38 protein-coding genes (1 of these 38 running past the window's edge) are annotated in these 57,671 nt (G+C 41.0%); 18 read left to right on the top strand and 20 right to left on the bottom strand.

Annotated elements, in window-relative coordinates; genetic code table 11:
• A protein-coding gene (locus HMPREF0659_RS00190; RefSeq protein WP_013264457.1) for a polyprenyl synthetase family protein crosses the window boundary here: on the bottom strand, window positions 1-547 show its 5' portion. The gene continues 434 nt to the left of window position 1, outside the view; the window shows 547 of its 981 coding nt (coding positions 1-547); it begins with the start codon at window positions 545-547; the stop codon falls past the left edge of the window.
• A gap of 93 nt (window positions 548-640) precedes the next feature.
• On the opposite strand from HMPREF0659_RS00190, the gene polA reads away from it, so the two are divergent.
• The 3 genes from polA to HMPREF0659_RS00175 all read left to right on the top strand — a co-directional run bounded on the left by polA (window position 641) and on the right by HMPREF0659_RS00175 (window position 7,595).
• Window positions 641-3,403, top strand: coding sequence for a DNA polymerase I (gene polA / locus HMPREF0659_RS00185; RefSeq protein WP_013264946.1), 2,763 nt, complete (start codon window positions 641-643; stop codon window positions 3,401-3,403).
• Window positions 3,404-3,962: 559 nt separating this feature from the next.
• A complete protein-coding gene (locus tag HMPREF0659_RS00180; protein WP_044045780.1) occupies window positions 3,963-5,474 on the top strand; it encodes a GH3 auxin-responsive promoter family protein in 1,512 nt (503 codons plus the stop codon).
• 75 nt (window positions 5,475-5,549) lie between these two features.
• Complete coding sequence (locus HMPREF0659_RS00175; protein WP_013264257.1) at window positions 5,550-7,595, top strand: Ig-like domain-containing protein; 2,046 nt, start codon at window positions 5,550-5,552, stop codon at window positions 7,593-7,595.
• Between the two features lie 282 nt (window positions 7,596-7,877).
• Here HMPREF0659_RS00175 and HMPREF0659_RS00170 read toward each other — a convergent pair whose 3' ends face one another.
• The 6 genes from HMPREF0659_RS00170 to HMPREF0659_RS00145 all read right to left on the bottom strand — a co-directional run bounded on the left by HMPREF0659_RS00170 (window position 7,878) and on the right by HMPREF0659_RS00145 (window position 16,392).
• Window positions 7,878-8,174: a hypothetical protein gene (locus HMPREF0659_RS00170; RefSeq protein WP_044045779.1), complete on the bottom strand. Its 297-nt coding sequence runs from the start codon at window positions 8,172-8,174 to the stop codon at window positions 7,878-7,880.
• Between the two features lie 86 nt (window positions 8,175-8,260).
• On the bottom strand, window positions 8,261-10,285 hold the full coding sequence (porZ, locus tag HMPREF0659_RS00165) for a type IX secretion system anionic LPS delivery protein PorZ (RefSeq protein WP_013264768.1): 2,025 nt from the start codon (window positions 10,283-10,285) through the stop codon (window positions 8,261-8,263).
• Window positions 10,282-11,256 (bottom strand): glycosyltransferase family 2 protein, encoded by a 975-nt coding sequence (locus HMPREF0659_RS00160; protein WP_013263991.1) that lies wholly within the window; start codon window positions 11,254-11,256, stop codon window positions 10,282-10,284. Before HMPREF0659_RS00160 ends, porZ begins: the two co-directional genes overlap by 4 nt.
• A gap of 334 nt (window positions 11,257-11,590) precedes the next feature.
• Window positions 11,591-12,175, bottom strand: a complete 585-nt coding sequence (locus tag HMPREF0659_RS00155) for a non-canonical purine NTP diphosphatase (RefSeq protein WP_013264990.1) — start codon at window positions 12,173-12,175, stop codon at window positions 11,591-11,593.
• Between the two features lie 167 nt (window positions 12,176-12,342).
• The gene (locus tag HMPREF0659_RS00150) at window positions 12,343-13,329 is read right to left on the bottom strand and encodes a YitT family protein (protein WP_013264043.1); all 987 of its coding nucleotides are present in this window, start codon (window positions 13,327-13,329) and stop codon (window positions 12,343-12,345) included.
• A 156-nt stretch (window positions 13,330-13,485) separates the two neighbouring features.
• Window positions 13,486-16,392, bottom strand: a complete 2,907-nt coding sequence (locus HMPREF0659_RS00145; protein ID WP_013264213.1) for a leucine--tRNA ligase — start codon at window positions 16,390-16,392, stop codon at window positions 13,486-13,488.
• A gap of 592 nt (window positions 16,393-16,984) precedes the next feature.
• On the opposite strand from HMPREF0659_RS00145, the gene HMPREF0659_RS00140 reads away from it, so the two are divergent.
• From HMPREF0659_RS00140 to HMPREF0659_RS00095, 10 genes are all read left to right on the top strand, one after another.
• Window positions 16,985-19,162: an outer membrane beta-barrel family protein gene (locus HMPREF0659_RS00140; RefSeq protein ID WP_226893179.1), complete on the top strand. Its 2,178-nt coding sequence runs from the start codon at window positions 16,985-16,987 to the stop codon at window positions 19,160-19,162.
• A 725-nt stretch (window positions 19,163-19,887) separates the two neighbouring features.
• Complete coding sequence (locus tag HMPREF0659_RS00135; protein WP_013264010.1) at window positions 19,888-20,538, top strand: hypothetical protein; 651 nt, start codon at window positions 19,888-19,890, stop codon at window positions 20,536-20,538.
• Window positions 20,539-20,584: 46 nt separating this feature from the next.
• Window positions 20,585-22,099, top strand: coding sequence for an RNA polymerase factor sigma-54 (gene rpoN / locus HMPREF0659_RS00130; protein WP_013264971.1), 1,515 nt, complete (start codon window positions 20,585-20,587; stop codon window positions 22,097-22,099).
• A 40-nt stretch (window positions 22,100-22,139) separates the two neighbouring features.
• Window positions 22,140-22,757 (top strand): hypothetical protein, encoded by a 618-nt coding sequence (locus tag HMPREF0659_RS00125; protein WP_004358931.1) that lies wholly within the window; start codon window positions 22,140-22,142, stop codon window positions 22,755-22,757.
• Between the two features lie 128 nt (window positions 22,758-22,885).
• Entirely contained in the window at window positions 22,886-23,392 is a 507-nt protein-coding gene (purE, locus tag HMPREF0659_RS00120; RefSeq protein WP_013264725.1) for a 5-(carboxyamino)imidazole ribonucleotide mutase, read from the top strand.
• A 167-nt stretch (window positions 23,393-23,559) separates the two neighbouring features.
• On the top strand, window positions 23,560-25,488 hold the full coding sequence (locus tag HMPREF0659_RS00115; protein ID WP_013264915.1) for a 4-hydroxy-3-methylbut-2-en-1-yl diphosphate synthase: 1,929 nt from the start codon (window positions 23,560-23,562) through the stop codon (window positions 25,486-25,488).
• Window positions 25,489-25,949: 461 nt separating this feature from the next.
• Window positions 25,950-27,008: a sensor histidine kinase gene (locus HMPREF0659_RS00110; RefSeq protein ID WP_013264633.1), complete on the top strand. Its 1,059-nt coding sequence runs from the start codon at window positions 25,950-25,952 to the stop codon at window positions 27,006-27,008.
• Between the two features lie 240 nt (window positions 27,009-27,248).
• On the top strand, window positions 27,249-27,890 hold the full coding sequence (locus HMPREF0659_RS00105; RefSeq protein WP_013265023.1) for an NAD(P)H-binding protein: 642 nt from the start codon (window positions 27,249-27,251) through the stop codon (window positions 27,888-27,890).
• 41 nt (window positions 27,891-27,931) lie between these two features.
• The gene (locus HMPREF0659_RS00100) at window positions 27,932-28,921 is read left to right on the top strand and encodes an aminodeoxychorismate synthase component I (RefSeq protein ID WP_013264553.1); all 990 of its coding nucleotides are present in this window, start codon (window positions 27,932-27,934) and stop codon (window positions 28,919-28,921) included.
• Window positions 28,905-29,498: an aminotransferase class IV gene (locus tag HMPREF0659_RS00095; protein ID WP_013263801.1), complete on the top strand. Its 594-nt coding sequence runs from the start codon at window positions 28,905-28,907 to the stop codon at window positions 29,496-29,498. Before HMPREF0659_RS00100 ends, HMPREF0659_RS00095 begins: the two co-directional genes overlap by 17 nt.
• A 162-nt stretch (window positions 29,499-29,660) precedes the next feature.
• Here the strand turns inward: HMPREF0659_RS00095 and HMPREF0659_RS00090 are convergent, their stop codons facing one another.
• On the bottom strand, window positions 29,661-30,986 hold the full coding sequence (locus tag HMPREF0659_RS00090; protein ID WP_013264242.1) for a reverse transcriptase family protein: 1,326 nt from the start codon (window positions 30,984-30,986) through the stop codon (window positions 29,661-29,663).
• 1,035 nt (window positions 30,987-32,021) lie between these two features.
• Between HMPREF0659_RS00090 and HMPREF0659_RS00085 the strand changes: the two genes are divergently transcribed.
• Both HMPREF0659_RS00085 and HMPREF0659_RS00080 read left to right on the top strand, forming a co-directional pair.
• Window positions 32,022-32,516 (top strand): RNA polymerase sigma factor, encoded by a 495-nt coding sequence (locus HMPREF0659_RS00085; RefSeq protein ID WP_013264070.1) that lies wholly within the window; start codon window positions 32,022-32,024, stop codon window positions 32,514-32,516.
• Window positions 32,517-32,636: 120 nt separating this feature from the next.
• Entirely contained in the window at window positions 32,637-33,260 is a 624-nt protein-coding gene (locus HMPREF0659_RS00080) for a hypothetical protein (RefSeq protein ID WP_013264680.1), read from the top strand.
• Between the two features lie 461 nt (window positions 33,261-33,721).
• Here the strand turns inward: HMPREF0659_RS00080 and mutS are convergent, their stop codons facing one another.
• The 10 genes from mutS to HMPREF0659_RS00030 form a co-directional block, all read right to left on the bottom strand.
• Complete coding sequence (mutS, locus tag HMPREF0659_RS00075) at window positions 33,722-36,382, bottom strand: DNA mismatch repair protein MutS (RefSeq protein ID WP_013264085.1); 2,661 nt, start codon at window positions 36,380-36,382, stop codon at window positions 33,722-33,724.
• A gap of 193 nt (window positions 36,383-36,575) precedes the next feature.
• Window positions 36,576-36,962, bottom strand: coding sequence for a lipoprotein (locus HMPREF0659_RS00070; RefSeq protein WP_013264853.1), 387 nt, complete (start codon window positions 36,960-36,962; stop codon window positions 36,576-36,578).
• Window positions 36,963-37,568: 606 nt separating this feature from the next.
• A complete protein-coding gene (lgt, locus tag HMPREF0659_RS00065; RefSeq protein WP_013264684.1) occupies window positions 37,569-38,411 on the bottom strand; it encodes a prolipoprotein diacylglyceryl transferase in 843 nt (280 codons plus the stop codon).
• 72 nt (window positions 38,412-38,483) lie between these two features.
• The gene (gene ychF, locus HMPREF0659_RS00060) at window positions 38,484-39,587 is read right to left on the bottom strand and encodes a redox-regulated ATPase YchF (protein ID WP_004358965.1); all 1,104 of its coding nucleotides are present in this window, start codon (window positions 39,585-39,587) and stop codon (window positions 38,484-38,486) included.
• A gap of 303 nt (window positions 39,588-39,890) precedes the next feature.
• Window positions 39,891-40,700, bottom strand: coding sequence for a DUF3108 domain-containing protein (locus tag HMPREF0659_RS00055; RefSeq protein WP_013264559.1), 810 nt, complete (start codon window positions 40,698-40,700; stop codon window positions 39,891-39,893).
• A 901-nt stretch (window positions 40,701-41,601) separates the two neighbouring features.
• Window positions 41,602-42,648: a ribonucleotide-diphosphate reductase subunit beta gene (locus HMPREF0659_RS00050; protein ID WP_004358967.1), complete on the bottom strand. Its 1,047-nt coding sequence runs from the start codon at window positions 42,646-42,648 to the stop codon at window positions 41,602-41,604.
• 221 nt (window positions 42,649-42,869) lie between these two features.
• Entirely contained in the window at window positions 42,870-45,389 is a 2,520-nt protein-coding gene (locus HMPREF0659_RS00045) for a ribonucleoside-diphosphate reductase subunit alpha (protein WP_013263896.1), read from the bottom strand.
• A 361-nt stretch (window positions 45,390-45,750) separates the two neighbouring features.
• Window positions 45,751-46,371 carry a hypothetical protein gene (locus HMPREF0659_RS00040; protein ID WP_013264581.1) on the bottom strand — a complete coding sequence of 207 codons (621 nt, stop codon included), beginning with the start codon at window positions 46,369-46,371 and terminating at the stop codon, window positions 45,751-45,753.
• Between the two features lie 59 nt (window positions 46,372-46,430).
• On the bottom strand, window positions 46,431-47,480 hold the full coding sequence (locus HMPREF0659_RS00035) for a glycosyltransferase family 9 protein (protein WP_013264824.1): 1,050 nt from the start codon (window positions 47,478-47,480) through the stop codon (window positions 46,431-46,433).
• 165 nt (window positions 47,481-47,645) lie between these two features.
• Entirely contained in the window at window positions 47,646-48,251 is a 606-nt protein-coding gene (locus HMPREF0659_RS00030) for a DUF4254 domain-containing protein (RefSeq protein ID WP_013264395.1), read from the bottom strand.
• 995 nt (window positions 48,252-49,246) lie between these two features.
• On the opposite strand from HMPREF0659_RS00030, the gene HMPREF0659_RS00025 reads away from it, so the two are divergent.
• The 3 genes from HMPREF0659_RS00025 (at window position 49,247) to rnc (ending at window position 51,888) form a co-directional block, all read left to right on the top strand.
• The gene (locus HMPREF0659_RS00025; RefSeq protein WP_004358972.1) at window positions 49,247-49,483 is read left to right on the top strand and encodes an acyl carrier protein; all 237 of its coding nucleotides are present in this window, start codon (window positions 49,247-49,249) and stop codon (window positions 49,481-49,483) included.
• 88 nt (window positions 49,484-49,571) lie between these two features.
• Entirely contained in the window at window positions 49,572-50,834 is a 1,263-nt protein-coding gene (gene fabF, locus HMPREF0659_RS00020; protein ID WP_004358973.1) for a beta-ketoacyl-ACP synthase II, read from the top strand.
• Window positions 50,824-51,888 (top strand): ribonuclease III, encoded by a 1,065-nt coding sequence (gene rnc / locus HMPREF0659_RS00015; protein WP_044045778.1) that lies wholly within the window; start codon window positions 50,824-50,826, stop codon window positions 51,886-51,888. The genes fabF and rnc overlap by 11 nt, the downstream gene beginning before the upstream one ends.
• Window positions 51,889-52,495: 607 nt before the next feature.
• Here the strand turns inward: rnc and HMPREF0659_RS00010 are convergent.
• Together HMPREF0659_RS00010 and HMPREF0659_RS00005 are read right to left on the bottom strand one after the other, a co-directional pair.
• Window positions 52,496-54,091 (bottom strand): DUF6377 domain-containing protein, encoded by a 1,596-nt coding sequence (locus HMPREF0659_RS00010; RefSeq protein WP_013264761.1) that lies wholly within the window; start codon window positions 54,089-54,091, stop codon window positions 52,496-52,498.
• 173 nt (window positions 54,092-54,264) lie between these two features.
• Window positions 54,265-57,168: a right-handed parallel beta-helix repeat-containing protein gene (locus HMPREF0659_RS00005; protein ID WP_013264413.1), complete on the bottom strand. Its 2,904-nt coding sequence runs from the start codon at window positions 57,166-57,168 to the stop codon at window positions 54,265-54,267.
• Window positions 57,169-57,671: the final 503 nt, after the last annotated feature.

The following is a 57,671-nucleotide window of genomic DNA, read 5'->3' as shown; positions in this document are numbered from 1 at the left end:
CAATAGCAGCACATGACTCAAAGAGCGCAGCTGTCTTACGTTCAATGATTTTATAGTAAACCTCTTCGGTGATTTCCTTATTCTGAATATTCCACAACTGAAGGATTTCCCCATCACTCAACGTACGACCTAACTCTGCAAGGTAACGCACAATAATCTCTGAGTGTGTGTAACTAACATGAAGTAAGGCAGTTGAAAGCACGTAATCACCCACTAACACAGCCACCTTATTATCATAATCAGCATTCACACTCGCCTGTCCTCTGCGAGCAGCCGCCTCATCAACGACATCGTCATGAACAAGTGAAGCCGTATGTAAAAGCTCCAATCCCACAGCCGCATGCTGTGTTGCTTCAGAAACCTTACCAAAGTTCTTAGCCATCAGAAGGATGAGAATAGGACGCATACGCTTCCCTGCTCGTTGCTTAATATGGTTCAAAACCGTACGCAACAAGCCATCTTCGTGGTCGAGAGCATGATTAAAAAGGTCGATGAAATCGCCTAATTCTGTCTCAATCGGCTGTTTTATGAGTGAAAGAGTATCCATTTTTGACTTTAAATTTGATACAAATTTACTCATTTTATCGGAGATTATGGAAGAAAATTAGTAATTTTACAGCTAAAAATAGAATAATTAGTTATGGTAAAACTCTTCCTTATTGACGCTTATGCGCTCATCTATCGTTCATACTACGCATTTATCAAAAGTCCACGTATCAACTCTAAGGGCTTGAATACATCTGCTGTTATGGGCTTTTGCAACACCCTGAACGAGGTTCTTACAAAGGAAAAGCCAACGCATATTGGTGTAGCATTCGATCATGGAAAGACTTTTCGCCATGACGCATTTCCTGAATACAAGGCGCAACGTGAGGAAACACCCGAAGATATCAAGCTTTCTGTTCCACTTATCAAGCAAGTGCTTGAGGCAATGCATATTCCTATTCTACAGGTAGATGGCTTCGAAGCAGATGATATTATCGGTACTATAGCAACTCGCTTTGGAGCCGATGGAATCGATACTTTTATGCTTACACCCGATAAAGACTATGGTCAACTCATTGGTCCTAACGTCTTTATGTATCGTCCTCGCCATGGTGGCGGTTACGAGATATTGGGAGAAAAGGAGGTAGGAGAAAAATATGGCATCCCTACCCCAGCCCAAGTCATCGACCTATTGGCATTGATGGGCGACTCAGCAGATAACTTTCCTGGTTGTCCCGGTGTTGGAGAGAAAACCGCAGCCAAGTTAATCAATCAGTTTGGAAGCATTGACAATATGCTTCAACATACTGACGAGATTAAGGGTAAACTACGTGAGAAAGTTGAGAATGCCGTAGAGGATATTAAAATGTCAAAGTTCCTCGCAACGATCCGAACAGACGTTCCAATGCAACTTGACTTGGATGAACTCAAGGTTGAACAGCCTGACGAGACCAAATTGCGTGCGATATTTGAGGAATTGGAGTTTAAGACACTTATTAACAAGTTTCTTAACAAAGCTGAATCAAAGCCAAAAACTGACAATAATCAGCTTGATTTATTTGCAGAAAACACGACCAACGAGTCAGATGAGCCGAAAAATGCGAAATTTGAGAGCATAAAAACGACCCAACATGAATACAAACTCGTTGAAAATGAGGAAGAATTACGACAGCTTTGTGACTTTTTTATTACAAAAGAGTCTGTTAGTATAGACACAGAAACCACATCTACGGATGCAATTAGTGCTGAATTGGTTGGTTTGAGCTTCTCGGTTGAAGAAAAGAAGGCTTTTTATGTTGCCGTACCAGCCAACTATGAAGAAGCGTTAAAAATCGTTCAGATATTCAAACCGCTGTATGAAAGCGACAAAATAATGAAAATCGGACAGAACATTAAGTATGACTATGAAGTGTTAACCAGATATGGAGTGACACTACAGGGTAAGATGTTCGACACGATGATAGCCCACTACCTCATCCAACCAGAACTACATCATAATATGGACTACATGGCTGAAACCTTACTCGGCTATCAAACCATTCACATTGAAGAACTACTCGGTCCGAAAGGAAAGAAGCAGAAGAATATGCGCGACCTCTCCCCTACTGACATCTATGAGTATGCTGCAGAGGATGCCGACATTACCTTGCGTCTGAAAAACGTACTTGAACCACGTTTAAAGGAGCTTGGAGTGGAAGAACTCTTCTGGAATATAGAGATGCCTTTGGTACGTGTATTAGCTGATATGGAGCTAAATGGCGTATGCTTAGACACTGAAGCACTGCAAGATACGTCAAAGATATTCACTGAACGTATGAAACAATACGAGCAGGAAATATATAAGGAGGCTGGAGAAGAATTCAATATCTCAAGCCCAAAACAAGTCGGTGACATCCTCTTTGGCAAGTTGCAAATTATGGATAAGCCTAAGAAGACAAAGACAGGACAGTATGTTACAAGTGAAGAGGTGCTGCAGAGCCTTGAAAGCAAGAGTCCTATCGTACGTAACATCCTCAATTACAGAGGTATGAAGAAGCTTCTTAGCACTTATATAGATGCCCTTCCAAAGCTGATTAATCCACGTACTGGACATATTCACACATCGTTTAATCAGGCACTTACAGCCACTGGACGACTCTCTTCGAGTGATCCAAACTTACAGAATATTCCTGTGCGTACGGATGATGGTAAGGAGATACGTAAGTGTTTCATTCCAGAAGATGGCTGTCTGTTCTTTTCTGCAGATTATAGTCAGATAGAGTTGCGTATTATGGCACATCTTTCTGAAGACGAGAATATGATGGAGGCTTTCCGTGAGGGTCATGATATCCACCGTGCAACAGCTGCAAAGATATGGCATGTAGATATAGATAAGGTGACTGATGCACAGCGAAAGAAGGCTAAACAAGCTAACTTCGGTATTATATATGGTATTACGACCTATGGACTTGCCCAGCGTATGGACATTCCAAATGGTGAAGCTAAAGAACTGATAGAGGGCTATTTCCGCACATTCCCAAAGGTACAAGTATATATGGAACATGCAAAAGAAGTGGCAAGAGCCAAGGGTTATGCTGAAACACTGTTCCATCGTCGCCGCTATCTTGCTGATATCAACAGCCGTAACGCCACTGTACGCGGTTTTGCTGAGCGTAATGCCATCAATGCTCCAATACAAGGAACAGAGGCAGATATCATCAAGGTGGCAATGGTTCGTATCTGGGAACGCTTTAAGAAAGAAGGTATTCGTTCAAAGATGATTCTCCAAGTGCATGATGAACTTAACTTCTCCGTCTTCCCTGAAGAGCGTGAACAGGTGGAACGCATTGTTATCGAGGAGATGCAGAACGCTTATCCACTGAATGTCCCATTGATAGCTGATGCCGGATGGGGCAAGAACTGGTTGGAAGCACATTAAATATATAAAACAAAAAAGCTTCCTCCCAAAAGCCTCCCCCAACCCCTCCGAAGGGAGGGGAGTGCAGATAAAAAGAGGGATGAGGATAGATAGAGAATCTATTGATGATTATTTTATAAACTATAATTCAATGGTAAATAGTCTATAATTAAACAACAAGTGCGAAAACAAGGGTAGATTCCGACTTTATAAAGCATAAATAAAGAGGCTAATAACGGCAAATAGAAATCGAAGAGATGAACTGCAAAGTTAGTAAAAAGTATGAGTAAACAGCTACCCTACCCGACTAAGCTAATTATTTACATGAAGAAAAAGAATTATTTTCATGAAAAGAAATATTTATTTTCACGACAAGAAATATTTATTTTCATGAAAATAATTTAGAAAGAGGGCTAAAAGTAGAAGTCAAAAAAGGGTGAAAGAATCCATCATCTATCATGCAGAGAATACTGAAAAAGAGCCTTTCAAGGGCTTAGAAGCAGTGTTAAAATATAGAAAAAGGCTATCCATTTAGCTTTTTTGGCGTAATTTTGCAATTTAATCAACCAGAGAAATTTGAATGAGTCTTACTAAGATAGTAAACAAATTGTACTTCCAGCCGCGTCGCAGGGAGCTTGAACGCTACGTCACGGATGGAGAGGCTATCCAGCGGGAAGTCATGCAATACCTCGTTGAGCGGGCGAAAGACACCGAATACGGTCGTAAACACCTGTTCTCAACGATTAAGTCATACGAGGACTTTGTACAGAATATTCCTGTCAACACATACGAAGAACTGAAGAGTGACATCGACCGTATGCGCCACGGAGAACGTAATATTCTATGGCCAGGACAGGTTAGATGGTATGCCAAGTCATCAGGTACAACCAACGATAAGAGTAAGTTTATTCCTGTTTCTCACGAGGGATTACAGACAATTCATTATCAAGGTGGTAAGGACGTTATCGCTTACTATCTTAGCAATCATCCAGAAAGTAGACTCTTCAGCGGTAAGGGTCTCATCTTAGGTGGCAGTCATTCTCCAAATTATAATCTGTATAATTCGCTTGTTGGTGACCTAAGTGCCATCCTCATAGAGAATATTAATCCACTCGTAAATCTATGTCGCGTACCTAAGAAAAGTACTGCCCTACTGAGTGACTTTGAGGTAAAACGCGACCGAATTGCACACGAAACACTGAACCAAAATATCACTAATATATCAGGCGTTCCATCGTGGATGCTATCTGTATTGGTACGTGTGATGGAGCTGAGTGGTAAGAAACATATAGAGGAGGTATGGCCTAATTTAGAGGTATTCTTCCATGGTGGTATTGCTTTCACGCCTTATCGTGAACAATATGAACAGCTCATTACCAAGCAGGACATGAACTATATGGAGACTTACAACGCTTCTGAGGGCTTCTTCGGTATACAAGACGACCCAACAGACAGTAGTATGTCGCTTATGCTCGACTATGGAGTGTTCTACGAGTTCTTACCTATGGACGAGTTTGAGAGCGAACATCCAAATATCGTTCCATTGTCAGGTGTGGAGATAGGACGCAACTATGCAATGCTTATCAGTACTGCCTGCGGCCTTTGGAGATATGAGATCGGAGACACAGTGCAGTTCACTTCGACCAATCCTTATAAGTTTGTTATCACTGGTAGAACCAAGTATTTCATCAATGCCTTTGGTGAAGAACTTATCATGGACAATGCTGAGAAGGGACTTGAAGCAGCCTGCAAGGCTACTGGAGCGCAGATATCAGATTATACCGCAGCCCCAATGTATATGGATGCAAAGGCTAAATGCCGTCATCAGTGGCTCATCGAGTTTGCAAAGGACCCATCTTCACTTGAGGAGTTTGCTAAGGTTCTTGATGATAAACTACAGGAAGTTAACTCTGACTATGAGGCAAAACGCTTCCATAACATTACCCTTCAGCCACTTGAAATCATTGTTGCACGCAAAGACCTCTTCAATGACTGGCTCAAGATAAAGGGTAAACTCGGTGGTCAACACAAGATTCCACGACTTTCAAACAGCCGTAACAACTTAGAAGAATTGCTGAGTATGAACCAGTAAGGACGGAAGACGGTAAAAGAATAAACCACCTTTAAAGGATAAAAAAGTAAAAGGGTAAAAAAGTAAAACAGCGATATGAAGAAGATAAGACAAAGATATTGCCAAGGAGTAATGGGTGGAAAGGATGGCTTTTCAGCTAAGGTCAGCCATTGCCTTTCGGTGTTTTACCAACAACGTGCTTTACCATTCTACCTTTTTACCCTCTTAGTTGTTGTGCTTTCTTCTTGTGCCAAGATGGGACAACCTGACGGTGGATGGTACGATGAGACGCCACCAAGAGTGTTAGGTGCCTCCCCTACTGAACGAGCAACCGACGTAAATAGTAAGAAGGTGAATATCTATTTCAACGAGTTCATCAAGTTGGAGAACGCATCAGAGAAGGTTGTTGTCTCTCCCCCACAGATTGAAGCTCCTGAAATTAAGGCTACTGGTAAACGAATTACAGTAAGTTTACAAGACAAGTTACAGCCTAACACCACCTATACCATCGACTTCTCTGACGCTATCACAGATAACAACGAGGGTAACCCATTAGGAAACTACACCTATAGTTTCTCTACTGGCGACCATATCGATACACTCGAAGTAGCTGGTTATGTGTTAGAAGCTGAGAATTTAGAGCCTGTAAAGGGTATTCTCGTGGGCCTTTACAGCAATCAGAACGATACAGCTTTCCAGAAACAACCAATGCTTCGCGTCTCACGTACCGACAGTCGTGGTCATTTCAGCATACGAGGTGTTGCCAAGGGTGACTATCGTATCTATGCACTACAGGACATGGACGGCAACTATATGTACAATCAGAAGAGCGAGAAGTTGGCTTTCACGCCCGAAGTCATCATGCCATCATGGAAGCCAGATATACGACAAGACACGCTATGGATTGATTCCTTGCACATCAAGGATATCAAACAGGTGCCTTACACTCACTTCCTTCCAGACGATGTGGTGCTGAATTCCTTTACACCCACACAAACAGACCGCTACTTCCTCAAGTCTGAACGCAAGGAACCAAACCACTTTACGCTCTTTTTCAGTTATGGTGACGCCGACCTTCCACAGATAAAAGGACTCAATTTTAACGATAAAGATGCGTTTATAACAGAGCCAAGTCTGAACCAAGATACGATTATCTACTGGCTGCGTGACACTGTCCTCGTCAACCAAGACACACTGCGAATGCAGATGCTTTATAACATGACGGACAGTGCAGGTAAGCTTGTCCCTAAGACAGATACGTTAGAGATACTCTCAAAGGTGCCTTACGCGAAGCGTTTAAAGCGCCAGCAGGAGGAATACGACAAATGGGTTAAGAAACAAGAGAAGGCAAAAGAACGTGGAAAAGCGTTTGAAACGACAATGCCTGTCACACCTTTGGAGGTCAGATATAATGTTCCTTCGCAAATGGATCCTGACCAAAACCCAACATTCGAACTCCCCACCCCAATTGCAAAGACGGATACGTCCAAGATACATCTTTACGAAAAGATAGACTCCTTATGGTATCGAGCGAAGTATAATTTCGGTGCTGAACCTGGAAAACCGCGCTCTTTGAAGTTAGTAAGTGCATGGGACCCAGGACATGAATACAGTGTTGAGGTTGATTCTGCAGCCTTTACAGACATCTATGGTAAGGTTTCTGCAAAGTATAAGCAGGGCGTTCGTATCCCATCAATTGACGAGTATGGTACGCTAATAATGACCTTACAGAACATGGAAGGTAAGAACTGCTTGTTGCAGTTGCTCAACGAAAGCGACAAACCAGTGAAAGAGGCGTACGCAAAGAACAACCAGGCAACCTTCCATTACATCAAGCCAGGCAACTACTATCTACGCCTTATCGTCGATGATAACGACAACGGAAAATGGGATACGGGTGATTATGCAACCCAACGACAGCCCGAAGCCGTTTATTATTACCCGAAGGCTATCGAGTGTAAGGCTAAGCGTGATGTACAGGGAACGTGGAATCCACGTCTACTCCCACTCTACAAGCAGAAGCCTGCAGCTATAACAAAGCAGAAGGCTGATGCGCAACGCAAGATAAAGAGACGCAATGCCGAACGTGCTCGCAGTCTTGATATCTCACTACCTGACGAACTTCTCAACTCGGGCCAGTAGAAACAAAGGAAACGAAAGAACAGGTTTAGTAAAACCTATCCATACGACAAGCACCCTCATCTATCCCCTATCATCTTAAAGATAGGATTGACGAGGGTGTTTTTATTATATCAATTCCGTAATAGATAACGCTCCGCACCATTGGTGCGAACCATCAGCACCATTGGTGCGGACCGTCAACACGACATGTGCTGAGCATCAAAACATCGGTTGAAAATGGGAAGAAAGAATCTTCTAAAGGCTTATTAAGACTACTTTTTAACCAATACAGCTTACTATCTATTAAGATACTGAAATACCAGAAATCAATGCTAAGATACGTCCCAAACGGCTGTTACAATAACCATAAAGCAGCTTATAGACCAAGAAAGAGCCATAAACGCCTATCAGAAAAGCAAGGATAATATAAACGACATTATCAAAATGAGTAAAGCGCATAAGTATTTGTAAACTCAATGCTTGAAAGATTCCATGATAAAGATAGATAGTATAAGAAGCAGGAGAGAGGTGATTGAAGAAATGAAGCTCATATTTTGCGTATAAGCGTGCCAAAGCAACAGACATAAGAATACTATCCATAACAAGAAATAAACCCGCTATAGAGAATGAATTTGCCTTATATCAAAAGATTGGATTACGTCCTACCTCTGCCTTCATAACCTCTATTAATTAACCACTGCAACCTTACAAACAGTGCCATTATCACCGTTTTCGTCAGCTGTTTGCACCATATAAACACCCGATGCAACACGTTTTCCATTCTTATCCTTGCCATCCCAGACGAAAGAACCACCATTACTGGTACCTTCTGCGACAAGAACTCCATTCGTGGTTACAATCTTTACATCTACATTCTGCGACAAACCAACAATCGTGATTGGACCTGTATAACCTGGTTTTACTGGGTTAGGATAGGCGTATGTGGTCTCATCATTAGGTGAATCTACAGCCTTTGTAGCATCACTCATATAGGAACAGAGACCATTATCAGTAGCAAAGAACACCTCTCCAGTGGCATCATTGATTGAAATAGACTGAATATTATTAGACAGCAGATGACTATTTGTAGTCGTAAAATGCTGCAACTGTGTCATATTATCTGCACTAATGAGGTAGACACCAGTACCTTTCGTACCAAACCACTTACGTCCTCCGCCATCAACCGATATTGCAGTAATATCAAGACCAGCGAGAAGATAGTCTGCAAGATTGGTTCCATCGTTACGCGGAACCTTAACTTGTACAAAGCGATAGTTATCCTGTTCGTTCATTTGAGATCGCTGAAGAAGCATCGGACCAGCCGTTGTTCCCACCCAAATATTATGGTCTAAGTCTTCTGCCCAGCAGTGAACAGCTGTAATATCTACGTTAGAACCATCCTCATTCACAAAGCGAGTATAGGCTTTGAGCTTATCATTCTTAGGGTCATAAGAGAAGAGTCCTGGCTGTATCCAGTAATCATTGCAAAACCAAAGGAGGTTACGACTGTCCAAACGCATCTGTGATAAGCCTGAGAGTCCTACACCATCTTTCATCAGTTCAGGCTTACTGAAGGATGTCATCTGCCCATCCTTCGACAAACGAATTAGGTTTTCTTTCTTCGTTTGGTTATTGAGTACCCATAGATTACCCTCTCTATCGTAAGCCAATCCGTAGACAAGTACATAATCATTACCCAGTTCTCTACCTCTGTCTATGGCTCCTTGAAGGATGCTATTATCCTTGTTATAGAAAGCTACCATCTTACCAGACATAAACTCATAGAGGCCTGTTCGTGCTCCTACATACACATGATTGCTATTGCGAGGGTCTATTGCTACCGCCTTTGTTCCTATATAAGGATAACCTGTACGAGTAGAAAGATTGTCCTCAAAGAAGTCCCAATCATCACCCTGTAACACCTGTACAATACCCGGATTCTCCCAGTTATTAACGGTCGGATTGTAGATACCTCCAGTACCATAAAGACGGTTATTAAGGAAGGTAGTCCATACAAAGGTGTTGCGTTTTGGACCGCCAGGATTAAGTACTTTTGCCTGTGCCAATAGTGCTGCATCAGCTGTTCTTGGACGCTCTACATAAGTTCCTACGTTCGTCCAGTTATTTCTATCGAGGAGATTAGCAGACAAGGCAGCACGATATAGTCCGTTACTTTGGCTGGCAGCATAGATATAACCGCCCTCAATATAGCTGTAATTGACAGGGAAGGAGAGGTTATAACTGTCGCTTATTTCTGCTTTAGCAACATTGAGTTTGACAAGTCCAAAACCTGTAGAGAGATAACAATAGACGCCAGACATATCAATACCATTGACGGTTTTGTCTGCCATTGTTGTCTTTAGATAGTAATCCGGCACATTTGTTACATTACCTCTATCGTCTAATAGGTCGATATTATTATTCGAATAGATAATAACCAACCGACGAGCTGTCTTATTCCATGCGATGAAACGGATATCCGTATCGCTCAAACCATTGACTTTATCGTAGGTCTTTATACTCTGATCGTTCTTGTTATAAGTATAAAGGCTATTGGAAGCAAGCACATACAACTTGTTACTTCCTTCTTCAACCCACTGTACATCACTGTAAGCAAGATAATTCTTCCATGTTCCTACACCACCAGCAAGGGCAGTTACAACAAGAGAAAAGAATAGAAAAAGCGATAGGAAATATCTTTTTATTGTCATATAGCGTTCTTTGTGTAATGTAAATAATACAACAGTTTATAGATATTAAACCAAAAAACGTTCGGTTTATTGCCTAAGAGGCAATTCTTTATAGGCTCATTAAATAGCTTATAAGCTGTTACAAAAAGTGGAGAGAGGTGTAAACGCTCAATCTGTTCGGCTTTATCAAGCAAACGAGAGTAGCCTTTCAGCTCCTTTCTGAAGGCAAATAGCGTGCGCAAAGCTTCTTCTGTCTTAGCAAGATAGCTTGCGTTATCCTCAAAATCACAGAAGAGTACGGGGTTTTCTATATGCTTTATTGCCACTTGTTGCTGCTGGAACCGTTTGCCTAAGAGTACATCTTCATAGCCATAATGGCTGATGTTCTCATCATAAGGCTTCTCACCTAAGACCGAACGGCGTACAAGTAGATTTGTTGCTAAATGCTGATAAGGCTGACTTTGACGGCTCTCAACGGTATTAATTGCTTCACATTGTCGCTCATAATGGTATCTAAGGTTGCCTTTCCATTGGTCAGGATTACCCCCTATGGCTATTCCTCCAACTACAACATCTCCCTCTGTCTGCAGATAGTTGCGAATGAAGGAAGGGTTATTCAACGACAAATCGCCATCAATAAAGAGCAGCCTATCACCCTTAGCCTGCGACACAAGGAAGTTGCGAATAGCCGAACGCCCCACGTTCTTCTCCCTGATAATATAGCGAACATGGGGTAGGTTCTCTATCGTTCGGTTCTCTTCTACGAGGCAGTGCCTCGTAGCACGGGACCTAACAGCAGCAGAAGAGCAGGGTAGGAGAGGGCTGGCATCTATGCTATCAGGGGGTGATAACACGCTATCGGAGCTTGACAAAGAGCCATCATCAGCCACAATGATTTCAAAGTCTGCCTTACATTCCACGCACTGCCGCTGTAACTCTGTCACCAAAGCTACACAATTACAGTTATAAACAGGGAGAAGAATAGACAACATAGCAGATATTAAATAGTTATATTCCTAATGTCAAACAAATAACACATAGGCTACTTAGCTTCGAATCAGGGCTTGTCAAGCTAACAAAAGCAGCCCTTTTCAGCCGTTATATCAGCCTATAAGCAGAATAAAGAAACTGCCTTCCTCAAATTATTTTCATGAAAATAAATTCTTTTTTACGTGAAAAGAAATATTTTTTTACGTGAGAAGAAATATTTATTTTCATGAAAATAATTCGGAAAAGGGTATTTATCGAAGTCTAAAAGGGGGCTTTTATGGTTTTACGTTGTTAGCTCTTTCCTTCTTAAAAAGCCTCTTTAGCCTTTTTATTCTTTTACCCTTTCAGCCTTCCTAAGTATTCCGCCAACTTCTTTACAGCCCTTGCACGATGAGAAATCTGGTTCTTTATCTCCTCACCCAACTCTGCAAAGCTCTTGTCATAACCCTCTGGAATGAAGATAGGGTCGTACCCGAAGCCCTCCTTACCATGCTTCTCAGTAGCGATTCTACCCTTTACCTTACCCTCAAACTGGTGTTCTACACCATCAATGATAAGCGAGATAATAGTGCGAAAACAGGCTTTACGATTGTCCTTCCCTTCTAAGTTTGCCAACAGCTTACGCATATTTGCCTCGCTATCGTGGTCGGTTCCCTCTGCATAACGAGCTGAATGTACACCGGGTTCACCACCGAGCGCCTCCACTTCAAGTCCTGTGTCGTCAGCAAAACAGTTCTGACCATAGTGTTCAACGACGTAAGAAGACTTCTGACGTGCATTCTCCTCCAGTGTAGCTCCAGTCTCAGGGATATCCTCATGACAGCCTATTTCAGCCAAGGAGACGATTTCAAAGTCCTTTCCAAGGATGTCCTTAATCTCCTCGAGCTTGTGTTTATTATTCGTTGCAAATACTATTTTCATCTTCGTAAATCCTTTCCTTACTATGAAAAAACTATGTTATCACATCAAGCCCCTTGTCAACACAACAGGGACCCACCACTCATGTGCTCGCAAAAGATTACAACCATTGGACACACGAGTCATGTGTCCCTGTGGTATAGTATGTGGAACACAGCCCTTCTGCTTATTTATTTCTTTTCATTCGCAGGCTTTTTCATGGCTTCAGCCAACTTCTTTTCCTGCTTTTTCATTTCCTTTTTAGCCTTAATCTTTATCTGATCGAATCCTTCACCATAGACACCGATAACCGAACTCTGGCTTACAAAGGCGGTTGGGTCAACCATCTTGATGATACGGAAGATAGTTTTACTCTCGTTACGCTTTGCCAACAAGCAGATAACCTTCATATCATTGCCAGTGTACCAACCATGTCCGTCAAGGATAGTCAGCGCATGCTCGGTCTCCTCAACAATTGCTTTGGCTATTTCCTCATGTTTCCAAGAGAAGATCATGAACTGTACTGACTCGCGCCTCATATTCATCACGTGGTCTAACATAAAACACTCGATGAACATCGTACAGTAACCAAAGACCATCTTATGCAAGCGTTCCATGACATCACCAAACTGAGGGAAGAATAAACAGCTACCCACAATCAAGATGTCAACGCCCATTAAGACCTGTCCTAACGAGATATCATGATACTTATTGACACAGGCAGCAATGATATCCGTACCACCCGTACTTCCATTATTTAGGAAGACGATTGCCAATCCCGTACCCGTAAGACTACAACCTATTATCAATGACATAAAAGCCTGTCCCTCACCAAGCATCTTGACAAAGTGCCCTGTGGCATCTTTCGGCATCAAGTCCTGTGCAAAAATCAATAGGAAATAAAGGGCAAAGATAGCATAAATGGTCTTCATCAGGAACTTAAAGCCCAATATCTTCAGAGCAACTATCAACAAAGAGATGTTGATAATCATGTAAGTATTCTGAATCTTAAAACCCGTAGCATAGTAGATTACGGCAGACATACCCGTCACTCCACCCGTTACAATCTCATAAGGCATTAGAAAAACTGTAAAGGCAGCAGCGTAAATAATTAAGCCAATGGTCAAGAAAAAGTAATCTTTGGCTTCGGATCGGATGAGTTGTTGATCAATGGTCATAGGCTCATAGAATGGTTAAGACGAAGAGGCTGTATCAAAACACGACTGTAGTGGATACTAACATACGGACTTCATTTCCGTTGGCGATTACCGCTGTTAGAGAAACAAACCTGCAACCCTGTTTCCATACAGCCTCTTCTATGGTTTATTGAATAGTTATTTGCAAACGATATTGATAATCTTCTTCGGCACAACGATGATCTTTACGATTGTCTTACCGTCGATATAGTGCTGGCTTCGTTCGTCTTCTAAAGCCTTCTTCTCAATATCTTCCTTCGTTGCATCAGCTGGGAAAGTCATCTGGAAACGTGCCTTACCATTGAAAGATACAGTCAGCTGAACCTCATTCTCTACGAGATAAGACTCGTCCCATGCTGGCCATTCAGCATCGAAGACACTCTTTGTCTCACCACCCAACTGCTCCCACAGTTCTTCTGCCATGTGAGGTGCGAATGGAGCAATGACGATAACCATCTTCTTCAATAGTTCACGGTTAGCACACTTCTGCTGTCCGAGTTCGTTGACGCAAATCATAAACGCAGAAACAGCTGTGTTGTAAGAGAACTGCTCAATATCTCCTGTCACCTTCTTGATAAGCTTATGAACGCTCTTCAATGAATCCTTTGAAGGCTCATCATCGTTGAGTTCCTGCTGATAAAGCTTCCAGAACTTCTTCAAGAAACGGAAACAACCATCGATACCGTTCGTATCCCAAGGCTTACTTGCCTCTACAGGACCGAGGAACATTTCGTAAAGACGGAGTGTGTCTGCGCCATACTGCTCAACAATCACATCTGGATTGACAACGTTGAACATTGACTTAGACATCTTCTCTACCGCCCAACCGCATTTATAGGTGGCGGGTGTTGGGTGTTGGGTGTTGATGAAATCTGATGATGATGTGCCATCTTCGAAGATGAATTCAGCATTGTTATACTCTGGACGCCATGCCTTGAAAGCCTCAACATCCAATACATCAGCGTGAACAATATTCACATCAACATGGATAGGAGTTGTTTCATACTTGTCTTTCTGGCCTAAGCTGACAAATACTGGTGCCTTTGAGTGGTCGTCAGAGTTGATACGATAAACGAAGTTAGAGCGTCCTTGGATCATTCCTTGGTTCACCAACTTCTCGAAAGGCTCCTCCTTACAGCTGCAACCACAGTCAAAGAGGAACTTATTCCAGAAACGACTGTAAATCAAGTGACCTGTTGCATGTTCGGTACCACCAACATAAAGGTCTACATTCTGCCAATACTCGTCTGCCTTTTTGCCCACTAATGCTTCGTCATTGTGTGGGTCCATATAGCGAAGATAGTATGCTGAGCTACCAGCAAAGCCCGGCATCGTATTCAACTCCAATGGGAATACAGTCTTATCGTCAACCAATGCCTTCTCTACAACCTTACGCTCAGCCTCGTTCCAAGCCCAAACCTTTGCACGACCCAATGGTGGTTCGCCGCTTTCTGTTGGTTCATACTTGTCAATTTCAGGCAATTCGAGAGGTAAACACTCCTCTGGTATCATGTAAGGCATTCCCTGCTTGTAATAGACTGGGAATGGTTCACCCCAGTAACGCTGGCGTGAGAAGATAGCATCACGCAGACGATAGTTCACCTTCACACGACCGATACCCTTCTCAGTAACAAACTGCTTGGTCTTGGCAATAGCCTCCTTCACCGTAAGACCATTGAGAGAGAAACCGTCCATGCTCTCTTTTCCTGCAGCAGGAGAGTTGGTTACGATTCCTTCCTTTGCATCAAAGCTCTCTTCAGAGACGTCAGCACCCTCTATCAATGGGATGATTGGGAGGTTGAAATGCTTTGCAAAGGCATAGTCACGACTGTCATGAGCAGGCACAGCCATAATCGCTCCTGTTCCATATCCAGCCAAAACATACTCTGAAATCCAAATAGGAATCTGTTCACCAGTGAATGGATTGATACCGTATGAGCCTGAAAAGACACCTGTCACCTTGCGGTCAGACATGCGTTCCAGCTCTGTGCGCTTCTTTACATACGCCAAATACTCCTCTACCTCAGCCTTCTGAGCCTCTGAAGTAAGTTCTGCAACGAGTTCTGACTCTGGTGCCAATACCATGAAGCTAACACCGAACATCGTATCAGCACGCGTGGTAAAGATAGTGAAATGACCCTCTTTCTGACCTCCATCTGCTACTGGAGTCTGGTACTTGAATTCAACTTCTGTACCCTCAGAACGGCCAATCCAGTTCTTCTGTGTCTCCTTGATAGAGTCAGACCAGTTAACTGTCTCCAATCCATCAAGCAATCGCTGTGAATAAGCTGACACACGAAGACACCACTGCTTCATCAACTTCTGTACGACAGGATAGCCTCCACGCTCGCTCACACCATTGACAACCTCGTCATTAGCAAGCACTGTTCCGAGTCCCGGACACCAGTTTACCATCGTCTCACCGAGGTAAGCAATACGATAGTTCATGAGCTTCTCCTGCTGTTCCTGCTCGTCCATGCTCGACCAGTCACGTGCCGAGAAAATCAGTTCCTCGCCCTGTGCGACATTAAGATTCAGTGTTCCTTCTTCCTCAAAGTGGCGAACAAGGTCCTTGATAGGCATTGCCTTCTGCAGTGTATAGTCATAATAAGACTCGAACATACGCTCGAAAGCCCACTGTGTCCAGTGATAATAACGTGGGTCACAGGTGCGTACCTCACGGTCCCAGTCGAAACTGAAACCTATCTTATCCAACTGCTCACGATAACGAGCAATGTTTGTATCGGTTGTCAGCTGTGGATGCTGACCCGTCTGAATGGCATACTGCTCAGCAGGAAGTCCGTAAGCATCATATCCCATAGGGTTCAACACGTTGAAACCCTTCAGTCGCTTATAGCGTGCATAGATGTCACTTGCAATATAACCCAATGGGTGTCCAACGTGCAATCCGGCTCCTGATGGATAAGGGAACATATTAAGTACATAGAACTTCTGCTTGTTCTCGTCCTCAACAACTTTGTAGGTCTTATTCTCAACCCACTTCTGTTGCCATTTCTTCTCAATGTCAATGAAGTTGTATTCCATTCTTATTTTCTATTATAACTAATGTGCAAATTTACAAAAAGTTTCCGTAAAACACTTCGTTTCGTTGGGAATTATAGAACGAAAAAATATAATATTCCTTGTTTACTTAGGGCAGAATAAGTCCTTTATAACAATAAACTGCTCTTATCTTAACTGCATATTGCATGCCTTTCACTCTTCCGCACCACACGTGCGAAGCGTTCGCACCATTGGTGCGGAGCCTCAACACCACTTGTGTTAAGCCTCGATACGCCAGTAGTTAAGGGCTGGATTAGGGGAGATTGCTGTTAAATTAAACCATTGGTAAGGCTTTATTGACATACAGATAAAGAAAAAGTATTATCAAAACCCTATTAATCAATACATTAAAAGAGGATTCATTCCGTTTAACAATCTGCTTTCTAACCGAACACTATGAGCATTTCTGCATTGTAATTTTCTTGCATATTAATAAAGAAAAAAGCACTAAAAAGGATTAAAATATGGGACATAAGGACAAGAATGCAAAAATACTTTTGAAATAAATTGCAACTTATTAAGAAAAAACATATATTTGCATCATATTGATAACTATAAACTTAATGCTTTGAATATGTGGAATAAATTAATACTATTACTCACTGCTTGCATCTCTGCAACAGCCCTATCAGCCCAGAACACAACTAAAACAGACTCAACAAAGACACAGAAGTTGGAGGAAGTCGTCGTAGCACAAAGGCGCCAGCTTATCAAGAATGATATTGACAAGCTAACGTATGACGTGCAGCATGACAAGACTGCACAGACGAAGACGACCTTAGAAATACTCAAGAAAATACCCCTTGTCACCGTTGACGGACAAGAAAACATCAGAGTTCAAGGCTCTACAAGTTTTAAGGTGTATAGGAACGGACATCCTGACCCAAGTCTTTCAGGGCAGAACCTTAAGGATATTCTCAAGGCAATACCTGCTTCTACGATCAAAAGGATTGAGGTTATCACTGATCCCGGTGCCAAGTATGATGCTGAAGGGACTACGGCTATCCTCAACATCGTCATGATGAGCAATACTAAACTACAAGGAATATCAGGCAATGTAAACTCTGATGTCGACACTCACGGCTCTACAAGGCTTGGTACTTATCTAACAACAAAGGTGGGAAAGCTCACGACAACCATCAATTATAACTACATGAACCAAAGCAGAAAACAAACAGAGAACAATAGAGAGGAGGTTTACAACTACGTAAAGACAGGCGAACAAAAACGTGAATATGGGACTAACAGCACTGCAGCAACAATACATTTCGGTGATATCAGTGCCAGTTACGAGATTGACTCACTCAACTTGCTGACCGCATCGACCAATTTTCTTGGCTATAAAGCCGATGCCAACGCACAAAACACAAATGAACGATGGGATAAGAACAATCAGTTGATTTACAAATTCGACAACAATATGACTACTCCGGGCTATTCTCATCTTAATATTGGAGGACGTTTGGATTATCAACATAAGACTCATTTAGATGGAGAAATCCTAACGCTTTCTTATATGTTGGCAGTTACACGACCACACACCATCTTCCGTCAGATGTATAACAACATGGTTAACTTCCCTGTCAACTATACAAGTTACGACCAGAACACCCGTGAACGCTTCACAGAACATACTTTCCAAATTGACTATGTACGCCCCTTTGGAAAACACCATAAGATAGAAAGTGGAACGAAATATATCCTTCGTTACAACAATAGTACGTCATTAATGGACTATCAAGGGACTACCCCTGACATGGAAAGTAAGTTCAAGCATAACGCACAAGTGGCTGCTGCCTACCTCTCATATATCTTCACCGCTGGTAAATGGGCTGCTCGCGCAGGTTTGAGATATGAGTTTACTCGCATGAAAGCGTCCTATCCCGATGGTAGTAACCCTGATTACCATACTAATCTCAATGACTGGGTACCATCAGCAAGCCTACAATACAAGATTAGTGATAGTCAAACACTGAAGTTTAGCTATAATACCAGCATCAACAGACCCGGCATCGGCTATCTCAATCCAGCCATCATTAGCACACCAACAGCAGTCTCTTTCGGTAATGCAAACTTAGGAAGCAGTCGCAATCAAAAGCTACAACTTGTGTATATGTTGGTTACTTCAAAACTTACTTTGCAATTAAGTCCCTATTATTCATTTACCAACAATGGTATAGGTCGTATCTTGTATGAACAAAATCGTAAAGATGTTTCTACCTTTCAGAACATTTTGAAAAGTAAAATATTTGGTATTTCATCCTACACAGAATGGACTCCTTTCACTGGAACATCGTTTATACTCAACGCTTCCATGCGATATGCCCGAATCACCTTGCCCACACCTTCTACCAAGAACAGCGGCTGCGGTGGTGGTATCTACTTTAATTGGGTGCAGGAAATACCTTGGGAATTAACATTGACAACCAGTATTGGAGGTGAATATGGTAATAGGATTTACAATCCGTATGCCATTAAAGGACGTTGGTTCTACTATAATTTTTCACTGACTCGTCGCTTTCTTAAAGACAAGCTGACAGTATCTTTATCAGCTAATTCTCCTTTCAGCAAAAATAGAGAAACTATCTCTCGTATTGTTCAAGGTGATTATACTGGTTATGAACGCTCTGTTATGTACCCTCGATACTTTAACATCGGATTTTCATGGAGCTTTGGTAAGTTAAAGGCAAGTGTCAAGAAGGCTGTACGAAGCATTAAAAATGATGACTTAGTGGGTGGAGAAAAGAAGTAGAAACAGGTCGTTAGGACTGCATACACAGCAACTTAACGCACCTATTTTAGGTTCTTCCGTTAAATGTGTGGATACTTTTCCTATTGCTTTAACGGAAGAATCGAAGTTACTCATTAAATAAAAACCATGGCTAAGACAGTCAACTTTCTGTCCTCTTATCATCCTCTGACATTGAAAATCATTTCTTTTTAGACTTCGAAAATATGTAGATAAAAGTTTGAAAAATCATTACATAATTTCAAAGAAAACATCTATAACTAACGGTAAAAACACATATAAGAAGCAGGTTTGCAATCAACAGAGAATCAATTAGTTACCAAATGGCAAAATAAAAGGTGCTTAATTGGACTTTAAAAGGGCGTTAGTAAGGGTCTTAAAGGGCACCTTTTGCAAGCCAAAAGGGCGTCTTTTAGAAGCTAAAAGAGCATGTATTCAAAATTATGATGTGAAAAATTATGACAAAGTAACAGGCTATTAGCCCTATTGGGCTTATTAGCCTAATTAGGCTAATTAGGCTAATAGGGAATACATCTATTGTAGAAGACAGATAGTCATCACTTGTCAACTCGTCAATCCGTTAACTCATTAACTTTCTGCCACTATCTTTTGCCATTATAATAAAAAAGGAGTATCTTTGCGAAAGACAAATATAGATACCCTTTAGACAAGTATTTCTCCTCCTTCTCTACTCGAAAGAGAGGAGCAAGAGTGGATATTTTACGCTTATGGCAACACATCCTTTATGGTCTGACGACTACTGGCTACTACTCCTACAGCTTTATCTTAAAAAGCCAGAGGGAATGAAACCGATGTATTCACGTGCGTTGGTAGACCTCAGTTTGGAACTACACATACCACCAAAGAACCTCTATGAACAGCTTTTTAAGTTGCGACATCGTGATATGCCCATCATTAATCTGATTTGGGAGACGTATGGAGAGAACACAAGAAAGCTCAACAAAGACGTAAAGAAACTGCGTTCGATGAAGGGGTTTGGGCAACCTAAGAAGTTCTATGATGGTGTGAAGGTGCGCGAAACCTTTGAACATGACTTCCTACCAGTGGAAGGGGGGGCTACAGAGCTGAAGCCTTTTATGCTTATTATGATTCTCGATCTCTATTTCCGTCTTACTCCTATTACAATGGCAGCGGAGACACCTGAGGTGATAGACCTTGCTAAACTGATGAAGATAAAACCACAAATGATTGTAGAGGTAATGGATGTGTTCCAACTCTGCGACCCCTATCTGAACCGTGACGACCTTCTGATATCGCCCTTATTAATGCCCTGTCAGGAGGTATGGAACCGTTATGGAAATGATAACCCAGAGAAACTTTCTGCCTTAGCAGCACAATTAAAGGAATATTTCACTTGATTATACTTGTTTTTTTAGTACTTTTGTAGCACAATTCAGGTAAACAATGGCACAGGAACAAGTACAGATTCAGACCCAGAAACAGCAACAAGTGCAGCGTCTCTCACAACAGCAGATGCTGCAAGTAAAGTTGTTGGAGATGCCACTGACAGAATTAGAGGAAAGTGTTAATGCTGAACTCGATGATAATCCTGCCTTAGAAGCAGGAGGGGAGGAGACTGATAGCATTGACGACAACGATACTGTAGAGCATTCAGAAGACGATGATTTCGACACACTTCAGGAACGAGAAGAACGACAAGATGCGCTCGACTCGGCATTGGAGCGTATGCGTTCGGATGATGATCTTCCTACATACGATTCAAGACAGCAACGAAATAATGCTGAATATGAGGAGATTGTGTATGGAGACACAACTTCCTTCATTGATAAACTCAATGAGCAGGTGGGAGAAAGAGAGCTTACTGAAAGGCAGAAGAGTATCTTGGAGTATCTTATCGGTAGTCTTGATGATGACGGACTCTTACGAAAAGACCTCGATAGTATCAGCGATGAGTTAGCTATCTACTATGGGATTGACGCGTCAACTAAGGAATTAGAGGAGGTACTGAAGATTCTGCAGGACTTTGACCCAGCTGGTATCGGTGCAAGAGACTTGCAAGAATGTCTCTTGTTGCAGATAGATCGTAAGGTTGAGAACGGTGAGTGGGAGAAAGATAGTCATCTGTATAAATACATCTACAATATCCTTTCGCATCATTTCGACGCTTTCAAAAAGAAGCATTGGGATAAGATTCAAAGCGCATTGTCGCTGTCTGACCTTCAAGTAGAGGCACTTCAGCGTGAGATTCGTAAGTTGAATCCGAAGCCGGGGTCGTCAATGGGTGAGACACAAGGACGTAACCTGCAACAGATAACACCTGACTTTATCATTGACACAGAGGATGATGGTACGGTTACTTTCAGCTTAAACCACGGCAATCTACCAGAGTTGCACGTTTCGCAGACCTTCAACGATATGATGGAGACCTATCGAAACAACAAAGCTAATATGAATCGACAGGAGAAGGAGGCGTTGCTTTATGCCAAAGAGAAGGTGGAAAAGGCACAAGGATTTATCGAAGCGGTAAAGCAAAGACGTCATACGCTGCAGGTGACGATGAAGGCTATCATCGATATTCAGCGGAAATTCTTCCAAGACGGAGATGAGGCTGACCTCAAACCAATGATTCTTAAAGACATTGCCGACCGTACAGGATTAGACATCTCTACCATATCACGTGTGAGCAACATCAAGTATGCACAGACACGTTGGGGTACTTTCCCTCTGCGTTTCTTCTTCACTGATAGCTATACAACGGAAGATGGCGAGGAAATGTCTACTCGTAAAATCAAGTTGGCACTCAAAGAAGTAATCGACAAAGAGGACAAACGCAAGCCTCTCAGCGATGATGCGCTTGCTAAAGTGATGAAAGAAAAGGGCTTCCCAATAGCCCGTCGCACTGTTGCCAAGTACCGCGAACAACTCGGTTTGCCTGTGGCAAGACTGAGGAAGGAGTGATGTAATTAGGTGTTGGATGTTAGGTGTTAGGTGTTAAAGTATGAACGAAAAGAACATTATATTAACAGCAAGGGTTGTGAGTATGGTTCTCACACCATTCTATTTACCCGTTGTGGGCATATTAGCTATCTTTACTTTTAGCTATCTTAGTATGTTCCCATGGCAGGCAAAGCTGTCGTATGTCTTTTTGGTTTACGCTTTTACAGTACTTATCCCTACCTTACTCATCCACCTTTACCGCCAATACCACGGCTGGACATTGATTCAGTTAGGGCAACGAGAGCGAAGAATGGTTCCTTACGTGATTTCTATTCTTTGCTACTTCACGTGCTTTTATATCATGAACATCCTACACCTGCCTCACATGCTGACGTCTATACTTATGGTAGCATTGATCATTCAGATTCTATGTGCTATCATCAACGTATGGTGGAAGATATCAACACATACGGCAGCTATAGGTGGTGTGACAGGCTCTTTGATAGCCTTTTCACTGCTATTCAACTTCAATCCGATGTGGTGGCTTTGTCTTACGCTCATCGTTTCGGGCTTTGTAGGTAGCAGTAGAATGATTCTCAGGCAACATTCATTGGAGCAAGTGGCATCGGGTTTCTTCTTAGGAATCATCTGTTCATTCATTACAATCATCGTTGTATAGAATCAATAGCAGTAGAAAAGTCCACTGATTGCCAAAGAATAAAGAATAAACTGACAGGAAATTACATCTGTCTTAAGAATAAATACACATAAAACAAACAAAGAAAATAAACTTAATACATAAAGAATATGAAGCCATTAGTTAGTATTATCATGGGTTCAACAAGCGATTTACCCGTAATGGAAAAAGCTTGTAAGTGGTTGGAAGAGCAAGAGATTCCTTTTGAAGTGAATGCACTCTCAGCTCATCGTACACCTGACGCAGTAGAGACTTTTGCCAAAGAAGCAAAAGGTCGTGGAGTAAAAGTTATCATTGCTGCGGCTGGTATGGCTGCTGCTCTACCCGGTGTTATCGCTGCTTCAACACCACTTCCAGTCATTGGCGTGCCAATTAAGGGTATGCTCGATGGTCTTGATGCCTTACTTTCTATCGTTCAGATGCCTCCTGGCATTCCAGTTGCTACTGTTGGCGTTAATGGAGCACAGAATGCTGCCATCCTTGCAGCTGAGATGATAGCACTCGGTGATGAGGCTATTGCAAAGAAGATTGACAACTGGAAGGCTTCATTAGGTCAGAAAATAGAGAAGGCTAACAAGGAGTTAGCTGAGCTAAAGGATTATAAGTTTAAGTGCTAAGACCATCCCTAACCCCTCAAAAAGGTGGAGTAACAATGGGAAACAATTAGGGTAAAGGTCGTTACCACTTATTACCTCTTACTATAACCCCTCTCTCAGAGGGGCGTAGGGAGGTTGTTCATCATCCCAAAAGGGCTTGGGGAGGTACCCCATTATCCAAATAGAACATGATAGATTTATTCAACTTTGAAAGAAGGAAAACCTCTGTCACGCATGTTGGTGCACTCAACATTGGTGGAGAGAACCCTGTACGCGTACAATCAATGACAACGACTTCTACGGATGATACCGAAGGAAGTGTTGCACAAGCTAAGCGTATCATTGATGCAGGAGGAGAACTTGTACGCCTCACAACGCAGGGAAAGCGCGAAGCAGAGAACTTAAAGAATATCAATGCACAACTACGTGCAGACAATTATATGGCTCCGCTCTGTGCGGATGTTCACTTTAATGCGAATGTAGCAGACGTTGCTGCACTCTATGCAGAGAAGGTTCGTATCAATCCGGGTAACTATGTCGACCCTGCTCGTACGTTCAAAAAGCTGGAGTATACCGATGAGGAATATGCGCAAGAGCTACAGAAGATTGAGGACAGACTGATTCCTTTCATCAATATATGTAAGGAGAACCATACCGCTGTACGTATTGGTGTCAACCATGGTAGCCTCTCTGACCGTATTCGTAACCGTTATGGCGATACACCAGAAGGTATTGTAGAGAGCTGTATGGAGTTCCTCCGCATCTTCCGTAAGTATGACTTCCATGACATTGTCATCTCTATCAAATCCTCAAACACGGTTGTTATGGTTCGTTCCGTACGCCTTCTTGTGGCTGAGATGGACAAGGAAGGTATGCACTATCCGCTCCACCTTGGTGTTACCGAGGCTGGTGAAGGTGAAGACGGACGTATTAAGAGTGCCGTAGGTATTGGTGCCTTACTCGCTGATGGTATCGGTGACACGATCCGTGTATCACTGAGTGAAGAGCCAGAGTGCGAGATTCCGGTGGCTAAACACCTTACATGGTATATCCGTCGACACGAGAAACATCATCTCATCCCTGCTGAACAGTATGATGGCTTTGATTATCTCCATCCTAACCGACGTGAGACAGTGGCTGCAGGCAATATCGGTGGCGAGAATGTTCCTGTTGTTATTGCCACTCGAAAGGCTGATCAAGCAACTGCCGAGGTGTCATCACCAGAGCTACCAAAGCCCGATTATATCTATGTACAGGGTGAATTACCTGAAAAAAGGGCAAAGAAACAGAAGTATATCCTTGATTATGACGCCTATATGAATCTTGCCAACAGTGGTAAGCAGTCCTTAGAGAACGTCTATCCTATCTTCCCTGTGACGGGAATGCCTTTCATCAGTGCGATAAACAGTGATGTTAAGTTCCTCGTCTTGAAGTTCGGTACACCTTCAGAGGAGTTCCTTGCTTGTCTGAAAGCACATCCAGAGGTGGTTGTGGTATGTATGACAAGCCATCAGAACCGCCTTGGCGACCAGCGTGCATTGGCGCATCAACTGATGATAGCAGGGGTAAAGAACCCTATCATCTTCGCCCAGATGTATCAGCATTCAACTACCGAAGAGAAGGAAGAGAGCAGTAACAGCCAACAGGCTGAGACAACTACGGCTAAAGAGAAGTTCCAATTGGAGGCTGCAGCAGATATGGGTGCACTCATGATGGACGGACTTACCGATGGTATTTGGCTGATGAACAATGGCAACCTCTCACAAGAGGATGTTGAGCAAACGGCTTTCGGTATTCTTCAAGCAGGTAGATTGCGCATGGTGAAGACTGAATACATCTCTTGCCCGGGCTGTGGACGTACGCTCTACGACCTTCGTACGACGATTGCCCGCATCAAAGAAGCTACCAAGGGAATGAAAGGACTGAAGGTAGGTATCATGGGCTGTATCGTGAATGGTCCCGGTGAGATGGCTGATGCAGACTATGGATACGTGGGTGCAGGTCCTAAGAAGGTGAGCCTATACCGCAAACAGGTATGCGTTGAGCACAATATCCCAGAGGAGGAAGCGGTCGAGCGATTGCTTGCCTTAATCAAGGCAGATCAGAATAAGGCTTAAATCGGCGATTAGGACTCAATAGATGTAATTCAACATCGGTGTCTTTCGTTATCATCTCAACGGCAGGAACGCCTCTTCTTTGTCGTTTCCTACTGTGCTCTTAATACTCCGCACGCGTGGTGTTCATGCTTAGCACCATTCGTGCGGACCGTGAGCACCAATGGTGCGGAGGGCTAACTCCCCTACAATAAATCATACTTTTGATAAGAGGAGAGGATAGATTTGGGGCTTAATGATTAGGGGTAAATAGCAAATAGAGTTTGGGTAATTAGGCATAAAAAGGCGATTAATCACCTTGAAAGAATGTACCAATTAGACTTATTTGCCTAACAAGCGAGACAATCTACCCTTATAAAGCACTGATTTACCGATAATTACATTTCTGTGTTAAAACAAGAAAAAGTAAAAATGTAGTATAGATTCTGCTTGCTTCTTTCCTTTTAAAAGACTATCTTTGCAGCATGAAGGTATTGGAGGATATAAAGAAGTATTGCCTGAGTCGCTATAACCTGTCCGTTCTTGGCGCACAGGTAGGCATTTATGCGCTCCTTGTATCTATCTGGTCATTGGTCATTATGCTGCTTGAGCACGATGTCAATGCCGCCAAGGAGTCCATGTGTGTCAATGCCTTCGTACTTTTCTTGTTACTGATTGTCTTCATGGCGAACTTCTATGTGCTGGTTCCTTATCTCTTTGAAGCAAAGAATAAGATAAAGCACTGGGCATTCTGGGTAATCAATCTGCTGTTTATCGTCCTTTGGAATCACCATATTTTCAGCATTTATAATGCCGATTTACCGAACGCACCTATACGAATAGGGTTCTATCAGTTTGGTGTGATGTGGATGATTCTCAACTATGCAATGGTCGTTGCGGCAATCTTCGTGCGTTATTATATCCGCCATAGTACGCTCAGAAGGCAACTAAGAGAGGAGAAACAAAAGATGACGGAAGCCGAATTGGCATGGCTTAAGAACCAGCTAAACCCACACTTCCTCTTCAATACGCTCAATAACATAGCCTCACTCACCCAGACAAGTCCGAATAATGCCCAAAAGGCAATCGGTCAACTGTCTGAACTCCTACGCTACGCACTCTATGAGACACAGCCTAAGGAGGTGAGTCTGAATGGTGAGATAGCCTTTATCAAGAACTATATCAATCTGATGACACTACGGTCGGGTAGTAATGTAGAGATAAAGAGCCAATTCATCATCCATAACACACAACTACTCATTGCGCCATTGGTATTCCTAACACCTGTTGAGAATGCCTTTAAGCATGGTATAAGTGCCAATAAACCATCGTTTATCCACATATCCATCACAGAAGATAATGGTAAGATTGTCTTTCTCTGTGAGAACAGTAACTATCCAAAAAACGACACCGACAAGAGTGGAAAGGGTATAGGATTAGAGAATATGTACCGCCGTTTAGAGCTGATTTACCCTGATAGGTATCACATCGAACAGCGTATAACACCAGAGGTTTACCACCTCAAGATTATTATTAAGCCATAATAATAATGTATGTTTCACCTCCAACACCCCATTCCCACATATCATTAACACCCAACATTCAACACCCATCACCCCATCCCCACATATCATTAACACCCAACATTCAACACCCATCACCCCATCCCCACATATCATTAACACCCAACATTCAACACCCATCATCCCATCCCCACATATCATAACCACCCAACATTCACCACCCATCACCCAACATTAAACACCCAACACCCAATCCCCTCAATGAGAGCAATAATATTAGGAGCTACTGGTGCAATAGGTAAAGACCTTGTCCAAGAGCTTATCAATGATGATACTATCGAACAGATAGCTATCTTCGTCAGAAGAGACCCAGGCATAAATAACGAAAAGGTAACAACACATATCGTAGACTTCGACCAGTCGGATGAGTGGAGACTCTCCGTTCAGGGCGATGTTGTATTCTCTTGCATGGGTACAACGCGCAAAGCGGCTGGCTCAAAGGAGAATCAATACAAGATAGACTATACCTATCAATACAATTTCGCTAAGATAGCAGCAGAGCAGGGAGTACCTTCTTTTATCTTGGTGTCGGCTGCTATGGCTAATGCTAACTCACATTTCTTCTATACAAAGATGAAAGGTGAATTAGAAGAAGCTATCAAACAGCTTCCTTTCCAACATATCTCCATCCTTCGTCCACCTGCTTTAATTCGTAAGAATACTACAAGAAGCTCTGAGAAACTGTCTGTTTCTATACTGCACTTCTTCAATAAAATAGGACTCTTACAGAGCCAACGACCTATGAAAACAGAAGTCGTTGCGCATTGTATGGTTGAACTTGCGAAAACAAAGAAGTCAGGAGTATTTGAGCCAAAGGATATTTTCAAGATTGGAGAAAGATAAACAAAGGGATAGATTATCCCATCTGCTTGCGATAAAAGAATATGATACTATACGACCGTGAACATGCCATTCAGCGGATGAACACGCTGGCTAAGGAAGGTAAAGACTTTATCTTTATCATCAATTATAAAGCCGATGGTGCCTATATAGAGGAAGTTGCGGACATCAATCCACATGAATTGCTTTTTGCTTTCCCAAGCCTTTCTAATATCCCTGAGGGCGAAAGCTACAGCAATGAGGCTGTAGAATGGCATACAGAACCACTCACAAGAGATGACTATGAACAGCGTATCAACCTTGTCAAGCAAAGAGAGCGTGAAGGCGACAGCTATTTAGCCAACTTGACATGCAAAATTCCTGTCCGTACAAATCTTTCCTTGCACGATATCTTCATGCGTTCAAAGGCGTTATATCGCTGTTGGATGAAAGAGAAGTTCGTTTGTTTCTCTCCAGAAATATTCGTTCGTATCAATAAAGAAGGACTTATCAGTTCCTTCCCAATGAAGGGAACGATTGATGCAACACGTCCTGAAGCCGAGAAGGAACTGATGGAAAATAAGAAAGAAGCAGCCGAACACGCTACCATCGTCGACCTTATCCGCAACGACTTGAGTATCATAGCAGAGCAAGTGCAAGTGAAACGCTATCGTTATATCGACCATCTGACAACAAACAAGGGTGAAATCCTACAGACAAGTTCAGAGATTACAGGACAACTCCCTACAGACTATCGTGAGAATATCGGTACACTTCTCTTCCATTTGCTCCCTGCTGGCTCCATTACAGGTGCCCCTAAGCCACGTACCATGGAGATAATTGATGAGGCTGAGGGCTACGAAAGAGACTTTTATACGGGTGTGATGGGCTGTTATAGTAAAGGACAATTAGACAGTGCGGTGATGATTCGCTTTATTGATCAGGATAAAGACGGACAGCTTCACTACAAGGCTGGGGGCGGTATTACGGCTCAGAGTAATAACGATGACGAATATAAAGAGGTGATAGAAAAGGTTTATGTGCCAATATATTGAGACAATAAGGGTAATAGACGGCTGTGTCTGCAATCTTGCCTACCACGAAGAGCGATTGAACCGCACTCGCAAAGAGATGTTAGGACTGACAGAACCGCTGCATATAGCTGACCTTCTAAAGGCTGTTAGCTTACCGATGGAATGCTCAAAGCTACGCTTTGTCTATGATAAAGAGGGCATCCACGACATAACCTGTACTCCTTATATATGTAAGGAAATCAACTCTTTACACCTTGTCTACGACAACAATATCAGCTATCCCTTTAAGAGTACTGACCGCTCGGCACTTAACGAACTAAAAAAACAGCAAGGTGACTGCGACGAAATACTTATTGTTCGTGACAATCACCTTACAGATACTTCTTATACCAACATTGCACTCTATGATGGAGAACAATGGTTTACACCCTCTACGCCACTCCTTTGCGGTACGATGCGCCAACGACTGCTCGACTGTGGACTGCTTCAAGAGCGTGAAATCATGGTCTCTGACATCCCTAACTATCAGTATATAAGCCTCTTCAATGCTATGATTTCATTGGGAGAAGTAATACTACCAGTCGATAAGATTAAGTAAACAGCGAATTATTTTTATGAAAATAATTATTTTTTTTCACGTAAATAAATATTTTTCTTCATGAAAATAAATATTTCTTTTCATGAAAATAATTCGCAAAAGGCAGTCATCTACATGACGAAAGATGAGAATTACGCTACTTATTAACTTACTTTTTACTGCTTACAGAAGTGATTTTAAAAACAATTTGATGAGTATAATAGCAACCAATATAATCACCATCACTATAAAATTAAGGATGCGTTTGCTCTTTTTTCTTGGGTCATAAGGATTGCTGCTTGTAGCTCCGAGCTGACGTGATGATGTGTTGTCATTTGGCAAAACGTTAGCACTTGTCATCCTATCTTCTGTTGAATTAGAAAGATACTTACCCATATAAGCCTTATATGCCACCTCTTTTATATCTCCCTTACTTCGTTGTTGCAAAGAAGTATAACGACTAACAAAACGCTGATAGAGTGGGTCATCGGCTCCACGCACCATCTTCATGTAGTTCAGTTTACCCCTCAGAACAGCATTAAGAGGTACGCAATGCTGATGTCCCTTTGTCTTTCCATGCTGCTGCCTGTAGCTCTTCCACGCTGCCTGACAGGCATCTTCATAACCGTAACGCTCCCAGATATACAGCAAGGAACGAATTTCACGCACATAACGGCGGCTTACATTCACTTTCTCCGTTACCATCAAGCCCGTTACCTCCTGCCGTCTTCCACGACGTTGCAAGTGGGTTTTCTCTTCATTCAGTCGGAAACCATAACGCTCAACAATAGCCTTAACCTGCTGTACAAGCTCTCCCTGTGGACGAAGAATATCTGTATCAGAACTGAAAGTGAGGTCATCAGCATAGCGGGTAAAGGTAATACCTTGTGCAGCAGCTACACCCGCAATCTCCTTATCCATCTCCCGACAAATAAAGTTCGACAGCGTTGGCGATGTGGCAAAGCCCTGTGCCAATACCTCTTTATTGTTCTTTGTGCGCACAGTAGCCAATCCAGAGATGAGTTTTACAGCTAATGATGAGAAGCCAAAAGGCTCTGCCGTCAGACAGTCAGCCACCTGCTGGCGTGTAATAGTGGGGAAGAAATCCTTTAAATCAAGGTTCAGAATATAACGTTTTCCCACATGTGGACGTGCATTATCAACCACAGAACGACCACAGACAAAGCCAAACGCCCAAGGAGTAGGCTCATCATAGGTCTGAAGTAATATATTGAGTGCATTTAATATACCACGAAGACTACCTTTCGGAGCCGTAATCTCGCGATAGCCACCGTGCTTCTTGCGAAGTCGGAAAGTCTTACAACGTCGTTGGACATTATTGGTATCAGCTAAAAAACTTAGTTGTTTACCACGAAAGTCAGAATAATACCAAGGTAACTTCAGCTCGTTCAGCATCGCTGCAAGTTCCTGTGCATCGCTTAAATGGCGCAGTTTATTCTCAAAATCAACCTTTGTATATTCCCTTCCGTTTATTGTTCTGGTTGCCATAGTGCGTTTGTTTTAAACAAAAAAATAGGAACGCTGTAAGGGAATTACTTTTATTGTGAACCTTCGTTAACAATAAAACGATACTTCGTATCAAACTCCAGCGAATACGCCGGAAACTACTTCTAATTCTTTCAGACGTTCCTATCTGTGGCAAAGATAGATATTAATATCGGAACATCAAAACTTTTAAAGCATTAAATCAGTTTCTTCCGTTAAATGTATGGACCTGTTTCATATTGCTTTAATGGAAGAACGGAAGTTACTCACTATACAAAAACATGGCTAAGACAGTCAAGTATCCATCCTATTATTATCCTCTGACATTGAAAATCATTTCTTTTTAGACTTCGAAAATATACAGATAAGGGTTTGAAAAATCATTACATAATTTCGAAGAAAACATCTATAAAGGACGGCAAAAACACATATAAAAAGCAGGTTTGTAATCAACAGGAAATCAGTTAGTTATAAAGTAGTAAAGTAAAAGGTGCTTAATTGGACTTCAAAAGGGCGTTAGTTAGACTTCAAAAGGGCACCTATTGCAAGCCTATTGGGCGTCTTTTAGAAGCCAAAAGAGCATATATTCAAAATTATGATGTGAAAAATTATGACAAAGTAACAGGCTATTAGCCCTATTGGGCTTATTGGCTTATTAGCCTAATTAGGCTAATAGGAATAAGTTGTTTGTAGAAGACAGATAAACATCGCACTTAATTACGTTTATTATGTAGTTTATCCCCATTTATAAAACCATCTTATTGGGGGCAATTATACCGGTGTTGGGTGATGGGTGTTGGGTGTTGAGCCTTTATAAAACCATCTTATTGGAGGAAATCATACCATGTATGTGGATTAATCTCATTCTATTAACAATCTACGCATTTAACTGAAGAACCCTAAATAAAGCCTGCAAAGACTTGTATTTATCCTCATAAAACAATACTTTTGCACACGATAAATAAAAAATTTTATCCCAATTGTGTAGTTTTTCATTTACTACGTGCGTCTAATGAGCAAAAATCAACCTATCAACAGATGGACAACCTACAAAATGAACAAGACTTCTCACGCATCGTGAGAGAACATAAAAGCACCATCTACACCGTGTGCTATATGTTCTCAAAGGATGAAGATGAGGTGAACGACCTCTTTCAAGAGGTATTGATAAACCTTTGGAAGGGTCTGCAGAACTTCCGAGGAGAAAGCGATGTACGCACGTGGATCTATCGTATCAGCCTCAACACTTGCATCTCTTGTGACCGAAAGAAACGGAAACGGAAAACGATTCCACTCTCAATGAACATCAATCCCTTTACGGATAGCGATGATGACAGCCGACAGATACAACAACTTAACCGTCGTATCAGCCAGTTAGGTCCTTTCGATCGTGCTATCATCCTCCTTTGGTTGGAGAATATGAGCTATGAAGAGATTGGCGAAATCGTCGGTATCAGTACTAAGAATGTCTCCGTAAGACTATTCAGAATCAAAGAGAAACTGAAGAAAACAAGTGAAACAACAAAGGAGTAGGGGAGTAACCATTAATGAATGGGATTAGTCTTATTGGTCTTATTAGCCCTATTAGGACAATTGGCCTAATTAGCCCAATACCCTACAAAGCTTAACAATCACATTAAAAAGAAAACTACAATGGAAACAAAGCATACAGAGTTTGAGGAAATGCGTCAGCAATTGGATATCCTCAAGAATAAACTTGACAATCAAACACTCATCAACGATAAGCTTATCAGACAGTCAATGCTCAATAAGATGTCGTTTATGAAGAAGTACACATGGGTGTCATTCTTAGTGTTACTATTTATTTATTACGTTTACAATGATATTCGAATAACGTTTAACCTATCGTGGTGGTTCTATGGAGCTACTGTAATATTTATGACTTTTACTGTTTGTTTCGATGCTTATATCAACCGTTTCAATAAGGAAGCGTTCCTTAATGGTGACCTCATAGCAACATCCTTACAAATGCAAAGGATGAAGAAATTACGCAAAAGGTCCTTATTATATGGTATCTTCTTTATGACAATATGGGTTTCTTGGTTCGTTATCGAGTTATACAATGGTTCAGGTGCTGCGAATGGAGGAGAAAATACATCCATGTTCTATGGTATACTGGTTGGTGGTGGCGTTGGCTTAATCGCCGGAGTAGCCATCGGTATATGGTTATATCTTCGTATGCAACGCATTAACTCGGATATTATCAGCCAGATAGATGAACTGACAAAAGACACTAAAGACAGCCCAATACTTTAGAAAGACAGGGTAAGGAAGACAGGGTAACAGGGTAAGAAAGACAGAGTAACAAAGTAAGAAAGACAAAGTAACAAGGGAAAGGAGACAAAGTAACAAGGGAAAGGAGACAAAGTAACAGGGGAACAGAAGGTATTAAGATAAGAAAAGAAGACAGGGTAACATAAGAACTTATTGGCTATTCTTATGTTACCCTGCACTTTGTTTATATGTTACTTTGTCTTACTTACCCTGTTATTCTGTCTTACTTACCCTGTTACCCTGTCTTTCTTACTCTGTTACTCTGTCTTACTTACTCTGTTACTCTGTCTTACTTACTCTGTTACTCTGTCTTACTTACTCTGTTACTCTGTCTTACTTACTCTGTTACTCTGTCTTACTTACTCTGTTACTCTGTCTTACTTACTTTGTTACTCTGTCTTTCTTACCCTGTCTATAAACTACGATGTCAGTGCTTATAATGTCTAACCCTTTACGATTTTCTTAATATCATTCAGTTTATTAAGGGCTTCAACAGGTGTAAGATTATTGACATCAAGACCGAGGATTTCGTCACGAATCTGTGTGAGGACAGGATCATCAAGTTGAAAGAAGGAGAGTTGAACACCTTCCCTGCTCTGATCAAGACGCTCAACGGCAGCCTTACCGACACTACCCACTTGTGAATTATCCTTTTCAAGCTCCTTAAGAATAACGTTTGCACGCTTAACAATAGAACGAGGCATACCCGCTATCTCTGCTACATGAATACCGAAGGAATGCTCACTACCACCTTTCTCTAACTTACGAACGAAGATGATCTTTCCATCCACTTGCTTAACAGAGACATTGAAGTTCTTGATACGAGGGAAATTCTTCTCCATCTCGTTCAATTCATGGTAGTGTGTAGCAAAGAGGGTACGTGCCTGTGCACGCGAATGTTCGTGTAGATACTCTACAATTGCCCACGCAATGCTAATTCCATCGTAAGTACTTGTACCACGTCCTAACTCATCAAAGAGTACTAAAGAGCGTGGAGTGACGTTATTAAGGATGTTTGAAGCCTCCGTCATCTCAACCATAAAGGTTGATTCTCCTAATGAAATGTTATCCGAAGCACCCACACGTGTGAAGATTTTATCCACCATTCCGATGCGTGCTCGTTCAGCAGGAACAAAGCAACCAATCTGTGCTAACAGTACAATAAGGGCTGTCTGACGCAACAAAGCAGACTTACCTGCCATATTCGGACCCGTAATCATCATGATCTGTTGGTGTTCCGTATCAAGCAATACATCATTAGGCACATACTGTTCACCTATCGGCAACTGTGTTTCAATCACTGGATGGCGACCCTGTTTAATGTCTATAACCTCCGAATCGTCCACTACTGGACGCACATAACGCTGCAACTGCGATACCTTCATAAACGAAAGTAGACAGTCGAGATGAGCTATAAGATTGGCATTGATTTGTATCTGCGGAATAAACTCCTGCATATCCTGTATCAGCTCCATATAAAGCTGAGTCTCCAAAGCCAATATCTTCTCATCCGCACCAAGTATCTTCTCCTCGTATTCCTTAAGTTCAGGGGTGATATAACGCTCTGCCTGCGCTAATGTCTGCTTACGAATCCAATTCTCAGGCACCTTATCCTTAAACGTATTGCGCACCTCCAAGTAATAGCCGAACACGTTATTAAATCCTATCTTCAGCGAGGTAATACCTGTCTGAGCAATCTCCTTCTCTTGAATCTCTAACAGATACTGCTTTCCATTATCACGAATAGAACGCAAATCATCGAGTTCTTGGTTAAAACCTAAGGCTATCACGTCACCTTTATTGACTAACTGTGGAGGGTCAGGCTGTATCTCTTTCTCTATTCTATCACGTAGGGACTCACAGAGGTTCAGCTGTTCACCAATCCTCTTCAGCGTATCGCTCTTTGTATAAAGGCAAACTGTCTTAACCGGTTGGATAGCCATAAGGGCATTCTTCAGCTGTACTACCTCACGAGGTGACACACGACCGACAGCTACCTTTGAGATAATACGCTCTAAGTCGCCAATGCGATGGAACTGTTCATTGATACATTCGCGGAAATCTGGCTCTCGGAAGAGATAATCAACCACGTCTAAACGCTCATTAATAGGCTTTTCATCCTTCAGTGGGAAGACCATCCAACGGCGTAACATACGTCCACCCATTGGCGTAATCGTATTATCAATGACATTCAAAAGCGATGAACCATCCTCATTCATTGGGGCAATCAACTCCAAAGAACGGATGGTAAAACGGTCCATACGCACGTATTTATCTTCTTCAATACGTGCTAATGAAGTGATATGATTGATTTGTGTGTGCTGTGTTATCTCTAAATACTGTAGAATAGCACCTGCTGCAACAACACCATTATTCAGATGGTCGACACCGAAACCTTTTAGATTCTTTGTTCCAAAATGCTTTAATAGCTTCTGTCGAGCCGTCTGATCAGTAAACACCCAATCGTCCATCTCGAACGTACAAAGACGTGTACCGAAGTAGCGTTCGAAGTCTTGTTTCTTCGCACGGTCGAAGAGTACTTCCTTTGGTTGGAAGTTACCCAATAGCTTTTCAACGTAATCAAAGGTGCCTTCACCGGTTAGGAACTCACCAGTAGATATGTCTAAGAAACTGACACCACATGACCCTTTACCGAAATGTACCGCAGCAAGGAAGTTATTTTCCTTATAGTTCAGTACGTTGTCGCTCATGGCAACACCCGGAGTAACAAGTTCTGTGATACCACGCTTCACCATCTTGTCCATTGCCGACAAACCCTTCTTGCCTTTGATAGCCTCACGTTTCTTCTTTGGGTCTTCTAATTGGTCGCAGATAGCTACACGCTTTCCAGCTCGGATAAGCTTAGGAAGATAAGTATCAAGGGCATGATGTGGGAAACCAGCCATCTCTATCGAGTCGCCATTACCACCATTATTACGACGTGTAAGGGTAATACCGAGTATTCTTGCCGACTCAACAGCATCTTCACCATACGTCTCATAGAAGTCGCCACACCTAAAGAGCATCAATGCACCAGGATGTTGCGCCTTCATTGAGAAGAACTGTTTCATCATTGGGGTAAGTCCCTTATCGTCTTTTGCCATATCTTTTACTTCCTTATTAAGTCTTTTCTTATTTTATCCTTAGACTTACAAAATTACAAAAATAAGGAGGAAAGCCCAAATATTCCCTTGCTTTTAATCTTGTTTTTAATATCTACTTACAGAAATAGGGATGCAAATGATTTGCATCCCTATTTAATATCTCAACAACTTTCTGTGCTGTTTATAATTATATTTATCTTTTAGTGAAGATCATTGTTATTATCTCACCATCATCTACATATTGTAAAGTCAACTTGTCACCATCAACTTCACCCCAAGCAGTATAAATATCTCGTTTTATTGATATTTTTTTACCATTTAAAACATAGGTAGCATCTCCTTCATCGTGGTCTCGCTCAGTAGGATTCTTATCAAGATCTTCATCAGTTATTATTTTAACTACTGTATTTGACTTGAATTCTAATACTGTCATTGAGGTGATTTTATTACCTTCTTTTTCTAAATATTGCCATGTAGTACCTACAAGATTATTAGATGTTTCTTCCTCTTTATCTGAAGAACAAGCTGTGAATAACATCATTGGCAAGAGTGCCAATAAAATCAATAAATACTTTTTCATAATTTTTAGTTGAGTTATAATTTTATACAAATGTAGTCATTATGTTCTAAGAAAACAAATGATATACAGCCTAAGACTAACTATATCAACTAATTTAACTATTTTTATATATGAAAATAGGGTTCTTCCGTTAAATGTGTGAACGCTTTTCGTATCGCTTTAACGGAAGAACCGAGGTTACTCATTAAACCCAAATCGGTCATTAGACCACAATGTTTCAGGAAAACCATTTCATTTTAGGACTTCGAAAATATGCAGATAATGGTTTGAAAAATCATTACATAATTTCAAGTAAAACATCTATAAAGGACGACAAAACCACATACAAAAAGCAGGTTTGTAATCAACAGGAAATCAATTAGTTATAAAACAGCAAAGTAAAAGGTGCTTAATTGGACTTCAAAAGGGCGTTAGTAAGGGTCTTAAAGGGCACCTTTTGCAAGCCAAAAGGGCGTCTTTTAGAAGCTAAAAGAGTATGTATTGGTTTTGAACTGCATAAAAATAGTTTACAAACTTCAACTAAATACTATTCATAAAACGAATTGCACGAATACTCATTGATAAGGAATATTCGTGCAATTAGCGTAATTCGTAGTCGAAAGCGAGTTATGGTAGTTTTCCTTCTTTCCCTCTTGAGCGTAAGATTGACCATACACCGAGGGCAATAAGAGGAATACTTAATATCTGTCCCATATCGATTGGCAGACCTGCCTCAAATGCTTCCTGTATCTCCTTAGTATATTCAATGAAGAAACGGAAGGTGAAGATAAGTGTAAGGCAGAGTCCGAAATAAAGTCCTGTACCAACTTTCTTAGGATATTTCCTATATATGAAATAAATTAAAAGGAAGATAATTAAGTAGGCTATTGCCTCATAGAGCTGTCCCGGATGACGTGGTTTATCATCTACATTATAGAAGATAAAAGCCCAAGGAACGTCTGTTACCTTACCAATAATCTCTGAATTCATCAGGTTTCCAAGGCGAATAAAACAAGCTGTGATACCAGATACGATACCGAAAAAGTCAAGTACTACCCACGTATTCATCTTCGTCCTGCGAATATAAAGGAAGAGGGCAATCAGTAATCCAGCCACTCCACCATGGGATGCGAGTCCTTGATAACCCACATACTTCCATGAACCGTCAGCCATTTCACGAATAGGAATAAAGATAGTCATGATTCCTTTCCAAGAAGTGAGGAACTCCTCTGGTTCATAAAAGAGACAATGACCCAAGCGGGCACCAATCAGTACGCCAAAGAAGACATAGAGGAAGAGTGGATCAAACTGTGATGGAGGGAATTTATGACGCTTGAAAAGCCACTGCATCATAAAATATCCCAAGGCAAGACCTACTAACCAACACATTCCATACCAACGAATAGGAAGAGAACCAAGCTGGAAAATCACTTCACTTGGCTGCCATGCAATATAAAGTAGATTGTTCATAGTTATGCTATTAAAAGTGAAGATAGCACCAATAATTATCCCCTCTCTGAGCAGAGAGGGGTTAAATAGGGGCTATACATTAAATCTAAAGTGCATGATGTCACCGTCTTGTACAACGTATTCCTTACCTTCGATGCCAAGTTTACCAGCCTCACGAATAGCTGCCTCAGAACCATATTTAATGTAATCGTCGTACTTAATGACCTCTGCACGAATAAAACCCTTTTCAAAGTCGGTATGGATAACACCCGCACACTGCGGAGCTTTCCATCCCTTATGGAAGGTCCATGCCTTTACCTCCATCTCACCAGCGGTGATAAAGGTCTGGAGATTGAGCAGATGATATGCCTTATTAATAAGTCGGCTCACACCACTTTCTTCCAAGCCAAGCTCGTCAAGGAACATTTTCTTATCCTCATAGCTCTCCAAAGAAGCGATATCCTCCTCTGTCTTAGCAGCGATGATCATTGCTTCAGCACCTTCTTCAGCTGCAATCTTCTCAATCATCTGACTATATTCATTACCTGTCTTCGCACTTGATTCGTCTACATTGCAAACGTAAAGTACAGGTTTTGTTGTCAAGAGGAAGAGGTCGTGCGCTGCTTGCTGTTCTTCCTTGCTTTCAAACTCAACACTACGAGCATTCTTACCCTGCTCTAAGACTTCCTTATAAGCCTCCAAGACAGATACCATTACCTTAGCATCTTTATTGCCTGCAGCAGCAACTTTCTGCTGTTTAGCAAGCTGTGCCTCGATGGTTTCAAGGTCTTTGAGCTGCAACTCTGTATCGATAATCTCCTTATCTTCAATCGGGTTGACTGCCATACCACCCTCACGTACCACGTTATCGTCCTCGAAACAGCGGATTACATGAATGATAGCATCGCACTCACGAATATTGCCAAGGAACTTGTTACCCAATCCTTCACCCTTTGAAGCACCCTTAACGAGTCCTGCGATGTCGACAATCTCACAGGTAGCAGGTACGATTCGTCCCGGATGAACAATCTCAGCGAGCTTATTCAAACGCTCGTCAGGAACGGTAATTACGCCGAGGTTCGGCTCAATCGTACAGAAAGGGAAGTTAGCTGCTTGTGCTTTGGCACTGCTCAAGCAGTTGAAAAGTGTGGACTTACCTACGTTTGGTAGTCCTACTATACCACATTTTAATGCCATATCTTAAATAAACGTTTATTTCTTTTGTCCAAAAATAAAAGCTAACGAGCGCAAAGGAAGTTTCCTTTCTCTTTATCGTATGCTGCTTATTTTCTGCAAAATTACATAATTAATTCGATATAAGCGAGAAGAAGTGGAAATAAGGTGGAATACATATGAAGTCAATCTCATCTCTATCATACGATTATAGGGGCATAACGCTTATGTCACGTTATACCCCTATAAGTATAAGGAATAGTTTTATATCGTACGTTATAAGCCCTTATTCTTTATATATAAGATAAGAACTTACCTCGGTTTTTGCTATTTTACCTCTGATGTAATCGGACTATTAATTCCCTTCATAGAAACAAGGAAGGCCTTAGCTGAACCAAACTTCAAACTCATATCAAGACGAACAGGGATATGGTTGCTGTCGTCTGTTACATAGAAATTAGCTATTTCACGCCACTTATCATCCTCATATTCATAATAGGTGAGACGCAAACAACGATACTTATGATTATTGTCAGCCTTGATATTCTCCTTACCACCATAAACTATACGACCGGCATGGCGGCTATTTCCATCTACGATAGGGAACTTCACCACCTCACCTTTCTTCCAGTTCTCTGGATTAAAACTACGTGCACGCAAGAAGATACTCATCATATCGAAACAACAATCATCGTAGGTATTCTCCATCCATTGATGTTTTCCCTCGTTATTGATTCTGTGCTGGCGTAGCTTACATTTACCATTTGGATAAGTGTAGAATATCTCATCTACCGTATATCGCTTTCCTTCCCTTGCTCCCTTACGGAAGTAGAGTGGCTCCATCTGCTTTGAATTATAAGTAAGTAACGTGTCACGCAATACAAAGTAATCGTCAAGTTTACCATTACCACGTGTCGTCAATGAAGCACGATAAGCCGGAATACCCTTATAAGTAGAGGAAACCGTATACCAAGAAGCTGTACCTGCCTTTACCCAAATAAACTTCCAGTTATAATAAAGGTTGTAGGTAAGATACTCTCCACTGCTAAACGCCGTGTTACGGAATGTACACTGTGCGGTGGTACTGACGGCAATCATCGCAAAGAGACAAACTATATAAATCTTAAACTTTTTCATATTCTCCGTTTTATCCGTTCAACTTTAATATTATTCTTTATTTCTCTTTTAAAAGAAAAAAGAATGTTTTAGTATGATAGGCTGTGGATTAGTGCAGAACTTTTTACCCATTTTCTTGCCAGAATAGTTATCAAACTTAGAGGTTACTTTATTAACAAGTTATCCTCATTTCTACTGTTTGATATTCAGGTATTATACTGAGTTATCCACATTATCCACAATTGATGCAAAGATAATAAGTTTATATCTTTTTTGATATGAAAGTTGTGTAAAACTTCTATAAAACTGCATTAATAACCTTGTGGATATCCACATAGAAGCTTCTTCTTCTCTTCTTGTGTGGATATCCACAGAGTTATAAAATAGTTATCAACATAGTTTTCCACAGAGTTATCAACAGTTATTAGTTCAATATCTGTATAAGTATTGTTTAGTAAATGTTCCCTTATAAAGGAATCATTCGTGTTCTACGATGTATTATAATAGCTCTAATCACTTTTTATGCCATCTTTAAGCGTTGTGCTGATGCTCCGCACATAGTGTGCTAAGGGTTAACACTAATGGTGTTATGTGTTAATTACGTTGTAATAGATTGGTAATTATAAAGCAACTTATGATTATTAAAGAGACAAAATACCAAAAGTAAAGAGAATATAGTTGATGTCTTTCATGGTTATAGTTCGTACTTTGGATAAAAAGAAATTCATAATTCATAATTCAAAATTCACAATTCATAATTATGATTACTTATTTTGGGTGTTATGAAAGGAAAATCCTAAACATAACATTAGCAATAAGGAGTAATCATAATTATGAATTGTGAATTATAAATTATGAATTACCAATGTAATCATAATTATGAATTGTGAATTATGAATTCTGAATTAATAATGAATTAAACTTACAAGTCATCAATCAGTGCAGTACTCTTGGCGTAAGCTGTACTCTTAGCTTCGAAGAAGTCGGTCTTTACCATATTAGCATTTGAATACTGCCCAACCCACTTCATGTTCTCTGGTTCTTTCTGGTTGTCGTCATAGAGGAAACCGAATCCAAGTCCAGACCAGCGAAGATTACCCAAATAACGGATATAGTCAGATACCATCTGAGCGTTAAGACCCTGCACATCGTTACCGATAACGTATTGACCCCATGCTATCTCCTGACGTACACCCTCACGCATCATATCCTCATAAACCTTTATCTTCTCTGGAGTAAACATATCAGGCTCCTCTTTCTTCAGCTCAAGAATAATGCTACGGAAGAGCCATAGGTGTGTATTCTCATCTCTATTGATATAGCGAATCTCCTGTGCAGACCCCGACATCTTACCATTTCGGCTGAGATTATAGAAGAACATAAATCCGCTGTAGAAGTAGATACCTTCAAGGATAAAGTTAGCAATGAGTGTTTTCATCAAACTGAACTTATCTCTTTTCTCATGGAACTCATTGTAACAGTCACCAATAAACTTATTACGGTTCAAGAGGTGCTCATCAGTCTTCCACTGATAAAGAATGTCGTTACGCTCTTCAGGACTACAGATAGTGTCGAGCATGTAGCTATAACTCTGACTATGGATACACTCTTGGAATGCCTGAATATGCAGACAGAGGTTTACTTCGTTTGCAGTGATATACTCACTAAGGGTTGGGAGGTTATTGCTCTGAAGCGAATCAAGGAAAACAAGGAAGCTCAGAATCTTATCATAGGCTGTACGTTCAGCCTTTTCAAGACGTGGATAGTCCTTAAAGTCTTGTGAAAGATTGATTTCTTCTGGAATCCAGAAGTTATTCATTGCCTGTCTGTACCAGTCACTTACCCATGAATACTTCATATTATTGAAGTCATTCAAATTAGTAGTATTGCCACCAATCATTCGTCTCAAGCGCAATTCTATATCGCCTGAAGGATTGAATAAGGTATTACGTTTTAATTGATTGTCCATTATTTCTTATATATTAAATCCATTAATTGTATTAATTCATAATTCACAATTCATAATTCATAATTATGATTACTACTTTAATTCATAATTTATAATTCACAATTCATAATTATGATTAGTGATGTAAACTATTATTTTGTTAGTCTACTTACTCAATGAATTTCTGCTATTCAGTAAATAGTAGTAATCATAATTATGAATTCTGAATTGTGAATTGTGAATTATGATGAGCAGCTCTCGCACTCTTCCACCTCTAATGACTTACTACGCACATAGTAGATAGTCTTAACACCCTCTTTCCAAGCAAGTAAGTAAAGGTCGAGTATCTGGCGCATTGTGAAGTCATTGGTGATATAGAGGTTCATACTCTGTGCCTGGTCGATATGACGCTGACGTACACCAGAAGCACGAACACTCCACTTTTGGTTGATAAGATAAGCACTCTTATACATCCAGTAGGTCTCATCTGAAAGCTCAGGAGCAACACGTGGAAGCATACTTCCCTTCTTCTCTTCTAAGAAGAAACGCTTCATGATTGGGTCTAAGCCGGCTGTTGTACCTGCAATAATACTTGTACTGCTGGTTGGTGCGACTGCAAGAAGATAAGCATTACGCATACCCTGTAAGGCAACTGTCTTACGGACATCCTGCCATTCAGCACTGTCATAACCACGCTTATCAAAGTAGGTACCTGTTTGCCAGTCACTTCCCTCAAAGAATTGATAGCTTCCCTTTTCCTTAGCAAGGTTTGAGCTGGCAAGAATAGCTGCTCGGTTGATTGTCTCGAACACCTTATCCATAAACTCCAAATGCTCTTCACTCTCCCACTTAATGCGACGCTTAGCAAGAGCATGGTGATAACCACTAATACCCAAGCCAATAGAACGATAACGCTGGTTGGTAAGCTGTGCATAAGGAACAGGATAGAAGTTAAGGTTGATAACGTTGTCGAGTGCACGAACAACGGTTGCTACCTTTTCTTTCATCTTCTCCTCATCCTCCAATGGAAGTCTACCAAGTGACAAACTTGCCAAGTTACATACGACAAACTCACCTGGACGAGTAGTTGTAACGACAACAGTATCACCATCCTTTGTCTCTACTTCCTTAGATACTGTCTCAATAGGAGCCATGTTCTGAGCTATCTCTGTACAGAGATTAGAGCAGTAAATCATTCCCTTATGAGCGTTAGGATTAGCTCTGTTCACTGTGTCACGGTTGAATGTAAATGGTGTTCCAGTCTCAACAGCAGAACGAAGAACCAATCTAACAATATCCTTAATGCTAATAACACGACGTGAAAGACGCTGATCATTCACACAATCAAGGTACTTACGTTCCCACTCTTCGCCATAACAATCCTCAAGACAGTAACCCTTGATACGCATAATTTCGTTAGGACAGAAGAGTGACCAGTTCTGATTCATGTCTTCCTCTGCCATCTTCCAGAATAAGTCTGGATAGCAAATTGCTGGGAAGATATCGTGTGCCTTCATACGATCGTCACCGTTGTTGGTACGAAGTTGTAGGAATTCTGGTAAGTCTTTGTGCCATACATCTAAGTAAACGGCTACAGCACCTTGGCGCATACCCAACTGATCAACAGCTACAGCAGTGTCATTAACAAGTCGCATCCAGCGGATTACACCACCTGCTACACCCTTGAAACCACGGATATTACCACCTGTTGCACGTACCTTACCGAAGTACATACCCATACCACCACCAAACTTGCTCACCTGTGAGAAGTTGTCCAAGCTACGATAGATACCATCCAAACTGTCTGGTACGGTGTCAATGAAGCAACTTGAAAGCTGATGACTTGGCTTACGAGAATTAGAAAGGGTAGGTGTTGCCATTGTTACTTCCAACTTACTGAGTAAGTCATAGATACGACGTACCCACATAAGACGGTCTTCCTTCTCTGGCATAGCAAGATGAAGTGCAATTCCAAGGAACATTTCCTGTACACGCTCAATCACTTTACCAGAGTAATTTTTTATAACATAACGCTTTAGAAGTAGATCAAGACCTGAATAATTAAGGAGCTTATTGCGTTCAGGGTCAATGAAAGTAGCAGCCTCGTTGATTTCTTCTTCACTATAGTTCTGAAGAATATAATCACCATAAAGTCCTTCTTCGGTCATATATTTAACCTTACGATAGAAGGTCTTGAGTCCCAACTCTTCCTCCAAACGGGTGATTTTCTTCTCAGAACGATAAGAAAGAATACGTGCTGAAATCATCTCCCATGCTGGAGCCTCTGGTGTTGTCAATTCTACAGCAGCCTTGATAAGTGCATCAATTGAGTCTTTCTGTGACATACCAGGCTTAGTGAAACTTGAGAACTTCTCCTGAAGAGTCACCATACTATAAGAACGCTCGCGGTATTCTCGTGCTACACTGTGCAACACATCAGCCAACTCACGATCGTCAGCAGTCCACACAATGTAATTAATAGCTTGTCGCTGCTCATTACGCTGATAGCGGAAGAGAATATAATTCTTCGCTTCATCGTAATGACCATGTGCCATAAGACACTTCTCTACACGGTTCTGGATATCCTCCACAGTGCGCAGTTCAGGGTTCTCTTTGATGAACTGCTCTACTTCGCTTACCATTCCGGCTATCTCATTGTCTGAAATATCCTTTCCGGTGCTGATAAAACTCTTTTTAATGGCTATTGAAATCTTTTCGTTATTATAGACTTCTACTTCTCCATTACGTTTTGTTATATTCATTACTTCTTTTATAAAGTTTTCTATTTTGTACTACTTCAATTCGCTATTGAGACTTACTTATTTACGTATAAGTAACATATTATTAGTAACTTACGCCTTTTAGCGGGTTTTTGTATGGACAAAGTTAAGAAAAAAAAGTGAGATAATAGTTATCCAAAACGGAATATTTTGAGAACAAATTTACTTTTAATTGTTTTCCAAAATAGAAAAGAATTAAGTATTCTTTTTGTTTAAAATTGAAATACTTTTAGCTGTTCAAAATCTCTATTTATTGCTTACAAAAAGCACTTATTTCGCTATCTAAAATTATAGTTTATCTCTTTATCAAATAAAAATCGCCTTGCCCTTCTGCTTGACAAGCTTATTCGTCATCTGATGACTCATCCGTAAGTTTTGGAGCTTTGAACTTGACAACTGTTCTAAAACCACTGATAGGACTAATCTTTCGCTTTCTCATTTCTTCACTTGACAGCAATGTAGCCTTATTGTCTTTGTGTTCAACAAGGATAAAAGCAAAATCTTCATAGTGTACACGTAGGCTATCAGACACTATCTGACTGTAGGCTTTCCGGTATTTCTCCTGCTTCATAAAGGAATCTGAACGTGAGCAGAGGAAGACGATGCGGTTGTCTATCTTGAAATAATGTGAAGGATACATATCATCAATAGACCATTCTCCACCCATAAACATATCGTAATAAGCTGGTTGGATAACAAAAACGTCACTGTTGATATAGACACCATTTGTATAAACACCGTGATCTTCATATCCATATCCACATTTAAGAATAAACGTACTATCCTTAGGATATTGCTTAATAAAACGATGAATACATCCCAAAAAGGCTGATTTCATCTCTGTGGTGTCTACAAGAACTAAACTGTCTAATGCATTACTTTCTGTTGTTTTTTGACAAGTCTTAGTACAACAGGAGGATAGGAGGGTAAGAAGAAAGACGAAGAAGAGTGCAGTTTGTTTCATACTTTTATGGTGTTGAAGTTTTATATCTTTATTCTTTAAAATCTTTCTATATTCTATTCCTACAGCAATCCCTCTTCAATACGCTGAATAATCTCTTCTGGGAGGATATTATTCATACAAGCGAAGTCACCCCGATGGCAGGGCTTGTTACCAAAGACAGAGCAAGGACGGCAAGAGAGCGTATTGATTTGAACAGCATCTTCTTCCTTCTGTTTCCAACCCATAAAGCCACAATAAGGATGGGTTGCACCCCATACACTTACCACGCGTGTACCAGTGAGGGAAGCAAGGTGCATGTTAGCACTATCCATTGAGACCATAGTGTTGAGATGACTCATAAGGATGAGTTCCTTTTCGAGTCCTTTAAGGACGTTAGCAACGCAAAGACATTGTGGATATTGTGCTGCCCATTGGTTCAATATTTCTATTTCTTGTTTACCACCACCAAAGAGGAAGATACGCCAAGAAGGATGTTTCTCAGTTAGTTTTCGCACTACAAGTTCCATCTTTTCCTGTGGATACATCTTACCTGCATGGGCTGCAAAAGGAGCTATACCTATCCATCGTTCCGATGGTTGCTTTACACCTATTATATTAGGGAGAAGCTGTAAGTCGCCACCTTCCGTTGGGAAGATACTCGTAAATTCAGGTTTAATAGGATAGCCTAATGCTTCGAGTACGTCAGCATAGTTTTGAAAAGAGGTAGGCTGCTGTATGAAAACCTTATTTTCTTCCCGACAGAGTAACTTCTTTCCTTGCTTATGCTTATTGATATGTGCCACAGATTTGCCATCGAGAAGGAAACGTAAGCGGAGGTAACGGGTTCGAAGCACGTTATGGAAATCGGCTACAGCTGTAAATTGCTTTGCTACCAACCGACGGTAAAGTGCGTTTAATCCTCTAAAACCTTTATATTCTTCTTTCAAATCGGCAGCCATAAAGTCGACATTTGGTGCCAAATGCTGAAAGAATGGCTGTGCAAAAGGACGAGAAAGCACACTTATTCTCACATCTGGATACTGCTTTGCAAACGAATAAACGATGGGAACTGTCATAGCAATGTCGCCCATAGCAGAGAATCGGATGATAAGAATATGTGGGGTTTTCATAGGCTAACAGAAATGAATAAGCAGGATAAAGAATAGAGGAAAAAGGTTATTATTGATAAAGATAAGCAATAAGATATGCTTATTCAATAACTAATAAAGCGCATTGATGTTTACTCTGAGCGAGTAATTACACCCCTCCCTATGCAGAGTGGGAGGGGTATCATTTTATTTCTTGTTGTAAAGAATCGGATTGGTTGCAGGGTCGTTGTACATCTTCATCTGACGATAAACCTTCATGTACTTACGGCCATGCTCAATGTCATCGAGCAATTGGTCGATGGCAAGACTGAGATCCTTTTGTTGTTCGAGGAGGATATTCAGCTTAGACTTACATTTCTCAACGTGCTCAGCTGAAGCATCCTTGCGCTCAGTCTGCTCCTTCATGTGATAAATCTTCAATGCAAGGATAGACAGACGGTCAACTGCCCATGCTGGACTCTCGGTATTGATAGTTGCATCTGGGAGTGGAGTCACGTCAGAGTAGAGCTGACGGAAATACGAATCAATCTGCTCAACAAGGTCTGTACGGTCCTGGTTAGAGCGGTCAATACGATGCTTGAGACTCATTCCTTCTTCAGGGTTGATATGTGGGTCGCGGATAAGGTCCTCGAAGTGCCACTGTACTGTGTCAATCCAGCATTTCAGATAGAGACGGTTTTCAATGGAATCTCTGTCGTAAGGGTTATTAATCGGCGTATCTACGTTGTCCGTAATATGATAATCACGGATTGCCTGATTGAAAATCTCGTTACAATGTTTTGTAAATGACATTCGGTTTTTATTTTTCTGTTTATTCTGCAAATATAAAGTAAATTCCTTAAAGGACAAAATAAAAACTCTTGTTTTTCATTGTTAATCGCTTAATCTCAAATCAGTCATGAGCGCCTAAACATATTTTATTTTCTTATTGAGTAGCTTGTCTGTCTTTACAATGTAGGAGTAGTGGTCTATATCAAATCACAAATACAGATAAAATGCGATAAGAAATATCCCTTTTAAGTGGATTTCATGCGCTTATAAGCTCCTCTGAATATGCCACATATCTTATACAATAAGTTTATATTTTGTTTGCTGTCATTTTAACAATTAGTATTAACTACTTGTAAATTAGGTGTTTATAAGCTTATAGATAGTGACAGAAGTGACAGGAAAATCATCATAACGTACTAACTATCTATAAATGAAATCCATTTTCATCGCTTCATTTGGAATAGGAGAGGATAAAACTTCCTCCACACTAATGATATTTATGTAGACTTCAATTCCATATTTGTGGACGAGTTATAATTAACCTTTTAATCATCGTACGGTGGTTCAGTACATATGGTGCGGATGCTTAGCACGTATGGTGCGAACGCTTAACACCAATGGTGCGGATACTTTATAAGCTTGCAAAAAGCATACTATGCTTAAACTGTAAAAGGCAATTAAGAGTGTTTTACGATGTCGGATAGAATACGCATGATGAGTGACAATAAACAACATCATTGTATTTTCGTCTTAATAATAATAAGGTGTAGTAGTTTATAAAATCAGTTTAATTCCATGTAGTGGCATAAATAAAGTTTTGAATAATCCGATATAATTGTTTGATTTATCGTACAATTAAGTGTAAAAACGCCCAAAAATATGCACAAAGCTATATGGTTTGTGCAATAGATAGTGTATTTTTAATAAAAAAACTTGCACACATGGAAAAAAAACAGTTCCTTTGCAGCGCATTTTGAATTTGGAAATCAATATTAAACATTTTAAAACTTACAATTATGTCAGAAATTGAATCAAAAGTAAAGGCTATTATCGTAGAGAAGCTCGGCGTTGATGAGGCTGAGGTAAAACCAGAGGCAAGTTTCACAAACGACCTCGGTGCTGACTCTTTGGATACAGTAGAGCTCATCATGGAGTTCGAGAAGGAGTTCGGTATTTCTATTCCAGACGATAAGGCTGAGAAGATCTCTACAGTAGGCGACGCTATCTCTTACATCGAGGAGAACGCTAAGTAAGGTTTACTCAAGATAAAAGTACCAAGCAAAGCGTATGCCTTTGCTTGGCTTTTTTTTTAACTTTACTTTTTTAATTTATATTTCACGCATGGAATTAAAAAGAGTAGTTGTAACAGGTCTTGGCGCCGTTACTCCATTGGGTAACACTCCAGAGGAGACTTGGCAGAACATGCTGGCAGGTAAGAGTGGTGCTGCTCCTATTACACATTTCGATACAACCCAGTTCAAGACGAAGTTTGCTTGTGAGGTAAAAGACCTTAACATCAATGATTACATTGACCGTAAGGAGGCTCGTAAGCTCGACCGTTACACTCAGTTGGCCATGATTAGTGCTATTCAGGGTGTTAAGGACGCTAACATCGACTTAGAGAAGGTTGACAAGAACCGCGTAGGTGTAATCTACGGTGTAGGTATTGGTGGTATCAAGACATTCGAAGATGAGGTGAGTTATTACGCACAGCATCCAGAGAATGGTCCTAAGTTCAATCCTTTCTTCATTCCGAAGATGATTGCAGATATCGCTTCTGGACAGATTAGTATGCTGTACGGATTCCACGGTCCTAACTATACAACAACATCTGCTTGTGCTTCTTCAACTAACGCTTTGGCTTCAGCATTCAACCAGATTCGTCTTGGTAAGGCTGATATTATCGTTAGTGGTGGTGCTGAGGCTGCTATTTGCGCTTGTGGTGTAGGTGGTTTCAATGCTATGCATGCACTTTCTACACGCAATGATGATCCAGAGCACGCTTCACGTCCATTCTCTGCAAGCCGCGATGGCTTCGTAATGGGTGAGGGTGCTGGTTGTCTTATCCTTGAGGAGTTGGAGCATGCAAAGGCTCGTGGTGCTAAGATTTACGCAGAGATGGTTGGTGAAGGCGAGTCAGCTGATGCTCATCATATTACTGCTTCTCACCCAGAGGGTCTTGGTGCTAAGCTCGTTATGAAGGCAGCACTTGAGGATGCAGGTTTGAAGCCAGAGGATATCGACTATATCAACGTTCACGGTACATCAACTCCTGTAGGTGATATTTCAGAGGCAAAGGCTATCAAGGCTTTGTTTGGTGATGCTGCTTACAAGTTGAATATCTCTTCTACAAAGAGTATGACAGGTCACCTCCTCGGTGCAGCTGGTGCTGTAGAGGCTTTGGCTTGTGTCATGTCTGTGAAGGAAGATATCGTTCCTCCAACTATCAACCATGAGGAAGATGATAAGGATCCTGAATTGGATTACAACTTGAACTTTACGTTCAACAAGGCACAGAAACGTGAGGTACGTGCTGCACTGAGCAACACCTTCGGTTTCGGTGGTCACAATGCTTGTGTTGTATTCAAGAAGTATGCTGAATAATATAATTGATAGAATAAAGCTCCCTTTCCGCAAGGAGAAGGAGCTTTATTTGTCTTTGTACCAAATTATCGGCATTATTCCTCACGATATCAGTTATTATAAGACTGCACTCTTGCACAAGAGCGTAGCGCGTCGTAACGCAAAGGGTAAGCCAGTAAACAATGAACGCCTTGAGTTTCTTGGTGATGCTATTCTCGATGCCATTGTCGGTGACATCGTTTATGAGCACTTTCCAGGCAAGCGTGAAGGTTTCCTGACCAATACTCGTTCAAAGATAGTACAACGCGATACGCTAAACCGCCTGGCAAAAGAGATGGGAATCGGACAGTTGATTCTCTCTAACGGGCAGACGTCTTCGCATAACAGTTATTTAGGTGGTAATGCTTTTGAGGCACTCGTAGGCGCTCTCTATCTTGATCATGGCTACAATGCTTGTATGAAGTTTATGAAGCAACAAGTCCTTGGGAAGCTTATCAATATTGATAAGGTTGCTTACAAGGAGGTGAACTTCAAGTCAAAACTCATCGAGTGGAGCCAGAAAAATAAGGTCAATATGGAGTTCAAGCTGATTGAAAACCAAAAGGATAAACAGGGTAGTCCTACTTTTCATTTCCAAGTGATCATGGAGGGTATTCCATGTGGAGAGGGACACGGTTATTCTAAGAAGGAAAGCCAGCAAGAGGCTTCCAAACTTACACTCCAGCGTTTGCGTCGTGAGCCCCAGTTTATAGATGAGGTTTTTGCCGCCAAAGCCAACCGTACAAAGATGGAAGAAGAACCAGTGCTCAATGTTCCTGAAACTTCACAGGACATGAACTTCATTGAAGGTTCTGAACCAAAGGTTGAGAAACATGAGAATCCTTTCCAAACAGAGGTCTTTGATGAGAAATCATCGGCTGCTGATGAAGTGAAAGAAGAACTAACTGATTCCTCTGTTGAGGAAGAAAAGAAGGCTAACAATGAGGATTTTGACCTCTCTGATATTTCTCATTCTAAGTCTATTGACCGCGAAGCTATTATCGCTGCTGCTGAGGCAGAGGCTTTTGAAAATTAATAAATAGCGGTAAAAGAATTAATAAGACAGGCGTTTACAGCCGATGGTAAGTGATAATACCTATCACATTCATCATCTTCTGTAAACGCCTGTTGCTTTTTTTTGCTGTTTTGTTAGTATCTAATAATGTACTATTTAAGGCTAATAAGCCTAATTATTTCTATTAGCCTAATAAGCCTAATAAGGCTAATTGGTCCAATTAGGTTAATAAGCCCAATAAACCCAATAAGTTCAATAGGTTTAATAACCTATTACTTTGTCATAATTTTTCACATCTTGATTTTTAATAGCTGCTCTTTTGGCTTCTAAAAGACGCCCAATTGACTTGCAAAAGGTGCCCTTTAAGACCCTTACTAACGCCCTTTTGAAGTCCAATTAAGCACCTTTTACCTTACTACTTTATAACTAATTGATTTCCTTATGGTTACAAATCTGCTTTTTGTATGTGCTTTTGTCGTTATTTATAGATGTCTTATTTGAAATTATGTAATGATTTTTCATATCCTTGTCTGTAGATTTTCGAAGTGTTTAACCCCAATCAGTCATTAGATTACAATACATATTGTGGTTAATGACTGATTGGGTTTAAAAGCCTTCGAGAAGCTTTTTATATCTCCATGATAAGCCGTTCAAACTTATCATTATCAACGCGTGAACGGTTTTTTACACGTGTTTTATAGGTGTTAATGGTGTGTACAGAGTAGTTGAGGAAGGTAGCGATACGTTCAGAATCAGTGATACCCAATCGGATAAGAGCAAAGATACGCATCTCGGTTGTAAGTTGTTTCTTATCGAGCGGCTTCTGATCTGGTTCGTCAAAGAGTTCGTTGTATCGTTCGATGAAATGGGGGAAAAGCTTCAAGAAAGTCTCATCAAAATCCACAAACATCGACTTTCTCTCTTCTCCTAATTCACTCTCTTTTAATGAAGAACGCAAGTCTTCAAATCGATGCATAGATATCTTGCGGTCGATGGAACGATAAAGTTTCTCGACTTTATTGATATATTCTGAGTTGATATAGAATGACCTACCAATATATTCATCCTTGATTTTATTCACCTCCTCCAACTGTTCGTTCTTAACTTCTAACTGTTGGTTTCTCCGTGCGATAAGTGCTTGTGCCTTCTTCAGCTTTATCATTTGCCTACGGATAAACCGTCCTGCCATCAACAAGCCAATGACAAAGAGGATGAAGATTATTGCAGCCATAGCAATAGCATTACGTTGTCCCTGCATTATCTTGTATCTATCCTGTTCGATGATAGGTAATACGCTGCTAACCTCAATCACACGCTGTCTTGCTCCATAGAAATTAGCATTTGCGAGCGACTCTCTTACATACTCCGTAGCGTGCTGTATGTCTCCTTCTTTATAGAGAAGATTAGCCAATGTACAAAGGGCAGTAGTCTCTCTGACCACTCCTTCGTTGTCATATATGGCTGCCTGTGCAAGATAATCCATTGCCAAGTCATTCTCCTTTAGAAAGAGATAAATCCAGCCAATACAAGATGTAACAATGGCTTTGTGGTGCAAATCCACTCCTTTCTTCTGTAAGAACTGTTTGAAAGTATCAAGAGAAGCCTCGTATTTCCGTTCCTTCATCTGTTTCATTCCAACCGCATAGAGCCATTCTGTTGAGCCTGCTGGGAGATAATGAAGTAGGGAATCGGTATATATACCTGCTTGTTTCACGTACTGACTCTGATAGGGTTCAGTGCGTGTATAGTCAGATACGTCATAGTAAAGGCGTGATGCCATGGTGTAATAAAGCTTTCTTGCATTGGGATTAGTTCCTTCAGTGTGAATAGAGTGTAGTTCGTTGAAAGCCTCTGTATATAATCCTGCAGACAAAAGACAGAATACTAAGTCGCAATGTGCTTCAACTTCATAGTTAGGATTCTTCAATCTGCGTGCTTCGGAAAGGAGATGATTAGCATAGGCGTAGGCAGAATCATATTGATAAGATGAATATTCTTTGAATAGCTGTCGGTCTATTTCGAATCTATCCTTCGCTGGAATCGTTTTCAAACGGTCCTTTAATCGTTTGATTTTCTCAAGTTTTTCATGTTCAAAAAGCTTTTTCTTTTCTAAACTTTGGTCGAGTTGGTGTAGCCGTTCTTCCCATTTCTCATTATTCGCAGCACTGAATAAGGGGATAATAAGAAATAATAATGACAGATATATCTTCATAAGCGTATTCATCTGAGGTATTGTTTATTGGTAATCAGATGTTTTTTGTCATCCAATCTACTTGCAAAAATAAAACTTTTATTAATAACTACAAAAAAATATCGACTGGAACTTCTATCCAGCCGATACTTTTATGTTCTATGGGTGAGTTTTTATTAGATTACTCCCCATAGGTAGCTATGACATTATCTTACGATAATTTTCTTTCCCTTATGGATATAAAGACCTGGTTTTAGATTCTCCTTGGATGTTGAAACCTTATTTCCTTGTAGGTCATAGTAGGCTTCATCCACAGCTGTCTTACCTGACAAACCTTCGATACGGTTGGTCTGGTTGAGGTTATTCAAGTCGTCTGGAGAATTGACTTCACTTGCTGAGAAGAATCTGATAGCACCCAATGGAATCTTCAGTTCAATACTCTTCTTATTAGCATCGTCACTGCCATTCACCTCATCTCTATAATCATGAGTGTCATTTACCCATGCTGTGAGTGTGTGAACACCATTTGTAGCTGTCCAAGTATTCTTTCCGTTCGTACCACCAGTTGCTGAAAGTGTAATCTTCTGATGTGACTTCAGACCGCCATAGTGCTTATCGTTCCATGTGATAACACTGGTATTGCCATCAATCTGGAACTGAACACCGAGCTTTGTACCTGCTGGTACGTCTCTATCACCTGCATTAACAATCGTCGCAGTGAAGCGTACTTCATCACCTGGATTAATGGTTTTCTTGTCGAAGGCAACCTTTGTAACAACGAGGTCATAGCCTCCTGTGACAGGAGTATAGTCTCCGTTGTCATCCTTTTCAGCTACATTAAACTTCTTCTCACGGCTGTTATTGTCTCTTGTTAACTCATCAGTAAGTTTATTACGATAGTCAGCTTCAGCCTTTACAGCGTGTCCTCCAGCCGTTGCTTTCCATGCTGATTGAGTTGTAAGGATAACGATCTGCTTTGCTTTCAGTCCATTCTTATAGCTTGCAGTGACGTAACTCTCCTGTCCGTCGACAGTCACCTTCACACCGATATTTACACCAGCAGGAATGTCGACATTGCTTACATTCTGAAGAGCAAACTTAAAGGTAACATCGTCTCCTTCCTTTAGAACAGTATTACCTTCAGCATTCTCCCAACGTAAACCTTGTAAAGCGACATCATATCCCTTGATACCTTCCAACGGATTGACGATACCTCCCTGCTGACTTGTGTCTGCTTCAGGGAAATCAGGTACCTTATACGTAGCGTCACTCAGGTATTCATAACCGATAGCTGCCGCACGTGCCTTGTTATTATCAGTCCATACAGGCCATGTCTGATTGTTCTTAATCTTGTCCTCGCTAACGTTTGCAATCTTAATACCATTGCTAAACTTCACGCCATCGACGTCCAAACGAATCGCACCAGTGGAATGTTCCCATGTAGAATACTTGGTTGTCTGTCCTGCAAGAGAAGCACCAAGAATCTCTGTGTTCTTAAATTCAATGCCAGAAGGGCCTGACATAACACGGATAGCATCGAAAGGAGAGTCATAAATCTTCGTATTATTGAAGACTACATTACGTACACCACCTTTGATGTCAATGGCAGCTAAGTCCTCATGCCAGCTGTCGTCGTTGGTTCCACAGCGTACGAGAATATTATTGTCAAAGCTAATCTTCTGTGTATTTGTATACTTTGGGCCAGGGAATACATCATTCAGATGAATACCCGCAGCCATGAACATATCAGCAATATAGTTGTTATAGATTTTATGACCATCACCACCATAGAGGGCAATACCGCCTGCACGCCAGATAAGTTCAATGGTATTGTAAGCGAAGGTGTTGTTCTTTTCGTCCACAGCACCCATTGTATGATCGTTCCACATTGCCAAACCGTCATCGCCGTTGTTACGAACACTACAGTTATAAACCGTTGCATTAGATGTTCCTTGACAGAAGTTTACACCGTCAGCGAAGTTATTACGGATACGACAGCTGATAATCTTCAGATCATTGCTATAATCTACTTTACCATTGTAATCGCCTATCCAGAAGCCACACTCAAAGTGATCTTCCCATACATGATGGATAACACTTCCGCCTTTGAAGACATCCATGAAGCATTTATACACTGCTTGCTGGTTATGACGACTCCTCAGATTAGAGTTGAGATATAGGTTACAGATCTCAACATTGTTGCAGTAGCCATCTGGTCCGTGTGAGCCATTACCGCCAGAGATACCTCCTCCGAATGGATTAGGGTTCGTAAACTTAAGGTTAGTATACCACATACCAGCACCAGTAATCTTTACGTCGGATCCAAAGATGTACCAGATACCGCTCAATTCGAATGTTCCAGCAGGAATATAAAGCACCTTTGAGCCTGCGTCAGCATCCTTCAAAGCTTCTTCAAAAGCCTTGAGATAATCTTTTCCTTTGACATACTTGCGGTATTTAGCATCTGTAACGTTCACCGCACCAGCAGGGCATTCAATCTCTTCAGGCACAACCTCAGTCTCAATGAAGTCTACTCCATAGTCATAACCATTGGCACCAGAACTCTGAATGCGGATTCTATCGCCTGCTCGGAGTGCCTTATTCAGAAGGAAGTGGGTCTCATCAAAGGCAAAACAAGCTGTTCCACCGTCACTTTTATCAGTTGGATTACCACCAGCAAAGTACTGATACATATAATAAGATGTCAGATTGACTGTCTGTACCTTCTTATCATTTACATAGACATCCAGCGAACCATTCAATCCCATTCCGTCAGGAGAATCAGGCATTGTAAAGCGTAATGTCACACCATTAGCATCTCCCTTCATAGTCCACTCGGCGTAGGAACCATTAGATGGAAGGTCAACATACGACTGACGGGAAGCCTGCGAGGCTATCTCCTTACGAGACCAAGTAGGAGAGGTCTTCAATGTTGCGCCTCCACCAAGCGTTGCTGTCTCAGAGTCGTAACGTGTGTAAGGCATCAAAGCACCCACTCGTCCCTTAGCATCAGCTGACGGGATATTCCAGTCATCAGCGTAAGATGCCTTTGACACCATCGTACCAGACAATAGAAGTGTCAGAGCGATTAATAACTTTTTCTTCATCATATTACTTGATTTTGTTTTTATAAAATGAGTTCGTGAGATTAGATTTCTGATGACAAAAATAGAGTTTTCATACAAGAAAGTAAAGTTAAAAAAGCCAATTCCAAGTATATAAAAGGGTTGTAAAAATTACTTTGCTGATTATCAGTATGTTACAAATTTATTAATTGAACTTAATACAAATAAAATCTATGCATATTAAGGGGTGACTATGGTGTTTATCGCATTTTTACTGTCAAATAACAAAGTTATATTATAGGCTGTAGTTAATTAAATTAAAGGTACTGATTATTAGCTGTTTATGTACTATAAACTTACTTATTGCCCTCTGTTTTCTTTATATTTGTAAATGACAAGCTCCTCAAAGTAGTCTTCATAAACATTTTTTTTCGTAATTTCGCTTTCGGAAATGATGATAAATCTTGGTGTTTTCACCTGTAATATAGAATCATTAGGTTTCTTTATTCTGTGTAATGCAGAGCAAACAGTTTAATGAATTAAAGTTA

The sequence above is a fragment of the Prevotella melaninogenica ATCC 25845 genome (assembly GCF_000144405.1).
In the GTDB taxonomy this organism is placed as follows: domain Bacteria; phylum Bacteroidota; class Bacteroidia; order Bacteroidales; family Bacteroidaceae; genus Prevotella; species Prevotella melaninogenica.
The sequence above is the reverse complement of the archived record's forward strand: the minus strand, read 5'-3'. Positions and strand labels throughout refer to the sequence as shown.

Coding starts and splice junctions, on each gene's coding strand:
- polA (WP_013264946.1), top strand. CDS start 641: ATGGTAAAACTCTTCCTTATTGACGCTTATGCGCTCATCTATCGTTCA.
- HMPREF0659_RS00180 (WP_044045780.1), top strand. CDS start 3,963: ATGAGTCTTACTAAGATAGTAAACAAATTGTACTTCCAGCCGCGTCGC.
- HMPREF0659_RS00175 (WP_013264257.1), top strand. CDS start 5,550: ATGAAGAAGATAAGACAAAGATATTGCCAAGGAGTAATGGGTGGAAAG.
- HMPREF0659_RS00170 (WP_044045779.1), bottom strand. CDS start 8,174: ATGGATAGTATTCTTATGTCTGTTGCTTTGGCACGCTTATACGCAAAA.
- porZ (WP_013264768.1), bottom strand. CDS start 10,285: ATGACAATAAAAAGATATTTCCTATCGCTTTTTCTATTCTTTTCTCTT.
- HMPREF0659_RS00160 (WP_013263991.1), bottom strand. CDS start 11,256: ATGTTGTCTATTCTTCTCCCTGTTTATAACTGTAATTGTGTAGCTTTG.
- HMPREF0659_RS00155 (WP_013264990.1), bottom strand. CDS start 12,175: ATGAAAATAGTATTTGCAACGAATAATAAACACAAGCTCGAGGAGATT.
- HMPREF0659_RS00150 (WP_013264043.1), bottom strand. CDS start 13,329: ATGACCATTGATCAACAACTCATCCGATCCGAAGCCAAAGATTACTTT.
- HMPREF0659_RS00145 (WP_013264213.1), bottom strand. CDS start 16,392: ATGGAATACAACTTCATTGACATTGAGAAGAAATGGCAACAGAAGTGG.
- HMPREF0659_RS00140 (WP_226893179.1), top strand. CDS start 16,985: ATGTGGAATAAATTAATACTATTACTCACTGCTTGCATCTCTGCAACA.
- HMPREF0659_RS00135 (WP_013264010.1), top strand. CDS start 19,888: ATGGCAACACATCCTTTATGGTCTGACGACTACTGGCTACTACTCCTA.
- rpoN (WP_013264971.1), top strand. CDS start 20,585: ATGGCACAGGAACAAGTACAGATTCAGACCCAGAAACAGCAACAAGTG.
- HMPREF0659_RS00125 (WP_004358931.1), top strand. CDS start 22,140: ATGAACGAAAAGAACATTATATTAACAGCAAGGGTTGTGAGTATGGTT.
- purE (WP_013264725.1), top strand. CDS start 22,886: ATGAAGCCATTAGTTAGTATTATCATGGGTTCAACAAGCGATTTACCC.
- HMPREF0659_RS00115 (WP_013264915.1), top strand. CDS start 23,560: ATGATAGATTTATTCAACTTTGAAAGAAGGAAAACCTCTGTCACGCAT.
- HMPREF0659_RS00110 (WP_013264633.1), top strand. CDS start 25,950: ATGAAGGTATTGGAGGATATAAAGAAGTATTGCCTGAGTCGCTATAAC.
- HMPREF0659_RS00105 (WP_013265023.1), top strand. CDS start 27,249: ATGAGAGCAATAATATTAGGAGCTACTGGTGCAATAGGTAAAGACCTT.
- HMPREF0659_RS00100 (WP_013264553.1), top strand. CDS start 27,932: ATGATACTATACGACCGTGAACATGCCATTCAGCGGATGAACACGCTG.
- HMPREF0659_RS00095 (WP_013263801.1), top strand. CDS start 28,905: ATGTGCCAATATATTGAGACAATAAGGGTAATAGACGGCTGTGTCTGC.
- HMPREF0659_RS00090 (WP_013264242.1), bottom strand. CDS start 30,986: ATGGCAACCAGAACAATAAACGGAAGGGAATATACAAAGGTTGATTTT.
- HMPREF0659_RS00085 (WP_013264070.1), top strand. CDS start 32,022: ATGGACAACCTACAAAATGAACAAGACTTCTCACGCATCGTGAGAGAA.
- HMPREF0659_RS00080 (WP_013264680.1), top strand. CDS start 32,637: ATGGAAACAAAGCATACAGAGTTTGAGGAAATGCGTCAGCAATTGGAT.
- mutS (WP_013264085.1), bottom strand. CDS start 36,382: ATGGCAAAAGACGATAAGGGACTTACCCCAATGATGAAACAGTTCTTC.
- HMPREF0659_RS00070 (WP_013264853.1), bottom strand. CDS start 36,962: ATGAAAAAGTATTTATTGATTTTATTGGCACTCTTGCCAATGATGTTA.
- lgt (WP_013264684.1), bottom strand. CDS start 38,411: ATGAACAATCTACTTTATATTGCATGGCAGCCAAGTGAAGTGATTTTC.
- ychF (WP_004358965.1), bottom strand. CDS start 39,587: ATGGCATTAAAATGTGGTATAGTAGGACTACCAAACGTAGGTAAGTCC.
- HMPREF0659_RS00055 (WP_013264559.1), bottom strand. CDS start 40,700: ATGAAAAAGTTTAAGATTTATATAGTTTGTCTCTTTGCGATGATTGCC.
- HMPREF0659_RS00050 (WP_004358967.1), bottom strand. CDS start 42,648: ATGGACAATCAATTAAAACGTAATACCTTATTCAATCCTTCAGGCGAT.
- HMPREF0659_RS00045 (WP_013263896.1), bottom strand. CDS start 45,389: ATGAATATAACAAAACGTAATGGAGAAGTAGAAGTCTATAATAACGAA.
- HMPREF0659_RS00040 (WP_013264581.1), bottom strand. CDS start 46,371: ATGAAACAAACTGCACTCTTCTTCGTCTTTCTTCTTACCCTCCTATCC.
- HMPREF0659_RS00035 (WP_013264824.1), bottom strand. CDS start 47,480: ATGAAAACCCCACATATTCTTATCATCCGATTCTCTGCTATGGGCGAC.
- HMPREF0659_RS00030 (WP_013264395.1), bottom strand. CDS start 48,251: ATGTCATTTACAAAACATTGTAACGAGATTTTCAATCAGGCAATCCGT.
- HMPREF0659_RS00025 (WP_004358972.1), top strand. CDS start 49,247: ATGTCAGAAATTGAATCAAAAGTAAAGGCTATTATCGTAGAGAAGCTC.
- fabF (WP_004358973.1), top strand. CDS start 49,572: ATGGAATTAAAAAGAGTAGTTGTAACAGGTCTTGGCGCCGTTACTCCA.
- rnc (WP_044045778.1), top strand. CDS start 50,824: ATGCTGAATAATATAATTGATAGAATAAAGCTCCCTTTCCGCAAGGAG.
- HMPREF0659_RS00010 (WP_013264761.1), bottom strand. CDS start 54,091: ATGAATACGCTTATGAAGATATATCTGTCATTATTATTTCTTATTATC.
- HMPREF0659_RS00005 (WP_013264413.1), bottom strand. CDS start 57,168: ATGATGAAGAAAAAGTTATTAATCGCTCTGACACTTCTATTGTCTGGT.